This is a genomic window from Skermanella rosea (assembly GCF_016806835.2).
Lineage (GTDB): Bacteria > Pseudomonadota > Alphaproteobacteria > Azospirillales > Azospirillaceae > Skermanella > Skermanella rosea.
Genome location: NZ_CP086111.1, coordinates 4010153 through 4066669 on the forward strand (window position 1 = coordinate 4010153; position 56517 = coordinate 4066669).

Here is a 56517-nt window from a genome sequence, read left to right on the forward strand (position 1 = left end):
TCGAGATGATCGGCGTCTCGATGATCTCGCCCGACGGCTTGGCCATCAGGCCGCGCATGCCGGCCAGCTGCTTGATCTGTGCCGCCGAACCACGCGCACCGGAGTGCGCCATCATGTAGACCGAGTTGATGCCCTGGCCCGGACGGTCCTTCTTGATCACGTCCATCATGGCGTTGGCCACCTTCTCGGTGGTTTCCGACCAGACGTCGACGACCTTGTTGTACTTCTCGCCCTGGGTGATCAGGCCGTCCAGGTACTGCTGCTCGTACTCCTTGACCCGCTCCTGCGCGTCGGCAACCAGGGCCTGCTTCTCCGGCGGGATGACCATGTCGTCCTTGCCGAACGAGATGCCGGCGCGGCAGGCATGGCCGAAGCCCAGCTTCATCAGCCGGTCGGCGAAGATCACCGTCTCCTTCTGGCCGCAGTGGCGGTAGACCAGATCGATGACGTTGGTGATCTCCTTCTTGGTCAGCAGGCGGTTGATGACCGCGAACGGGACCATCTTGTTGCGCGGCAGGATCTCGGACAGCAGCATCCGGCCCGGCGTGGTCTCCACGCGCACGGTGGTCGGCTTGCCCTCGTCGTCGATCGTCCTGTAACGCGCCTTGATCTTGGCGTGCAGGCTGACCGCCTTCGCGTCCAGCGCCTGCTGGATCTCGCCGATGTTGGCGAAGGCCATGCCCTCGCCCTTCTCGCCGTCGCGTTCCATCGTGATGTAGTACAGACCCAGGACGATGTCCTGGCTGGGCACGATGATCGGCTTGCCGTTGGCGGGCGACAGGATGTTGTTGGTCGACATCATCAGGACGCGCGCCTCGAGTTGGGCTTCCAGCGACAGCGGCACGTGGACCGCCATCTGGTCGCCGTCGAAGTCCGCGTTGAAGGCGGTGCAGACCAGCGGGTGCAGCTGGATCGCCTTGCCCTCGATCAGCGTCGGCTCGAACGCCTGGATGCCCAGGCGGTGCAGGGTCGGCGCGCGGTTCAGCAGGACCGGATGCTCGCGGATGACCTCCTCGAGGATGTCCCAGACCTCCGGCCGCTCCTTCTCGACCATGCGCTTGGCCGCCTTGATGGTCGAAGCCATGCCGTACAGCTCGAGCTTGGCGTAGATGAAGGGCTTGAACAGCTCAAGCGCCATCTTCTTCGGCAGGCCGCACTGGTGCAGCTTCAGCTCCGGGCCGACCACGATGACCGAACGGCCGGAATAGTCGACGCGCTTGCCGAGCAGGTTCTGGCGGAACCGGCCCTGCTTGCCCTTCAGCATGTCGGACAGCGACTTCAGCGGACGCTTGTTGGCGCCCGTGATGACGCGGCCGCGGCGGCCGTTGTCGAACAGGGCGTCGACGGCTTCCTGCAGCATGCGCTTCTCGTTGCGCACGATGATGTCAGGCGCCTTCAGCTCGATCAGCCGCTTCAGGCGGTTGTTCCTGTTGATCACGCGGCGGTACAGGTCGTTCAGGTCCGAAGTCGCGAACCGGCCGCCGTCGAGCGGCACCAGCGGGCGCAGTTCGGGCGGAATGACCGGGATGACGTTCAGGATCATCCATTCCGGCCGGGAGCCGGATTCCTGGAACGCCTCGATCAGCTTCAGCCGCTTGACCAGCTTCTTGCGCTTGGCCTCGGAGTTGGTCTCCCGCAGCTCGTCGCGGCAGGTGATGCGCTCCTGCTCCAGGTCGATCTGGGACAGCATGTGGCCCAGCGCCTCGGCGCCGATCTTGGCTTCGAACGCGTCGTCGCCGTACTCTTCCTGGGCGGAGATATACTCCTCCTCGCCGAGAAGCTGGTGAAGCTTCAGCGGGGTCAGGCCGGGCTCGACCACGACGTAGTTCTCGAAATAGAGGACCCGCTCCAGATCCTTCAGGGTCATGTCGAGCAGCAGTCCGATGCGGCTCGGCAGGGACTTCAGGAACCAGATGTGCGCCACCGGCGAGGCCAGCTCGATATGGCCCATGCGTTCGCGGCGCACCTTGGACAGGGTGACCTCGACGCCGCACTTCTCGCAGATGATGCCGCGGTACTTCATGCGCTTGTACTTGCCGCACAAGCACTCGTAATCCTTGATCGGACCGAAGATGCGGGCGCAGAACAGCCCGTCGCGTTCCGGCTTGAAGGTACGGTAGTTGATGGTCTCCGGCTTCTTGATCTCGCCGAAGGACCAGGAGCGGATCCGCTCGGGGCTCGCGATCGAGATACGGATCTGATCGAAGCTCTGCGGGCCCTGGACCTGGCCGAAAATATTCATCAACTCGTTCATGAACCTCTCCCCTGAGCGGGGCCGGCCCGGTGGGCCGGCTGAGAGCGGCGGATGGAAATCACGGGTATCCGCCGTCTGATTATGTCTCGAACAGCATTCCGCCGGTCATGACCACAAGGCCAATGCGCGGCGGTGATGTTCCGGGTGGAAACGGACGGGGGCGGCTCGCACCGCCCCCCTGCCCCGGTCCGCCCGGATCAGTAGGCCCTTTGGTTCAGCTCGACGTTCAAGCCGAGCGAACGCAGCTCCTTGACCAGCACGTTGAACGATTCCGGGATACCGGCCTCGAAGTTGTCGTCGCCGCGGACGATCGCCTCGTAGACCTTGGTACGACCGGACACGTCGTCCGACTTGACCGTGAGCATCTCCTGCAGGGTGTAGGCAGCGCCATAGGCTTCCAGCGCCCAGACCTCCATCTCGCCGAAACGCTGCCCGCCGAACTGGGCCTTGCCGCCCAGCGGCTGCTGGGTGACCAGGCTGTAGGGACCGATCGACCGGGCGTGGATCTTGTCGTCCACCAGATGGTGCAGCTTCAGCATGTAGATGTAGCCGACGGTCACCTTGCGGTCGAACGGCTCGCCGGTCCGGCCGTCGATCAGCGTGCTCTGGCCCGACTTGTCCAGGCCCGCCATCTCCAGCATCCGGCAGATGTCGTCCTCGCGCGCCCCGTCGAAGACGGGAGTGGCGAAAGGCACGCCGATCCGCAGGTTGCCGGCCAGTTCCAGCAGTTCCTTGTCCGACAGGTCGGCGACGTCGGTGTCGTAGGCCCTGCCGTAGACCGCCTTCAGCTTCTCCTTCAGGTCGGCGATGACCTTGGTCATGCCGTCGTCGGAGCTGCGCTTGGCCGCCGAACGGTAGGTCTGGACCATCTGGTCGATCTGGCGCCCGAGCCCGGCCGCGGCCCAGCCCAGGTGGGTCTCCAGGATCTGCCCGACATTCATGCGCGACGGGACGCCCAGCGGGTTCAGCACGATGTCGACCTGGCGGCCGTCTTCCAGGAACGGCATGTCTTCCTTGGGAATGATCTTGGAGATCACGCCCTTGTTGCCGTGCCGGCCGGCCATCTTGTCGCCCGGCTGGAGCTTGCGCTTCACCGCGACGAAGACCTTGACCATCTTCATCACGCCCGGCGGCAGCTCGTCGCCCCGCTGCAGCTTCTCGACCTTGTTCTCGAAGCGGGCCTGCAGGGCGTCGATCGAGTCGTCGAACACCTTGCCGACCTGCTCGATGGTCTCCATCACCTGCTCGTTCTCGACGCTGATCTGACGGGTCTGGCCGCCGGTCAGGGGGGCGAGATCGGCTTCGGTGATGTCGGCGCCGGTGCGGAAGCCCTTGGGGCCGCTGACGGCCTTCTGGCCGATCAGGAGCTCGCGCAGGCGACCGTAGAAGCTGCGCTCCAGGATCTTGCGCTCGTCGTCGCGGTCCTTGGCCAGACGCTCGATCTCGGCGCGCTCGATCGCCATCGCGCGCTCGTCCTTGTCCACGCCGCGGCGGGAGAAGACGCGGACCTCGACGATGGTGCCGGCGACGCCCGGCGGCAGGCGCAGCGACGTGTCGCGCACGTCGGACGCCTTCTCGCCGAAGATGGCGCGCAGCAGCTTCTCTTCCGGCGTCATCGGGCTTTCGCCCTTCGGCGTCACCTTGCCGACCAGGATGTCGCCCGGCTTCACCTCGGCACCGATATAGACGATGCCCGCCTCGTCGAGGTTCTTCAGGGCCTCTTCGCCGACGTTGGGGATGTCGCGGGTGATCTCTTCCTGGCCCAGCTTGGTGTCGCGGGCCATGACCTCGAACTCCTCGATATGGATCGAGGTGAAGACGTCGTCGCTCACGATCCGCTCGGAGATCAGGATCGAGTCCTCGAAGTTGTAGCCGTTCCAGGGCATGAACGCGACCAGCACGTTCCGGCCCAGGGCCAGCTCTCCCAGCTGGGTCGAGGGGCCGTCGGCGATGATGTCGCCGGCCTGCACCCGGTCACCGACACGCACCAGCGGGCGCTGGGTGATGCAGGTGTTCTGGTTCGACCGCTGGAACTTCAGCAGGTTGTAGATATCGACACCGGGGGCGGCCGTGTTGGTCTCCTCGGTGGCGCGGATCACGATGCGGGTGGCGTCGACCTGGTCGATCACGCCCGACCGGCGGGCCGCGATCGCCACGCCGGAGTCGCGGGCGACGGTCGCCTCCATGCCGGTGCCGACCAGCGGCGCGTCGGACTGGATCAGCGGCACCGCCTGGCGCTGCATGTTCGAGCCCATCAGCGCGCGGTTGGCGTCGTCGTTCTCCAGGAACGGGATCAGCGCCGCGGCGACGGACACCAGCTGCTTCGGCGACACGTCGATCAGGCTGATCGCCTCGGGGCGGAACATCAGGTACTCGCCGCCCTGGCGGCAGGACACCAGGTCCTCCACGAAGCTGCCGTCCTCGTTCAGCTCGGCGTTGGCCTGGGCGACCGTGTAGCGGCCCTCCTCCATCGCGGAGAGATAGACCACCTCGTCCGTCACCTTGCCGTCCACGACCTTCCGGTACGGGCTCTCGATGAAGCCGTACTGGTTGACGCGGGCGTAGGTGGCCAGCGAGTTGATCAGGCCGATGTTCGGGCCTTCCGGAGTCTCGATCGGGCAGATGCGGCCGTAGTGCGTCGGGTGCACGTCGCGCACCTCGAAGCCCGCCCGCTCGCGGGTCAGACCGCCCGGGCCGAGGGCCGACAGGCGCCGCTTGTGGGTGATCTCCGACAGCGGGTTGGTCTGGTCCATGAACTGGGAGAGCTGCGACGACCCGAAGAACTCGCGCACGGCGGCGGCCGCCGGCTTGGCGTTGATCAGGTCGTGCGGCATGACCGTGTCGATCTCGACCGAGCTCATGCGCTCGCGGATCGCGCGCTCCATGCGGAGCAATCCTACGCGGTACTGGTTCTCCATCAGCTCGCCGACCGAGCGGACGCGACGGTTGCCGAGATGGTCGATGTCGTCGATCTCGCCCCGGCCGTCCTTCAGCTCGACCAGGACCTTGAGGATCGAGAGGATGTCCTCCTTGCGGAGCACCCGCATCTGGTCGTCGGTCTTGAAGCCGAGGCGCGCGTTCATCTTGACGCGGCCGACCGCGGACAGGTCGTAGCGCTCCTGGTCGAAGAACAGGCCGTTGAACAGAGCTTCCGCGGACTCCAGGGTCGGCGGCTCGCCCGGGCGCATGACCCGGTAGATGTCGATCAGCGCGTCTTCGCGGGACGCGTTGCGGTCCGCGGCCATCGTGTTGCGGATGTACGAGCCGACATTGATGTGGTCGATCGCCAGCACGGGGATCGAGCTGACACCGGCCTTCTCCAGCTTCTCGATGTCCATCAGCGACAACTCGTCACCGGCCTCGTGATAGACTTCGCCCGTCTTCTCGTTGATCAGGTCGGCGGCCAGGTACCGGCCGGCCAGTTCCTCGGTCGCGACGAGTTGCTCTTCCAGGCCCTGCTCGACCAGCTTGCGGATCGCCCGCGGGGTCATCTTGGTGCCGGCCTCGGCCATCACTGTGCCGGTCTTGGCGTCGATCAGGTCGCCGACCAGCTTGATGCCCTTCATGCGATCGGCGTTGAACGGGGTCTTCCAGCCGTTGGCCGCCCGCTCGTAGACGATGCTGTCGTAGAAGGTGCCGAGGATCTCCTCCTTCGACATGCCCTGCGCCTCGTAGGGCTGCAGGCCCTGGGGTCCGCGCTCCTCGCGCAGCGCTGCCGTCTCCGCGCTGTCCAGGGCGAACAGCAGCGTGGTCGCCGGCAGCTTGCGGCGGCGGTCGATACGGACGAACACGAGGTCCTTGGCATCGAACTCGAAGTCCAGCCAGGAACCGCGGTAGGGAATGACGCGGGCGGCGAACAGGTACTTGCCGGAGCTGTGGGTCTTGCCCTTGTCGTGGTCGAAGAAGACGCCGGGGCTGCGGTGCATCTGGCTGACGATGACCCGCTCGGTGCCGTTGATCACGAAGGTGCCGTTCGCCGTCATCAGGGGCATGTCGCCCATGTAGACGTCCTGCTCCTTGATGTCGCGGATCGAACGGAGGCCGGTTTCCTCCTCGACGTCGAAGACGCTGAGGCGCAGGGTCACCTTGAGCGGAGCCGCGAAGGTCATCCCGCGCTGCTGGCACTCTTCAACATCGTATTTCGGCTGTTCCAGCTCATACTTCACGAAGTCGAGCACGGCGCGGTCGGAGAAGTCCTTGATCGGGAAAACAGACCGGAACACCTCCTGCAGGCCCACATTGCCGCGGCGCTCGGGCGGGACGTCCATCTGGAGGAAGTGATCGTAGGAGCTCCGCTGCACCTCGATGAGGTTGGGCATGCGGGTTACCTCGGGGATCCTCCCGAAGCTCATGCGAACACGCTTACGTCCCGTAAAGGATTTGGCCATGGATGCCCCTCGTAGACTCATCCGATTTTGCGTCCCCAGGGGACGCGAAACGGTGCCGCAGCCTTTCCGTTAACCTTACGGAAGGTTGCGCACCGTATACTGTGTCATGTCCGTCGCCATACGCTGCGCGGCAGACACCGGGCACCATATGACTGCCGCCAGAAAATGCATACAACGCCGTTCGACGGCATGCCCCCTTTCGGGGGGCAGGCCGTCGTCAAGCGCTTGAATATGAACTCTGTCGTTCAGCAAGACGGTCTTACTTAATGTCGACCGTCGCGCCCGCTTCTTCAAGCTGTTTTTTGATCTTGGCGGCCTCGTCCTTCGACACGGCCTCCTTGACCGGCTTCGGAGCGCCTTCCACCAGGTCCTTCGCCTCCTTGAGGCCCAGGCCGGTGATGGCGCGGACTTCCTTGATGACGTTGATCTTCTTGTCGCCGGCGGCGGAGAGGATCACGTTGAACTCGGTCTGCTCTTCGACCGGTGCTGCGGCGGCGGCCGGAGCAGCGGCAGCGGCGGCCACCGGAGCGGCGGCGGAAACGCCCCACTTCTCTTCGAGCATCTTGGACAGCTCGGCCGCCTCGAGGACGGTCAGAGCGGACAGGTCGTCAACCAGCTTGGCCAGATCAGCCATTTTGAACTCCGTTTGAGCTTGAACTTCTGTTTAGATCGTAAGGAGGCTTAAGCCGCCTCGTCCTGCTTGTTCTGGGCATCGGCGTACGCCGCGAGAACGCGGGCCACCTGGCCACCCGGAGCCTGAAGCACGCCGGCGATACGGGTCGCGGGAGTGCTGATCATGCCCAGGAGCTTGCCGCGCAGTTCGTCGAGCGACGGCAAGGACGCGAGCGCCTTGACACCTTCGACGTCGAGGGTCTGGGTGCCGAGAGAGCCGCCGACAATCTTGAACTTGTCGTTGCCCTTGGCATAGTCGGCGGCCACCTTGGCGGCCGCGACCGGGTCCTTCGAGTAGGCGACCGCGGTCGGCCCCTTGAACAACCCGTCCAAACCTTCGAACTGCGTACCCTTGAGGGCGATGCGAGCGAGCCGGTTCTTCGTCACCTTGAAGCTGGCGCCCGCAGCGCGCATCTTGCGGCGCAGGTCCGTCACCTCGGCCACCGTCATCCCGCTCTGCTGGGTGACGACGACGAGACCGGTGTCCTGCAACGCAGAGTGCAACGCCGCGACCGTCTCTTCCTTCTGAGTGCGGTCCACGGATCGTCTCCGTTGCTAAATGGCCTGGGCACCCTCGACCTTGAGGAAGCCCCTGCCGTGCAGACAATTGGAACCCCTCCCCGGGTGAGTGGGGGAACGGTCCCGGTTTACCTGTCCCAGAAGTTCAAGCCGTCAGTGCCGGCCGGGGCTTTACCCGTCCGGTAATCGGTTGCAACTCCCGTCTATGCAGGCGAATCTTAGGCCGGCGAACCGGCGCCTGCAGTCTCGGACAGGGCGGACGGTGCGGACACCGTCCTGACGGCGGCGGTTCCGGTCGCCCGGTCCCGCCGCCATGTCCCTTACGCGTTGGCGGTGGTGCCCGCCGTGGCGATGGTCGAGAGGTCCAGCTTCACGCCCGGACCCATGGTCGAGCTGAGCGAGATCTTCTCGATGTACTGGCCCTTGGCGCCCGTCGGCTTGGCGCGGTTGATCGCGCCGACGAAGGCCCGGATGTTCTCCAGCAGCGCGTCGTCGCTGAAGCTGGCCTTGCCGACGCCCGCATGCACGATGCCGGTCTTCTCGGCGCGGAACTCGACCGAACCGCCCTTGGCCGCCTTGACGGCCTCGGTCACGTTCGGGGTCACCGTACCCAGCTTCGGGTTCGGCATCAGGCCGCGCGGACCCAGGATCTTGCCGAGCTTGCCGACCACGGCCATCATGTCCGGGGTGGCGATGCAACGGTCGAAGTTGATCTCGCCGGCCTGGATCTTCTCGGCCAGGTCATCCGCACCGACGATGTCGGCGCCGGCCGCCAGGGCCTCCTCGGCCTTGTTGGCTCGGGCGAACACCGCGACGCGGACGGTCTTGCCCGTGCCGTTCGGCAGGGTGACCATGCCGCGGACCATCTGGTCGGCGTGGCGGGGGTCGATGCCCAGGTTCATCGCGAGCTCGATGGTCTCGTCGAACTTGGCGGTCGCCTTGGACTTGATCAGCCGGAGGGCGTCTTCCAGCGGCAGGAAGCCGTCGCGGTCGATGCCCTGGTAGGCGTTCTTGAGGCGCTTTCCGATACGTGCCATGGTCTCTTACTCCACCACTTCCAGGCCCATGGAACGGGCGGAGCCCGCGATCATCTTGGCGGCGCCGTCAACGTCGTTGGCGTTGAGGTCGACCATCTTCGTCTGCGCGATCTCGCGGATCTGATCCATCGAGATCTGGCCGATGAAGCCCTTGCCGGTCGTCTGCGAGCCCTTGGTGATGTTGGCGGCCTTCTTGATGAAGTAGGTCGCCGGCGGGGTCTTCGTGACGAAGGTGAAGGTACGGTCACCGAACGCGGTGATCACGACCGGGATCGGCATGCCGACCTCCAAGTCAGCGGTCCGCGCGTTGAACGCCTTGCAGAACTCCATGATGTTCAGGCCGCGCTGACCCAGCGCCGGACCGATCGGCGGCGACGGGTTGGCCTTGCCGGCCGGCACCTGAAGCTTGATGTAGCCGATAATCTTCTTTGCCATCGTGATACCTCTCCAAATGGTCCTCGGAGGACCATGTCGCAACCCTCGGAACAGTCACCGCAGGGTTGCAGGGCGCGCGGTACGGCCATGGCGAGCCTCCCGCACAAATCAGCCGGGACGCCGTGGCGTTCCGACAAACGGAACGCCGGAGCGTCCCGACACCGGGATCAGATCTTCTCGACCTGCCCGTATTCCAGTTCCACCGGGGTGGAGCGGCCGAAGATCGACACCGCGACCTTGAGCCTGGCCTTTTCCTCGTCCACTTCCTCGACCATGCCGGTGAAGGAGGTGAAGGGGCCGTCGTTGACCCGGACCTGCTCCCCGACCTCGAAGGTGATCGACGGCTTGGGCCGCTCGATGCCCTCCTGGACCTGGTAGATGATCCGCTCGGCCTCGGACTGGCTGATCGGCTGCGGCTTACCGCCGCCGCCCAGGAAGCCGGTGACCTTCGGCGTGTTCTTCACGAGACTCCAGGTCTCGTCGCTCAGTTCCATCTTCACCAGGACATAGCCGGGAAAGAACTTCCGCTCGGCGTTGACCTTGGCGCCCCGGCGGACCTCGACCACTTCCTCGGTCGGCACCAGGATTTCCTCGAACATCTCGGAGAGGCCCTTCTGGGCGGCCTTCTCGCGGATGCCCTGCGCGACCTTCTTCTCGAAGCCCGAATAGACGTGAACGACGTACCAGCGCATCGCCATGGCTTCAGACCCCCAGGCCGAGAATCGTGCGGACGCCCAGCGCCAGCACCTGATCGACCAGCAGGAAGAACAGGGACGCGGCGATGACCATCACGAACACCATGCCGGAGGTGATCGTCGTTTCCTTGCGCGTCGGCCAGGTAACCTTGGCCACCTCGCGCCGGACTTCGCGAGCGAATTCTGCAGGGTTCTTTTTAGCCATCGCGGTTGGGCCGCCAGTCTCACTTAAGTACAGCCGTCGCCATCGAGGCGCCGGCCAGAAATTCAGATCGTCACGGCCTTTGCCGTCATCGCCTGCTCGGATGTCCGCCTGCCAAGAGTGGCAGGAGTGGAGGGGCTCGAACCCCCAACCCCCGGTTTTGGAGACCGGTGCTCTACCAATTGAGCTACACTCCTACAGCGCCCGTCCGCCGGACGATGCCCCTGTGCCGAAGACGATGATGCCTCAACTCCGGGGCGGCGGGGGGTTTTAACGGATCCGTCAGAAACAATCCAGCGAAAAGGCCGCCGCCGGAGAATTATTTTCCGGCGGCGGCCAGATCCGTGGAACCTTACTTGATGATGCTGGCGACGACGCCAGCGCCGACGGTGCGGCCGCCCTCGCGGATGGCGAAGCGGAGGCCTTCGTCCATGGCGATCGGGGCGATCAGGGTGACGGTCATGGCGACGTTGTCACCGGGCATCACCATCTCGGTGCCTTCCGGCAGCGCCACCATGCCGGTCACGTCGGTGGTCCGGAAGTAGAACTGCGGACGGTAGTTGGTGAAGAACGGCGTGTGCCGGCCGCCCTCTTCCTTGGTCAGGATGTAGGCCTCGGCCTTGAACACGGTGTGCGGCGTGATCGAGCCGGGCTTGGCCAGCACCTGGCCGCGCTCGACGTCCTCGCGCTTGGTGCCGCGCAGCAGCGCCCCGATGTTGTCGCCCGCCTGTCCCTGGTCGAGCAGCTTGCGGAACATCTCGACGCCGGTCACGGTGGTCTTGACCGTGTTCTTCAGCCCGACGATCTCGATCTCCTCGCCGACCTTGACGATGCCGCGCTCGACGCGGCCGGTCACCACGGTGCCGCGGCCCGAGATCGAGAACACGTCCTCGATCGGCATCAGGAACGGACGGTCGACCGGACGCTCCGGCTGCGGGATGTACTCGTCCACCGCCGCCATCAGCTTCAGCACGGCTTCCTTGCCGATCTCCGGGCTCTTGTCCTCCAGCGCCATCAGCGCCGAGCCGTGGACGATCGGAATGTCGTCGCCGGGGAAGTCGTAGCTGCTCAGCAGCTCGCGCACTTCCAGCTCGACCAGCTCCAGCAGCTCGGGGTCGTCGACCATGTCGACCTTGTTCAGGAACACCACGATCGCCGGGACGCCGACCTGGCGGGCCAGCAGGATATGCTCGCGGGTCTGCGGCATCGGGCCGTCGGCCGCCGACACCACCAGGATCGCGCCGTCCATCTGCGCGGCACCCGTGATCATGTTCTTCACGTAGTCGGCGTGGCCCGGGCAGTCGACGTGGGCATAGTGGCGGTTGGCCGTCTCGTACTCGACGTGCGCCGTCGAGATCGTGATGCCGCGGGCCTTCTCCTCCGGCGCCTTGTCGATCTGGTCGTACGCGGTGAACGTCGCACCGCCCGTCTCGGCCAGAACCTTGGTGATCGCCGCCGTCAACGAGGTCTTGCCGTGGTCGACGTGACCGATCGTGCCGATGTTGCAGTGCGGCTTGGTCCGCTCAAATTTCGCCTTCGCCATCGCTCTTTCTGTCCCCGCGGCTTTAGCCGACATCCATCCGAAGATCAAAAACCAAAACTTACCGGAGCCGGCGGCCGTCGTCGTCGAGGAATGGAGCGGGTGAAGGGAATCGAACCCTCGTCACCAGTTTGGAAGACTGGAGCTCTACCATTGAGCTACACCCGCCCGAACCATTTCCTGACGGCGCCATCGACACCGGTCTGCCGATCCCGGCCGGAGGATCCGGCCCTGATGGCAGAGATGGTGGAAGGGGCTGGATTCGAACCAGCGTACGCTATCGCGGGCAGATTTACAGTCTGCTGCCTTTAACCACTCGGCCACCCTTCCAACCGCCCCGGTCGCCCGGGACGGAGATGCGCACTATGGTAATTTCGCTCCCAATGTCAACGGCTAAAGATGGCCGAACTCAACGCTGGCGTCGTAATTCGAGCCGGGGCAAAGTCGGTTCCATCATGACCAGACGCAAGCCGCCCCGCCCCGCCCATCCCGCTTCCCAGACACCCGGCCAGCCGTCCGGCCACGCCGCCGGCCAGCCCGGCCGCCGGCACAAGCCCGGCGGCGCCCAGTCCGGCCGTCCCGGCCTGCTGTTCGGGCTCCACCCGGTCGCCGCGGCCTGGACCAACCCGGACCGGCGCTGCACCCGCCTGCTCGCGACCGAGGCGGGACTCGCGAGCCTCGCGGGCGCCCTCGACCAGGCGCGCGCCGCCGGGCTTGAGCGGCCCAAGCCGTCGGTGGTCGAGCGGACCGAGTTGGACCGCCTGCTGCCGCCGGGCGCGGTCCACCAGGGACTCGTTCTGGATGCCGCCCCCCTGCCGGAGGTCGACCTGGAGGACATCGTCCGGCAGGGCTCGATGAAGGAGAGCGACGTCATCGTCGTGCTGGACCAGGTGACCGATCCGCACAACGTGGGCGCCATCCTGCGTTCCGCGGCAGCCTTCGGGGCCAGCGCGGTGGTCCTGCCCGACCGCAACGCGCCCGAATTGACCGGCACGCTGGCGAAGAGCGCTTCGGGCGCCGCCGAAGTCGTGCCGCTGGTGCGGATCGTCAACCTCGCCCGCTCGCTGACCGAGTTGCGCGAGGCCGGCTACTGGTGCGTCGGGCTGGACGAATCGGGTGCCAGGACGCTTGCCCGGATGGACCTCAAGGGCCGCGTCGCGCTGGTGCTGGGCGCCGAGGGCAGCGGGCTTCGGCGCCTCACCATGGAGCGCTGCGACGAGATCGCCCGTTTGCCGACCGGCGGGCCGATCGGCAGCCTGAACGTGTCGAACGCCGCGGCGGTGGCGCTCTACGAACTGGCCCGGCTTCGCTGAGCCGGCATCCTACCGGGACAGGTCGATCCGGTACTTGGCGAAGCCGTCGCCGGCGTCGCCGAGCGCGCTGATCCTGCTGCCGGCGGGGATCGCCTCCTTCGCCTTCGGCGAGGAGGGGAAGGTCACCACCGCGTCGCCGCCGATCGGGCTGAGCGACCAGTTCCCCTCGGACGCCGGGTCGATGGTCCTGCGGTCGAAGATGTAGTTGACCAGCGCCGTGCGGTTCTCGTCCGGGGCCTCCAGGATGATGTTGGAACCGTCGAGGCCCGGGAATTTGCCGCCGCCCCCGGCGCGGTAATTGTTGGTCACCACGACGAACCGCCGCGACTCGTCGATCGGCCGGCCTTCGAAGGCCAGGTCCCTGATGCGGTGCGAGGCGGGCGCCACGAGCTTGCCGTCGCCGTCGTAGCGGGCCGGCTGCGACACGTCGATCCGGTAGGTCACGCCGTCGATGACATCGAAGTTGTAGCTGGGGAACGAGGGGTTCAGCAGCGGCTGCTCGCCCGCCTGCGCCGGGTCGATCCGGTTGAACGCGCCGGCCGACATCTCCAGCCACTGCCGCACCTGGGCGCCGGTCATCACGACGGCGCGCAGGGTATTGGGATAGAGATAGAGGTCGGCCGCGTTCCTGATCGCGATCCGGCCGGCCGGAATGTCGGTGTAATAGTCCGGCCCGCCGCGGCCGCCGGCCTTGAACGGCGCTCCGGCCGACAGCACCGGCAAGCCTTCGTACTCCGTGCCGGCAAGCATCCGCTTGGCGTACCAGACCTGCGCGTTGGTCACGATCTGGACGGAAGGGTCGTCCTGGACCAGGGCGAAATAGCTGTTGATCGGCGCCGTCGTCTCGCCGATCGGCTGCCGGACATAGGCCAGCGTCGCCTCGTGGTCCGCCTTCAGAGCCTCGACGATGGCGGGGTCCGACTCGACCAGCGCCACCTTCCGCTTGTCCCGGGTCTCCCAGATCGGCCTCACGGAGGAAACCGCGTCGGCGACCGACCACTTGCCGCCTTCCTCCTTCAGCGTCAGGTCGATCAGGCCCAGGTGGCTGCCCCAGAAACCCGGCATCACGACGGGGACGCCGCGGACCTTGCCCTTGGCCATGTCGGTGTCGGGCAGGCCGGCGAAATCCGGGCCGGGAAACACCTTGTGCTGGTGCCCCGTGAGGATCGCGTCGATCCCCTGGACTCCGGCGAGGTACCAGGTCGCGTTCTCCTCCCCGCCGACCCGCGGCTCCGCCGACAGCCCGCTGTGGCTGAGGGCGACCACGATGTCGGCCCCCTTGGCGCGCAGTTCGGGGACATATTTCCGGGCGGCCTCGACGATGTCGGTGGTGACGACCTTGCCCTCCAGGGCGGCCTTGTCCCAGGTGGTGATCTGCGGAGTCACGAATCCGATGACGCCGATCTTCAGGGCATGGGCCTGCCCCGACTCGTCCACCACCTGCCGCGTCAGGATCTCGTAGGGCTTGAAGTAGGGCTTGCCGTCGCCGGCCCGCTCGACATTGGCGGCCACGATCGGAAAGTTAGCGCCGGCCAGGGCGTCGCCGAGGAAATCCAGGCCGTAGTTGAACTCGTGGTTGCCGACCGTGCCGGCGTCGTACTTCAGCAGGTTCATCGCCTTGTAGACGGGATGGACGTCGCCGCGCCTCAGGCCGCGCTCGCGGGCCACGAAATCGCCGAGCGGATTGCCCTGGATCGCGTCGGCATTGTCGAGCAGCAGGCTGTTCTGGGCTTCGTCCCGGGCCTTGGCGATGAGGGTGGCGGTGCGCGCCAGCCCGACCGTGACGTCCTCCTTGTCCGAATAGTAATTGTAGGGCAGCACGTTGACATGCAGGTCGGTGGTGCCGAGCAGCCGGAGCCGGACGGTAGCGTCGGCCAGGGCGCCGGTGGCGAAGCATGTGGCGGTCAGGCATGTCGCTGCGCCGAGGGCCAGCGCGGACAGGAAGCTTCTGCGGTCCATCTCATCTCCCGGAAGGGCGGAACGCGGGGCACGGACCCCACGCATGCCCATGGGTTACCGGCACCGGACGCCGGGCGTCAACCGGTCTGCTCCCCTTTCGCGCAGGGAGAGGAAATCTTCACCGCGGGCTTGTTCAGCAAGGCCCGCGGCGCTAGTCTGCATGCCGTTCGACCCGGGGCCGGCTTAGCACAGTGGTAGTGCAGCGGTTTTGTAAACCGAAGGTCGGGGGTTCAAATCCCTCAGCCGGCACCAGTCGAACACGGCGGCCTCTCGGAGTCGCGACTGCGCTGACTCAGGCATTTCCGCCGACGATGCCAGATACGCTCCTGTTCCGGTTATCCTTGCCGGCCGCCACGACTCCCCCGTTGCTGCCGGTGGCTTCAAAGGTGCCGTTGGCGCCCAGTCCGTTCTCGCAGCGCAGGAACCAGCGTCCCTTGTTCTTTTCCATGAAGCCGTAATTACCTTTGCACCTTGTCTGGTCGGTCATCACCAGGCTGATCACGCCGTCGCGGCCATGTTCCTCGAATTCCATCGTGCCGGACATGAGTGCCGTATAGCCTTCCCAGGTGAAGGCCATGGGACGGATGCCCCGGGCGGTAGCGGTTCGCTCCGCGTCGGATCGGGGCAAAGGTTTAGAGAAATCGATCTGTTCCTTGTTCCAGACATACCTGCCGCTCCGGGCATAGATCACGCAGCGCTTGCCGGGGTTCTTACTTTCGCAGGAATACAAAGCCACGGTCTCGTCATCTCCCGAACACCTGATATCGTTGCAGAACGAGTAGCCATAGCTGCTGCCGTCCGGCGTCACTGCGAAGATTCCGGGGTTGCTCTTCTCCGACCACTCCTTGAGCGCCCTCTCCGCCCTCGGGCTCAGATCAAGCGGAGCCTCCGCGAACTGATACCCACCCCCACACCCCGAAAGCACGAGGGCCGCCAAAGACAGACCTGTCTGAAATGACTTATTTATCAATCTCATGTTTTTCTCCATTCCATGCAATGGATTACTTTAACCGTACGGTCGACCATATCCAGGTGAGCCGATAATTTCTTAGCACATACTGCGCAAAGCGAATGGCATGGTTTTCAGAGTCAGAAGACGGGCCATGCAACGGTCGGACTCGACCGCCCGCCGGCGCCCCGCGGCCGTCTGGAACCAACCCCCTGCCCGCTCGTTGATGTCCCCGGACGCGCGCAACGCCGCGCATTCCGACAACGCTCTTTCGACGAACAGCAACAGGCGCAGGGAACCCCAATGGCCGACCGCGAAACGGACCGCGATATGGGCGCGGCGCACGATGCAGCCAGCCGCCCCGATCCCGCAAAGACAGCCAGTCCCGACCCGATGGAACGCGGTCATCTTCGAGACCAGATCGACAGCGGCAAGTTCCGCGACAAGGTGGCGGCGCCCGATCCGGCGACCTCTCCGCTCGGCACCGACGACGAGGCGGCCGGCGTGCCGACTCCGGCGGCGAAGGTCCAGTACGAGAGCCCGGCCGCACCGGCCCATGCCCCGGCGAACTCCCACTCCAGGGACACGCCGCCGAGCCATCTCGGCCCGATGATCGCCGCCGGCATCGTCGTCGTCGCGTTCCTGATCGGACTGATCATGATCTTTTCGGCAGGCTGAGCGACCTTTTTCCCCACCTCCTTCCTCCCCGACGGCTCGCCGGAACCTCATAGGCGAGCCGTCCTATGCCCTTGCACCGGCCTCTACCCCGCAAGGATGATTGGAACATCGACCGGCCGGATCCCGTTCTCCTCCTGGAAGAAAATCCGGGGAAAACAATCTTATGTCAAAAAAGATACTCATCACTGGCGGAGCCGGCTTCATAGGCTCGCATCTGGCCGATGAACTCATTGCCGCCGGCCATGAAGTCCGGGTTTTGGACAATTTATCGGAGCAGGTCCACGGCAGTGGCGGCGCCCGGCCGGAATATCTCAGCCGTGACATCGAGCTGCGCGTCGGCGACGTGCGCGATCCGGCCGCGGTCAAGTCCGCGTTGCAGGGCATCGACGCCGTCTATCACTTCGCCGCCATGGTCGGCGTCGGCCAAAGCATGTACCAGGTCGACGATTATGTCGGCGTCAACGACCTCGGCACCGCGGTGCTGCTCCAGGCGCTGATCGAGCGGCCTGTCGAGCGGCTGGTGGTCGCCAGCAGCATGAGCATCTACGGCGAGGGCCTGTACCGCGACATCAGGGGCGAGATCGTCACCCCGGCCGAACGCAGCCTCTCCAGGCTCAAGGACGGCCTGTGGGAACCGCTCGGCCCGGACGGCGGCGAGATCACGCCCGTCCCGACGACGGAGGACAAGGCGCCGACGCTGTCCTCGATCTATGCGCTCAACAAATATGTGCAGGAGCGCATGTGCCTGCTGATCGGGCAGGCCTACAACATCCCCACCGTCGCGATGCGCTTCTTCAACGTGTTCGGCACGCGCCAGGCGCTGTCCAACCCCTATACGGGCGTGCTCGCGATCTTCGCCTCCCGGCTGCTCAACGGCAATCCGCCGATGATCTTCGAGGACGGGCTGCAGCGCCGGGACTTCGTCCATGTGGCCGACGTGGCGCGCGCCTGCCATCTGGCGCTGAACGCCCGGGACGCCGCGGGGCATGTCTTCAACGTCGGCAGCGGCGAGAGCTACAGCGTGGTCGAGGTGGCGGAGCAGCTCGCCGCCTCCCTCGGCAAGTCGCGCATCGCGCCGACGCTGACCAAGAAGTTCCGCGTCGGCGACATCCGGCACTGCTTCGCCGACATCGGCAAGGCGCAGCGGCTCCTGGGCTACCGGCCGGAGACGTCGCTGGCCGACGGCATGATCGAGCTGGCCGCCTGGCTCGACGGCCAGATCGCGGTGGACCGGGTCGACCAGGCGAGCCGCGAACTGGCTGCAAGGGGTCTGGCCGTATGATGGGCGACCGGGACACCCCCAGGACTCCGCCCGCGGCCATGCCAGGCTTCACCGAGACCTTCAGACCCGACGACCGCGACCGTGCCGAGCAGGCCGTGGCGACGCTGAAGCGGCTGGGCGTCCGCCGCCTGCGCGTCCGGGCCGATTCCGGCGGCTGGCACGGCTGGCTGCTCCCGCGCCTCGCGTCGGAGTTCGATTTGCTGCCGGTCCTCGCCCTCGGCGAGGCCGATGCGCCCGATCCCGTCGGGACGCTCCTCCCGGCCTTGCCCGTCCTGGAGTGGGTCGAGATCGCCGCCGCACCGGGCCGGATCGCGGCGGTCGCCGGAGCGGCCGCCGCGATCCGGCAGGCCGGCCGCAAGGTCGTGCTGAGCGGACTTGATCCGGCGGCCCTGGAGCTCCTCGCCCAGCGGGGCGGTCTCGACGACATCGACGCCGTCGGCATCGGGGCGTTCCCCGGCACCGGCGACATGTCCTGGCCGGGCTGGGAAGCGGTCGTCGAAGAGTACGCCCAGGCGATGGCCGGGGCCGGCCGGGTTCCCGCCCTGTGGATCACCGGCACGGGCTTCTCCACCTGGCGCCACGACGAGCGCGGCCAGATCAGGGCCTTCCTCGCGGCGGCCGAGGCTCCGGCCGACCGGGTCTACTGGTCGTCGCTCCAGGACTTGGCCCCGGACGAGGCCAGCGCTCAGGGCTTCCATGCGGACGAGCGGGATTACGCGCTGGGCGTGCTCCGGGCCGACGGCTCGCCGAAGCTTCTCGGCCGGCTGCTGGAGCAGGGCGGCATCGCGGCGGTCCGCTCGGTCGACCGGCTGGGCCGCCCCGGATCGCCCCGCCCGGCGTCGGGCAGCACGGGCAAGCCCGTGGTCATCACCGGCGGGGCCGGTTTCATCGGGACCAACCTGGCCGACCGCCTGGTCCGCGAGGGCCACCGGGTCATCGTCTACGACAATCTGTCGCGCCCCGGCGTCGAACAGAACATCGAATGGTTGAAATCGACCCACGGCAGCGCGATTACCTTCGAACTGGCCGACATCCGCGACCCCCATGTGCTCCGCGAGGCGGTCGCCCAGGCCGGCAAGATGTTCCACTTCGCGGCCCAGGTCGCCGTGACCACCAGCCTCGTGGACCCGATCACCGATTTCGAGATCAACGCCCGCGGCACGGTCAACCTGCTGGAGGCGATGCGGGCCCAGGCGGAGCCGCCGCCCCTGGTGTTCACCTCGACCAACAAGGTGTACGGCAAGCTGGCCGACCTGGAACTGCGGCTCGAGGGCGAGCGCTACGCCCCGTCCGACGCGGAGATCCGCGCCCGCGGCATCGACGAGTCGCGCCCGCTGGACTTCTACAGCCCCTACGGCGCGTCGAAGGGCAGCGCCGACCAGTATGTGCTGGACTATTCCCGCACCTACGACCTGCCGACCGCGGTCTTCCGCATGAGCTGCATCTACGGCCCCCACCAGTTCGGCACCGAGGACCAGGGCTGGGTCGCCCATTTCCTGATCCGCGCCCTGGACGGCGAACCGATCACCCTGTACGGCGACGGCCGGCAGGTCCGCGACGTCCTGTTCGTCGAGGATCTGGTCGATGCCTTCCTCGCGGCGCAGGAGCATATGCCGGCGATCCGGGGGCAGGCCTTCAACATCGGCGGCGGTCCCGACAACGCCACCAGCCTGGTCGAGCTTCTGGAGCGGATCGGATCGACCACCGGCCGCCGTCCCGAGATCGGCTTCGGCCCCTGGCGGCCGGGCGACCAACTCTATTACGTCTCCGACACGGCCAAGTTCAACGCCGCGACGGGATGGCAGCCGCGGGTCGGGATCGCCGAGGGCATCGCGCGCCTGTCCGGATGGCTGACCGAGAACCGGATCGCGGCTGCCGAGGCGCCCGTCCTGCGGAGGGTGGCATCATGAAGTTCGCCCTGATCAACCCGAACTGGAACTTCGACGGCAGCATCTATTTCGGCTGCCGCGAACCGCACCTGCCGCTGGAGTACGGCTACTCCAAGGCGCTGATCGAGCGCGCCGGCCACGAGGCGGTGATCATCGACGGCCAACTCATGGACCTGGACCTGGACGGGATCCGCGCCAGGGTGGCCGACTACGCGCCCGATTTCACCGTGGTGACGACCGCCCCCAGCTACCTGTTCTGGCGCTGCGCCCCGCCGGAACTGCGGGTCCCGCAGGAGGTCCTGAAGGCGGTCGGCGACGTCGGCGGCACCCTGGTGGCTGTCGGGCCGCACGGCTCGACCACGCCGCGGGCGGCCTATGCCAAGCTGGGCGTCGACGTGGTCGTGATGGGCGAGTGCGAGGAACTGCTCCCCCGCCTCGCCGACGAGCCGTGGGACGCGATCCCGTCGATCTGCTTCGGGCCGCGCGACAACCCCAAGGTCAACGGTGGCCCTTTCGCCTCGCGCTTCACAGACCTGCCTGCGCTGTCCTGGCCCGACGAGTGGGTCGCCCGGCACCATCACCACCATCATCGTTTCGACATCGATCCGAACGGTCCCCGGCCCGGTCCGGGAGCGGAGATGGAGACCTCGCGCGGGTGCCCCTATCGCTGCTCCTTCTGCGCGAAGGAGAATTTCCGCGACAAGTACCGCAAGCGCCCGCTCCCGGTGATCCTGGAGGAGCTGGACCGGCTGATCGCGCAGGGCGTCGAGTACGTCTACTTCATCGACGAGATCTTCCTGCCCAACGCCGAGCTGCTGGAAGCCTTGGCCGAGCGCAGGATCAAGTTCGGCGTCCAGACCCGGATCGACCTGTGGAAGGAACCGATGCTGGAACTGCTCGGCCGGGCCGGCTGCGTCTCGATCGAGGCGGGCGTCGAGAGCCTGACGCCAGAGGGACGCCAGGCGCTGGACAAGAACTGCCGCATGTCGACCGACGAGCTGACCGACCGGCTGATCTTCGCCAAGCGGCATGTCGCCTTCGTCCAGGCCAACCTGATCGAGGCCGGCACCGACGACCAGGCGATGGTCGATGCGTGGCGGAAACGGCTGCTTGAGCACGGCGTCTGGGCCAACGAGCCCGTGCCGCTGTTCCCCTATCCCGGCTCGCCGGACTACCGGAAGCTCTGGGGCCTGCCGGACGACCAGGCGTGGGAACGGGCCCTCGACCACTACCTGACCCACCACGTCGACTTCAGCGACATCCAGGACCAGCGGCCGCTGCCGCTGCGTGAACTGGAGATGGCCGCCCCGGACGGGCGCTGACCATGGTTGCCGCGTCGGGCTCTCCGCGCCGGGTGCTGATGACGGCCGACGCGGTCGGCGGAGTCTGGGACTATGCCCTGGAACTGGCCGGCGGTCTGGCGCGGCGCGGCGTCCGCGTCACCCTGGCGGCCATGGGACCGGCGCCCTCGCCGGCGCAGCGGGCCCGGGCGATCGCGATCCCCGGGCTGGGCCTGCACCACGGCGAGTTCAAGCTGGAATGGATGGAACGGCCGGAGGGCGACCTGACCGCCGCCGGCGACTGGCTGCTCGACTTGGCGGAGCAGGTGGCGCCCGATCTGGTCCATCTCAACGGCTATGCCCATGCGGCGCTGCCCTGGGGACGGCCGGTCGTCGCGGTCGCCCATTCCTGCGTGCTGTCCTGGTGGCAGGCCGTCCACGGATGCCCGGCACCCGCCGACTGGCGGCCCTATGCCGACCGGGTCGCCGCCGGGCTGGCGGCGGCGGACCGGGTGGTGGCCCCGACTCGGGCCATGCTTGACGCGCTGGAAACCCACTACGGCCCGGTTCCGCACGGGCGGGTGGTCTGGAACGGGCGGGACGGCGGCGTGTGGCAACCGCGGCCGGACCGGGAGCCCACCGTCATCAGCGTCGGGCGGATCTGGGACGAGGCCAAGAACATCCGCGCCCTCGACGGAGTCGCCGCGGAACTGGACTGGCCGGTGGTCGTCGCCGGCTCCCGGCAGCGCCCGGACGGGCAGAGTCCGGAAGGCGATGTCCTGCCGGCGAACCTGCGGCTCCTGGGCCATCTCCGCCCCGACGAACTCGCCGACTGGTACGGGCGGGCGGCCGTCTTCGCCCTGCCGGCCCGGTACGAGCCGTTCGGCCTGTCCATCCTGGAGGCCGCGCTGTCCGGCTGCGCCCTGGTGCTGGGCGACGTGCCGAGCCTGCGCGAGCTGTGGACCGGCGCCGCGGTGTTCGTCCCCCCGGACGACCCGGCCGCCCTGGCCCGCGAACTGCGGCGGATGGCCGCCGATCCCCCGCACCTGCGGGCGCTCGCCATCGCGGCGCGCCAGCGCGCACGCAGCTATGGCACGGAACGCATGGTCGCGCGTTATCTCGACGTCTATGCCGACCTTCTGGACGCGCCGCGTTCGATCCCGCTTCACCGCGAAAGCGCCGCCGTTCCGCTGGAACGCTGACCTTGACGCCGATCTTCAAGCCAAGCGGAGACCCATGCGCTTCGTCTATTTCACCCACTCGCTGGTATCCGACTGGAATCACGGCAATGCCCATTTCCTGCGCGGCGTGATCCGGGAGCTGACCGCCCGAGGCCATCAGGTCCAGGTGTTCGAGCCGCGCAACGGCTGGAGCCTGCAGAACCTGATCGCGGACCAGGGAGCCGAGGCGGTCGCCCGCTTCGCCGCCGTCTTCCCCGGCTTCGGCTCCACCAGCTACGATCCGGCCACCCTGGACCTGGACCGCGCGCTCGACGGCGCCGACGTCGTGATCGTCCACGAATGGAACGACCATGACCTGGTGGCGGACATCGGCCGCAAGCGCGCGGCCGGCGGGCGCTTCCAGCTGCTGTTCCACGATACCCACCATCGTTCCGTCACCGATCCGAAGGCGATGGCGGCCTATGACCTGACGGCGTACGACGGCGTCCTGGCCTATGGCGCCGTGATCCGGGAGATCTATCTGAAAATGGGCTGGGGCCGGCGCGCCTGGACTTGGCACGAGGCGGCGGACACCGCCCTGTTCCGCCCGCTGCCCGGCCGCCCCCGCGAGGGGGACCTGGTGTGGATCGGGAACTGGGGCGACGGCGAGCGCTCGGTCGAGCTGGGCGAGTTCCTGCTGCTGCCGATCCGGCAGCTCAAGCTGAAGGCGCGCATCCACGGCGTGCGCTACCCGGCCGACGCCAAGGCGGCCATAGCGCTGGCCGGGGCCGAGTACGCCGGCTACCTGCCCAACCACGAGGCTCCCGAGGCCTTCGCCCGGTTCCCGGTGACGGTCCACGTGCCGCGCCGGCCCTATGTCGAGACCCTTCGCGGCATCCCGACCATCCGCCCCTTCGAGGCCCTGGCCTGCGGCATCCCGCTGGTCTGCTCACCCTGGGACGACGCCGAGGGACTGTTCCGCCCCGGCAGCGACTACCTGATAGCCCGTGACGGTACCGAAATGACCAAGCACCTCCGAGACATCCTCAACGATCTGGACCTTTCGGCCTCGCTCGCGCGGAGCGGCTACGAGACGATCCAGTCCCGTCACACCTGCGGCCACCGGGTCGACGAGCTGCTGGAGATCTGCCGCGGCCTGAAGCAGGAAAGACCCCTGCTGCAGGAGGCCCGCTGATGGCCGGCCTTAACATCTCCTTCTACGGGTCCAGCCTGGTCTCGGCCTACTGGAACGGTGCCGCGACCTATTACCGGGGCATCATCCGGGCCCTGGCGGCGCGCGGCCACCGCGTGACCTTCTACGAGCCGGACGCTTATGAGCGCCAGCAGCACCGCGACATCCCCGATCCCGACTGGGCGCGGGTGGTGGTCTATCCCAACGACGAGGACAGCGCCCGGCGGGCGCTGGAGCAGGGGCGCAACGCCGACGTGATCGTCAAGGCCAGCGGCGTCGGCGTGTTCGACAGCCTGCTGGAGGCCGGCGTGCTCGAGGTGCGGCGCCCGGACGCGACGGCGATCTTCTGGGACGTGGATGCGCCGGCGACGCTGGCGTCCATGCGGGAGAACCCCGGCGACACCCTGCGCCCCCTCGTCCCCCGCTACGACATGGTCCTGACCTACGGCGGCGGCGATCCGGTGATCCGGGCCTATCGCGAGTTCGGGGCGCGGGAATGCGTGCCGATCTACAACGCCCTGGACCCCGACACCCACCACCCGGTGCCGGCCGATCCGCGGTTCGCCGCCGACCTGGGCTTCATGGCGAACCGCCTGCCCGACCGGGAGGCGCGGGTCGAGGAGTTCTTCCTGAACGCCGCGGCGAAGCTGCCCGGCCGCCGGTTCCTGCTGGGCGGCAACGGCTGGGGCGACAAGCCGATGCCCGGCAACGTCAACTATATCGGCCACGTCTATACCGCCGACCACAACGCCGTGAACTGCTCGGCGCTGGCCGTGCTGAACGTCGCCCGCGACAGCATGGCCGCCGTCGGCTTCTCGCCGGCGACCCGCGTCTTCGAGGCGGCGGGAGCCGGCGCCTGCGTGATCACCGACGCCTGGGAAGGGATCGAGCAGTTCCTGATCCCCGGCGAGGAGATCCTGGTGGCGCGCGACGGCGCCGAGGTCGCGGCCCATGTCGACGCGCTGACGCCCGAACGGTCCCGCGCCATCGGGGAGGCGGCCCGGCGCCGCATGCTCGACGCCCACACCTACGCCCACCGCGCCGGGGAGGTCGAATCCCTGCTGATGAACGGCGCCCATGCCGGGCGGGTCCCGGCATGAACGGCATCGTCACCGGGCGGATGACCGAACGCGCGGCCGGCCTGTCGATCGTCGTCCTCGGCCTCAGCATCACGTCGTCCTGGGGCAACGGCCACGCGACCACGTACCGGGCGCTGGTCAAGGCCCTGGCCGACCGCGGCCACGACGTGCTGTTCCTGGAAGCCGACCGCCCCTGGTACGCCGCCCACCGCGACCTGGCGGAGCCGCCCTTCTGCCGGACCGCGCTCTACCGGGACCTGGAGGACCTTCGCGACCGGTTCACCCGGGAGGTCCGCGACGCCGACCTGGTGATCGTCGGATCCTTCGTTCCGGACGGCGTCGAGGTCGGAGGCTGGGCGATCCGGACCGCGCGCGGCGTCACCGCCTTCTACGACATCGACACCCCGGTGACGCTGGCCAAGCTGGAACGAGGCGACGTCGAATATCTGAGCCCCGACCTGATCCCGCGCTACGACATCTACCTGTCCTTCACCGGCGGGCCGACCCTCGGGCGGCTGGAACGGCAGTTCGGCTCGCCGATGGCCCGGGCGCTCTACTGCTCGGTCGATCCGGAGCGATACTATCCGGAGTCGGGAGCGGGCGGCGCGCGCTGGGACCTGGGGTATCTCGGCACCTACAGCCCGGACCGCCAGCCGAGCGTGGACCGGCTGCTGGTCGAGCCGGCCCGGACCTGGGCGGAAGGGAGCTTCGTGGTCGCCGGGCCGCAGTATCCTGAAACCATAGACTGGCCCGGCAACGTCGAGCGGGTCGACCACCTGCCGCCGGACCAGCATCGCGCCTTCTACAACGCCCAGCGGTTCACGCTCAACGTGACGCGGGCCGACATGATCGCGGCCGGATGGTCGCCCAGCGTCCGGCTGTTCGAGGCGGCGGCGTGCGGGACGCCGATCATCAGCGACTGGTGGCCGGGCCTGGACGGCCTGTTCGAGCCGGGGACGGAGATCATCATCGCGGCGGATGCCGGGACCGTGCTCGAAACCCTGCGGTCGATGTCCGATGATCATCGGCAGGCGATCGGCGAGCGGGCGCGGTCGCGGATCCTCGCCAACCACACCGCGGCTCACCGTGCGGCCGAGCTGGAAATGTTCGTCGCGGAAGCGCGGGCCGCCGTTTCCACCGCGTGATGGATCGGGGAAATGCCGGCCGCGGACATCTTGTCGCGGCCGGTACCGCTTCCCCAGGATGGGCAGCCCGCATAGCCGGGCTGCCATGCTCCGTCAAAGACGTATCCCGATAATGACGTGCCACCGGTGCGAGTTGAATCTGTTTCTATATGCCGGAAATTTTAGGTAAAGTGGAAATGTATTCGAGCAGCCGCAATTTCGAGAAAAATGATGGAATCCAAAGTTGAGCATGACGGCACCCGCCTTCGCAACTACCGGATGATGAAGAACATCACGTTGACGAAAGCCGCCGGCATGTGCGGCGTATCGAAAAGCGAGTTGTCCAAGCTTGAATCCGGGGCGCGGCCGATCCGGCCGGACCATGTGATCAAGCTGGCCGGGGTCTACGGGATCACGCCCCTCGACCTGCTGACCCCGGACAGCAAGCTGCGCGCCTTCATCGAGCACGCTATCGACGCGCCGGTCCAGCAGAACGAGATTCCGCTGTTCGAAGGCCGGGCGCTCTCTTCCCGGCAGAAGGACGCGGTACCGTCCGGCAAGGTCCCCTGCCCGATCCAGCTGGTCGACGTGCCGGGCGCCTATGCCGTCAGCATCAGCGACATGGCGAACGCCCCGGCACTGCTGCCCGGCGTGATCCTGCACGTCCATCCGCAGCGTCCGGTCGTCATCAATGACCTGGTCGTCAACCGCGTGACCTGGTCCCCGCTGGTGTTCTTCCTGCGGCAGTCCGACGACGGGGACCTTTACGGCCTGACGCTGTCCAAGAAGCGCGTCGACCTGGACCGCGACGCGATCGACCTGCTCCACAAGGTGGCGGGAGTCTGGATGATCAACGGCGCGCGCGAGTGAACGGACACGCGCGAGTCGCTCCCTTTTCCTGAGCCGCAACCCCACGACGCCGCCCGAAAGGGGCGCACCGGTCGCCGATCCGCCCCGTCCCGCGCCGCAGGACGGACATTCCGGTTCGGACAGCCGGTCGGATTCCGCATAGCGCTGCCACCAAATAGGCATTCAAGCGGCTCTGACTTAAGTCGTATGATTACGTCCTGTTCATGAACATTTCCGGATCGGAACATCATCCGACGGCATCCGATAGCATTGATATCTAACCATTTTTCATCTTTCCGAGTGGCCAAATAAGAAAATACACCGGATTTTCTTTTTGCTATGACTGCGTAGCAAGCAGTTGGGGGCAGACGATGAAAATGGTTTTGGATGGCGCGGATGGTCATCGCCAATCGGTTCTTGCCCTGATCAGGACCAAGAGCACACTAAAGGCGGCCAGCATCGCCTGTGGCAGAAACCACGGCTACTTCCATCAGTATCTGTTCCAAAGCAAGCCGCGCTTCCTTCCGGAAGACGTGCGTATCAAGTTGGCGCAGTACCTGGGAATAGGTGAAAGCCGGCTGCGTGAACCGGAATTGCTTGTTTCGGCGGATATGCCGGTTTCCGCCTCTGCCGAAACGCGACCCAGGCTGATGGTTTACGGACGGGCATCCGATCTGGAGATCGACATGACCTCGCCGGTCGCCGAGGCCGAGCGTCCGGCCACGCTGGCCCATGTGATCGACGCCTTCGCCGCCTATGTCCATGACGCGGCCCTCAGCCCGTGCCTGCCGGTCGGCAGCCTGGTCTATGTCGATCCGAGCAAGCCGCTGCGCCCGGGCGATTTCGTCCTGGTCAGGCGGGCCGCCACCGCCCGCATCGCGGTTTTCCGCGGAAGGCACGCTGACGGCGTGATGCTCGATTTCGGCGGTGGGCGGGAAGAATCCATCGGAATCGGGCAGTTGGCGGCCATCTGCAAGATCGTCGGCGTCGATTATCCCTGATGCGAAGCGCTGCCCGGCGACGGCAGCCCTGACAGCGGAAGTATGACGCAGACGCGGGTGCCGACGCCGAGTTCGCTGCGGATGTCGATCCGCCCTCCGTGCATCTCCGTGAGGGAACGGGTCAGGGCCAGCCCGAGGCCGGTCCCGGCATGCCTGCGGGTGTGGCGGTTGTCGATCTGCTCGAACGGCGTCCCGACCCGGCCCAGGTCCTCGGGCGCGATGCCGATCCCGGTATCGGACACCGCGACGTGCATCTCGCCCGCGACGATCTCGGTCGAGACGGTCACGCTGCCCCCGCGATCGGTGAACTTGATCGCGTTGGACAGCAGGTTGAGCAGGATCTGGTTGAGCGCCCGCTCGTCCGCGAGGACGGTGGCTCCACCGGGCGGCATCCCGCCGTCGCCGGGCTCGACGATCTCGATGCCCGCCTCGTCGGCCCGGAGTCGGACCATCCGGGCGCATCGGCGGACCACCGCCTGTACGTCGACCTCGGTCCGGTGCAGCACGTATTTCCCGGCCTCGATCTTCGACATGTCGAGGATGTCGTTGATCAGCTCCAGCAGGTGCCGGCCGCTGTTATGGACGTCACGCGCATATTCGACGTAACGCCGCACGCCGACCGGCCCCAGCGCCTGGGTCTCGATCATTTCCGAGAAACCGATGATCGCGTTCAGCGGCGTTCGCAGTTCATGGCTCATCATGGCGAGGAACTGCGACTTGATGCGGCTGGCCTCCTCCGCGTTGTCGCGCGCGGTCAGGTAGCGCGACGCCAGCTCGGACAGCGCGCCGGTCTGGGCCTCCAGCCGCGAACGCGCCTCCTCCAGCTCCGCGACATGGACGCGCAGGCTCTCCTCGCTGGTCTTCAGCTTCAGCTCCTGCTGCTTCAGCAGGGTTATGTCGGTCCTGATGCCGACGATGCCGCCTTCGGACGTGCGCCGGTAGCTGCCGAGCAGCCAGCGCCCGTCCGGCAGTTCCTGCTCATACTCGCCTTCCAGCCGCACGCCGTACGGCGCCGGGCAGGCATCGCCCGAGTCCGCGGGCGACAGGTCCCGGTAGCGGCTGTTGCACAGGACCAGCCGCTGTTCGGCGTCCCACAGCACGAAGCCCTCGTTGACGCTCTCGATGGCGTCCCTCAGCCGCTGCTCGACCCGCCGGATCTCCGTCACGTCGACCCACGCCGCGACCATGTATCCGCGCGGCGTCTTCTGCTCGCTGACCCGGAAATGGCGCCCGTCGGCGAAGGTCACCGTCAGGTCCCGCTCGACGCCGCAGTCCCGGCGGCAGCGCAGCCGCGCCTGCACCCACTCCTCGGCCTCGCCCTCGATCCCGTAGAGACCCGCCTCCACGTTGGCGCGCAACAGCCGTTCGAACCGGACCCCGGGGCGGATCAGGTGGGCGTTGGGTGCGAACAGGTCCCGGAAGCGCTTGTTGTGGAGGAGCAGCCGGCCTCGCGGGTCCCACAGGGTTATGGCTTGGGAAACGGAGTCGATCGCCTCCTGCAGGCGATTGTTCGCTTCGCGCAGGGCGTCCAGTTCAAGGCGCCGGGTATCCAGTTCCAGCCGGCGCGCCGTGATGTCGCGCTGGATCGCCAGCAGCAGGCGGCGCCCGCCGGCGGCGTCCTGGAAGGGCGAGATCGTCAGGTCCGACCAGTATTCCCGTCCGTCCTTGGCATAGCCGCGGAGTTCCGTCCGCACCGCCTGCCCGAGTCCGAGCGCCCGGCGCATCCTGGCAAGCTCCCGGCGGGACGGATCGATGCCCGGGAGGAACCCGGGCGCCAGGCCGGCGACCTCCTCCGGCCGGTAGCCCGTCAGTTCCGTGAAGGCGGGATTGACGTAGACGACGCGGGCTTCGGACAGATCGGCAACGCCGTCGGCGCCCGTGCAGTCGGCGATTGTCACCGTATCCGGGGAGAGGCGAAACAGGGAATCGAAAGCGGGTTCCGGCCGCAAGGCCGGAGGAACTGAGTGTATCACCCTGGTGATCGCTCCGCTTTCCATGATCCCGGCGGTGTGCGGGCCTTTCGCCCGGCCTCTTGTCGATACGAAAGACTAAGGGCGGGCGAATGAATCTTTCGTAAATGTTCCGTCGGCAGGCGATGGCAAGAAAACACCCCCTCCCCGCGAGGGGAGGAGGTCCGCGACGGATGGTTCCGCCCCGCCGCGTCCGGGGCCGGAGCGGCGGAGGGAGGGCCGGTTCCGGTCAGCCCATCAGGACCAGGGCCACGCCGCCTATGCCGACCAGCGCGCCGCTGCCGCGCACCGCGATCGTTCCGGCCGAACCCCGGGCGACGTTGCGGATAGCGAGGATCGCCCCGATGCCGGCGCCGTGGAGCAGCGCCGTCGCCAGCGCGAAGCCCATGCCGTAGAGCCACGGCGAGGCCGCCACCGGCATCTCGGCGCCGTGCGCGTAGCCGTGGAAGACCGCGAAGAGCGCCGTGATCGCGGCGCAGGCGGCGAGCGGAAGCTTCGGCTGGAGCGCCACGAGCCCGCCCAGCACCAGCACCGAGCCGATGATGCCCAGCTCGACCGACGGCAGCGGCAGCCCCGCCATGCCGGCCAGTCCGCCCAGGACCATGGTTCCCACGAACGATGCCGGCAGCACCCAGAGCGCCCGGCCACCCAGCTGCGCGGCCCACAGGCCGACCGCGACCATGGCGAGCAGATGGTCGAGGCCGCCGAGCGGATGCTCGAAACCGTGCATGAACCCGCCCGGCTCCATGTGCCCCGTGTGTGCGAGCGCCGCCATCGGCATGGCCGCCAGCGCAGCCGCCACGAGCCCTAGTCCGAGACCTGTACGCCTCATGTGATCGTCTCCTGAAGAAAGAATTGAAGCCGCCAATGCGCAACCTTGCCGGTGGGCAACTGGCCAACAGGTGACCTGGACCGGGACGGCAACATCAAGGGTCGATATTTTAACAAAAATTGCCCAATCGCGGTTGATCCAGATCAATGTGAGCCAAAGACATAAGACTGATTGTCTATGACCTGGCTGGCAGGGGAAAGCCCGGGTGAAGGAATCGCCGGGACAGCGACGGAAAGCAAGGGTCGCGTTCGGCTAGAGGCCTGATTTCGGGAAGCGGCGGCATCCCGCGGGGAGTTCCGCCACAGACGTCCATCGGGCCGCCGGGACAGGGCGGTCGGGTACAAGCGAAAGGAACGGGCCGATGGCCAGGGTGGAAACCTTCTATGACGTGATCCGGCGGCAGGGCATCAGCCGCCGCAGCTTCCTCAAATTCTGCTCGCTGACCGCGGCTTCCCTCGGACTGGCGCCGGCCTTCGGGCCGCGCATCGCCCACGCGATGGAGACCAAGCCCCGCATCCCGGTGCTCTGGCTGCACGGGCTGGAATGCACCTGCTGCTCGGAGAGCTTCATCCGCTCCGCGCACCCGCTGGTCAAGGACGTCGTCCTGTCGATGATCAGCCTGGACTACGACGACACCATCATGGCCGCCGCCGGCCACCAGGCGGAGGCGATCCTCGACGAGATCCGCCACGAGTACAAGGGCCGCTACATCGCGGCGGTGGAGGGCAACCCGCCGCTGAACGAGGACGGCATGTACTGCATCATCGGCGGCCGGCCGTTCGTCGAGCAGCTCCGCGAGGTCTGCTCGGACGCCATGGCCGTGATCTCGTGGGGCTCCTGCGCGTCCTGGGGCTGCGTCCAGGCGGCGAAGCCCAACCCGACCCGCGCCACCCCGGTCCACGAGGTCATCACCGACAAGCCGATCATCAAGGTGCCCGGCTGCCCGCCGATCGCCGAGGTGATGACCGGCGTGGTGACCTACATGCTGACCTTCGACCGCATTCCGGAGCTGGACCGCCAGGGCCGGCCCAAGATGTTCTACAGCCAGCGCATCCACGACAAGTGCTACCGCCGGCCCCATTTCGACGCCGGCCAGTTCGTCGAGCAGTGGGACGACGAGCAGGCCCAGAAGGGCTATTGCCTCTACAAGATGGGCTGCAAGGGCCCGACCACCTACAACGCCTGCTCGACGACCCGGTGGAACGCCGGCGTCTCCTTCCCGATCCAGTCCGGCCACGGCTGCATCGGCTGTTCCGAGGACGGTTTCTGGGACAACGGCTCGTTCTACGACCGCCTCACCAACATCAAGCAGTTCGGCATCGAGGCGAATGCCGACCAGGTCGGCGGCACCGTCGCGGGCGTGATCGGCACCGGCATCGCGGCCCATGCCGCGGTCAGCGCCGTCAAGCGCGCCCGCATGAAGGCCGGCGAGACCCAGGCCCCCGCCACCCCGCACGACTGACCGCTGGTCCGCACCCGGAAAGAGCGCCCGGACCCGTGAACGCGAAGACTTAAGGACTAGAGGAACAGCGCGATGGCAACCGTTTCGACGCCGAACGGATTCTCCCTGGACAATGCGGGCCGCCGGGTGGTGGTCGATCCCGTGACCCGGATCGAGGGGCACATGCGCGTCGAGGTCAACCTCGACGGCGACAACGTGATCCGCAACGCGGTTTCCACCGGCACCATGTGGCGCGGGCTTGAGGTCATCCTGAAGGGCCGCGATCCACGCGACGCCTGGGCCTTCACCGAACGGATCTGCGGCGTCTGCACCGGCACCCACGCTCTGACCTCGGTCCGCGCGGTGGAGGACGCGCTGGACATCAAGATCCCCGAGAACGCGAACACGATCCGCAACATCATGCAGCTGACGCTGCAGGTGCATGACCATCTGGTCCATTTTTACCACCTGCACGCGCTGGACTGGGTCGACATCGTCTCCGGCCTCAAGGCAGACCCGAAGGCCACGTCGGATCTGGCCCAGAGCATCAGCTCGTGGGGCAAGTCCTCGCCGGGATATTTCCGCGACATCCAGGCCCGGCTGCGCAAGTTCGTGGAGAGCGGCCAGCTCGGCCCGTTCAAGAACGCCTACTGGGGGCACGCCGCCTACAAGCTGCCGCCCGAAGCCAACCTGATGGCGACCGCCCACTACCTGGAAGCGCTCGACTTCCAGAAGGAGATCGTGAAGATCCACACGGTCTATGGCGGCAAGAACCCGCATCCCAACTGGCTGGTCGGCGGCGTGCCCTGCCCGATCAACATCGACGGGACCGGCGGCGTCGGCGCCATCAACATGGAACGGCTCAACCTGGTGTCGTCGATCATCGACCAGTCGATCGAGTTCGTGAACCAGGTCTATATCCCCGACCTGATCGCCATCGCCGGCTTCTACAAGGACTGGCTGTACGGCGGCGGGCTGGCCAGCACGTCGCTGATGTCCTACGGCGACATCCCGGAGCGGGCGAACGACTATTCCGACAAGAGCCTGATGCTGCCGCGCGGCGTCATCCTCAACGGCAAGCTGGACGAGATCCACGAGATCGACCTGAGGGCGCCCGACCAGGTGCAGGAGTTCGTCAGCCACTCCTGGTACAAGTACGCCGACGAGTCCAAGGGCCTGCACCCCTGGGACGGGGTGACCGAGCCCAACTACGTGCTCGGCCCCAACGCCAAGGGCACCAAGACCCGGATCGAGGCGGTGGACGAGGGGGCGAAGTACTCCTGGATCAAGTCGCCGCGCTGGAAGGGCCACGCGGTCGAGGTCGGGCCGCTGGCCCGCTACGTCATCGGCTATGCCCAGAACAAGCCGGAGTTCAAGGAGCCGGTCGACCAGCTCCTGAAGGCGCTGGACGTGCCGGTCACCGCCCTGTTCTCCACCCTGGGCCGCACCGCGGCGCGCGGGCTGGAATGCGCCTGGGCGGCGGAGAAGCTGCGCTACTTCCAGGACAAGCTGGTCCGCACCATCAAGGCCGGCGACGAGACCACGGCCAACACCGCCAAGTGGGACCCGTCGAGCTGGCCCAAGTCGGCCAAGGGCGTCGGCTTCACCGAGGCGCCGCGCGGCGCGCTCGGCCACTGGATCCGGATCGAGAACACCAAGATCGCCAACTACCAGGCGGTCGTCCCGACCACCTGGAACGGCAGCCCGCGCGACACCAAGGGCAATATCGGCGCGTTCGAGGCCTCGCTGCTCGACACCCCCATGGCGGATCCGGAGCAGCCGCTGGAGATCCTGCGCACCCTGCACAGCTTCGACCCCTGCCTCGCCTGCTCGACCCACGTGATCGCGCCGGACGGCAGGGAACTCACCGAAGTCACCGTGCGCTGAGCGGAGGAACGCCCCCATGACCGCGCATGTCGACAAGCCCCCGGCACCATCCTCCGCCGACGACGAGATCGCCGATCTCGCGACCGCGCGGAACCGCCTGCAGGTCCGCCAGACCGCCATCTACGTCTATGAATGGCCGGTCCGCCTGTGGCACTGGGTGAACGCCGCCGCGATCCTGGTGCTCGCCGTCACCGGCTACCTGATCGGCTCGCCGCCGGGCTCCCAGCCGGGCGAGGCGAGCGACGCCTACCTGATGGGCTATATCCGCTTCGCCCACTTCGCCGCCGGCTACGTGATGGCGATCGGCATGGCCGGGCGGATCTACTGGGCGTTCGTCGGCAACGTCCATGCCCGCCAGATGTTCGTCCTGCCGTTCTGGTCGGGCAAGTTCTGGCGGGAAGTGCTGGTCGAGGCGCAGTGGTACGCCTTCATGCGCGATTATCCGAAGAAGTATATCGGCCACAACCCGCTGGCCCAGCTCGCCATGGTAACGATCTACAGCGTCGGCAGCATCTTCATGATCGTCACCGGCTTCGCGCTCTACTCCGAGGGAGCGGGCCAGGGGAGCTGGCTCGACACGCTGTTCGGCTGGGTGATCCCGCTGGCCGGCAACTCGCAGAACCTGCACACGATCCATCATCTCGGCATGTGGGTGATCGTCACCTTCGTGATCATCCACGTCTATGCCGCGGTCCGCGAGGACATCATGAGTCGGCAGAGCATGATCAGCACCATGATCAGCGGCTGGCGGATGTTCAAGGACGACGGCAAGTGAGCATCGAAACCGGTCGTCCCGTCCTCGTCCTGGGCATCGGCAACATCCTCTGGGCCGACGAGGGCTTCGGCGTGCGGTGCGTGGAAGAGCTGCACCGCCGCTGGAGCTTTCCCGACGACGTCCTGGTGATGGACGGCGGCACCCAGGGCCTCTACCTCGTCCATTACGTCAAGGCCGCCCGCCGGGTCATCGTGTTCGACGCGATCGACTATGGCGAGGAGCCGGGGACCTTGAAGCTGGTGCGCGGCGAGGAGGTGCCCAAGTTCACGGGCGCCAAGAAGATGAGCCTGCACCAGACCGGCTTCCAGGACGTGCTGAGCGCCGCCGAACTGCTGGGCGGCACCCTCGACGACATCCTGCTGATCGGCGTCCAGGCCGTCGAGTTGGAAGACTACGGCGGGAGCCTGACCCCGCCGGTCCGGGCCCGGATCGAGCTGGCCCTGGCCATCGCGGTCGAGCAGCTGGCGCGCTGGGGCTGTCACGCGACGCCGCGGACCGCCGCTCCCGACCATCTGCTGCACGGCGGTATCGGCCTCACCGATTACGAAGCCGGCCGCCCCTCCGCCGAAGACGCCTGCCGCGTCGGCGACTCCCGATTCTTCGCCTGACCGGAGCCGAACGGCCATGTGCATCGGCATCCCCATGCAAGTCCGCTCCGAAAATGGACTGACCGCTCTGTGTGCCGGCCGGGGCGAGGAGCGCCGGGTCAGCCTGCTGCTGACCGGCGAACTGCCGGTCGGCACCTGGGTCATGGTCCATGTGGACACCGCGATCCGGACCCTGGATGAGGCCGAGGTCCCGCTGATCAACGACGCGCTCGACGCGCTGGAGGCGGCTGGCCGGGGCGATCCCTTCGAGCATCTGTTCGCCGACCTGATCGGCCGCGAACCCCAGCTCCCCGACCATCTGCGCGAGACGCAACCCGTCCCTTCACGAGGAAATGCCTGATGCCCGCAACGGTCATCGAACGCCTGATCTCGATCGAGAACTGCCCGGTGATCACCGAAGGCACGGTCGACCGTTTCCTGGACGGCAGCGGAATGGCGGTCCTCTTCTTCACCGGCGATCCGCGCCAGCGGCCCGAAAGCAACGACGTCGCCGTCGTCCTGCGCGAGCTCAATACGGTGTTCCCGGGCCGGCTGCGCGTCGGCATCGTCGACCAGGCGGCCGAGGCCGCGCTCAAGCCCCGCTTCGGCGTGCTGGTCGTGCCCACCCTCGTCTATATGCGCCGGGGCGAGTTCGTCGGCCTGATCCCCCGGATCCAGGACTGGCAGAGCTACGTCGAGAAGACGCGCGCCTTCCTCGAAGCCGCGCCGCCGAGCCCCTGACCGAACCCCGCAGCCCCTGCCGCCAGAAAGGGAACGACCACGATGCGCCACCCGATGAAATGGGAAAACGAAGAGCAGCCGACCGGCGTGTTCCTGGGCGGCACGGAAGCCGAGGCCCTGGACCTGATGCGGATGCCGGCCGCCGTCCGGCGTCTCGACCGGCTGTCGCTGCCCGGCACGGCGCCGGGGCTGGCGGATGCCGCCCATATCCTGGCGGCGGTCCGCGCCGCCCTCGACGGCTTCACGGTCGACTCCCCGCCGGCACTGTTCCCGCTCACCGGACTGGACGAGCCGGCGATCACGCTGCTGGACGACGCCCTGGGCGAGGGCGAGGTCGGCATCGTCGTGGCGGGCACCAGCGAGTACCAGATCCAGGAGTCGGTCCTGCCCGGGGTCTGGCGGGTGAAGACTTTCGCCCTGGCGGACGGTCCCGCGGGCGCCCTGGCCGGCGACCATATCGAGGTGGCGGACGTCCCCGGGGTCGTGCGCGCCGCCGCCCTGGGCGGCACCCGTGCGCAGCTGGAGATCGGCGAGCCGCCCGATGGCTGCATGAACGTCATGCCGGTCCTGGCCGAGCTTCGGGCGCGTACGGCGGCCTATGCCCAGGGCGACCGCAACCATGTCATCAGCTTCACCCTGTTCCCCATGAACGAGACGGACATGGCGTTCCTCAAACGGACGCTGGGCATGGGACCGGTCCAGGCGGTCTCCCGGGGCTACGGCACCTGCCGCGTCACCCTGACCGGCCAGCGCCACGTCTGGAGCGTCCAGTACCTCAACGCCATGGACACGGTGATCCTGGACACCATGGAGATCGGCGACGTCCCGGTCGCCCTGTCGGCGGCTGACGAGGATTTCCAGGACAGCGCCGAGCGGCTGGGCGAGATCCTGGAGGCCTATTTCCAATGACCGCGGCGTCCCCGGCACCCCGGAACCTGTTCGAAGGCTCGTTCCTGGGCGACGCCGCGCGGATCGCCCCGGACGCGCGGCTCGAATGCGGCATCTGCTGGACCCCCTACGACCCTGCCGAAGGCGACCCGGTCTGGCAGATCCCGCCGGGAACGCCCTTCGCGGCCCTGCCCGGGGACTGGCGCTGCCCGACCTGCGACGCGGAGAAGCACAAGTTCATGGTGCTGGACGCGTCGGCCCCGGACGGGGCGGATCAGTCGTCCGGCGACCCGTCCGGCGCGCTGGCCGAAGCGTACCGCAGGATCGCCCGGACGGTGATGTCCGACCTGCCCCTCTACAATCCCCGGCTGGCGGTCGAGGCGGTAGGATTCCGGCGGTACGGCGACGGCTGGCTCGGCATCATGGTGACGCCCTGGTTCATGAACGCCGTCCTGGTGCCCGGAGTTCCGGGAGCCTGGGACGGCGTGAGGGACGGGGTCAAGTCGACCTACGCCCTGCCGTCCGGAGACTACGAGTTCGTCGCCGGCCGTCTCGACGGCGTCGGGACGATCCTGAACTGCTCGCTCTTCTCCCCCATGTTCGAATTCGAGGAACAGGCCGTCGTCCGCCAGACCGCGGAAGCCGCCCTGGCGGCCCTGCTCGAACCCGAGGCGGGTGCCGAGGCATCCCCGCCACCCCCTCCCGCGCCCGTGGCGCCGGCACCCGCTCCGGTCGAGGTGAGCCGTCGCCACCTGCTGCGCGGAAGCTTCGGAGGCTGACGCCATGAACGCGCGGGCCGGCATCGAAGGTACGCTCTCGTTCCAGATCCTGGCCATCGACGCCACGGTGGCCGACGTGCGCCTGAAATCGTCGCGCGGAACCGGCATCGACCGCATGCTGGCGGGGCGGCCGGTGGCCGAGGCCCTTTCCCTGGTCCCGATGCTGTTCAGCCTGTGCGGGACCGCCCAGGGCGTCGCCGCCGCCCGCGCCTGCGAGGCGGCGGCCGGCATCGTCCCGGCCGGCGCGCAGCAGGCGGCGCGCGAGCTGCTGGTCCTCGGCGAGATGGTCGCCAGCCACGCCTGGCAACTGGCGATCGAGTGGCCGCGCCTGCTGGAGGAGGCGCCGGACCCGGGCATCCTCCTCGGGATCCGCCGGGCGGTGGCGGCGCTTCCCCGGACTCTCTACCCCGCGGGCGACTGGACCCGTCCGGGCGGCGGCGCGCTCAAGCCCGACGCCTCGGCCCTCGACGGTCCGCTGGAGCATATCGCCGGCGCGGTCGAGGCGCTGGTCGGCGCCGGCTTCGCGGAGATCCGGGACGGCGACGACCTCGCCCGCTGGAGCCGAAGGGCCGGCACGACGGCGGCCCGGCTGATCGGCCGCGTCATGGCCGACGACATGGCCGGCTTCGGGCGGAGCGGGATCGCCAACCTGCCCGACCTGCCGGACCGCTGGTTCGCCGACCGGCTGTCCGGCGATCCCGACTTTTCCATGGCCCCGGACATCGACGGCGGCCCGGCGGAAACCGGAGCCCTGGGACGGGTCTCCGGCACGCCCCTCATGGCCGGCTTGATCCGTCGATTCGGCAACGGCCTGCTGCCGCGTTTCGCCGCACGGCTGGTCGACCTGGCGGGCCTGCCGTCACGGATGCGCGACGCCGCGGGGCGGCTGGAGCCCGCCCGGCCGGCGCCGCCGGAGGCGGCCCAGGGGGCTTCGGGATCCGGCGCGGGCTCGGCGGAGACCGCGCGAGGCCGGCTCGCCCACTGGATCGCGCTGAACCGGGGAGTGGTGACCGCCTACCGGTCGGTCGCTCCCAACGAGTGGAATTTCCACCCGCGCGGCGCCTTCGTCCGGGGTGTGGTCGGCCTGCCGGCCGACGACGGCCTGCGGCAGAGGGTCGACCTGCTGATCGCCGCCCTCGATCCCTGCGTCCCGTGCCACGTGATGATGGAGGAACGCGCCGGTGCATGAGATGGCGCTCTGCCAAGGCATCCTGGACATCATCCGCGACCGGGCCGCGGAGGAGGGTTTCAGCCGCGTCGCGGTGGTGCGTCTGTGCGTCGGGGCGCTCTCCCACGTCGATCCCCGCGCCCTGGAGTTCGGGTTCGACGTGGTGGCCCGGGGGACCCTGGCCGAAGGGGCCGAGCTGAGGATCGACCGTCCGGCCGGACAGGCCTTCTGCATGGCCTGCTCGCAAACGGTCACCCTGGCGGCCCGGGGCGAACCCTGCCCCGCCTGCGGCAGCCACCAGCTGATGGTGGTCGGCGGCGACGAACTGCGTGTCGAAGAACTGGAGGTCTCGTGATGTGCACGGTCTGCGGCTGCGGCCCCGGGGAAACCCGGATCGACGGACTCGAACCCGGAACCGGCATGGAACATGACCACGAGCATGTGTCCCCCGACGGCACCGTGCTTCGCCACAGTCACGGCCACTCCCATGGCCATGATCACGAGCACGACCATCATCATGCCCATGACCACCCGACGCGGCTGATCCGGATCGAGCAGGATATCCTGGCGAAGAACGGCCGCTTCGCCGCCGTCAACCGGCAGCTCCTCGCGGCGTCGCGCACCTTCGCCGTCAACCTGATGTCCAGCCCCGGATCGGGCAAGACGACGCTGCTGGTCCGGACCCTCACGGATCTCGCCGTGAGCATTCCCATGGCGGTGATCGAGGGCGACCAGCAGACCAGCTTCGATGCCGACCGCATCCGTGCCACCGGCGCGCCGGCTGTCCAGGTCAATACCGGCAAGGGGTGCCATCTCGACGCCCAGATGGTCACCCAGGCGCTCGGGACGCAGCCGGCTCCCGCGGGCGGCGTGCTGTTCATCGAGAATGTCGGGAACCTGGTCTGCCCGGCCGGCTTCGACCTGGGCGAGAACCGCCGGGTCGTCGTCGTTTCCGTGACCGAGGGCGAGGACAAGCCGCTCAAGTACCCCGACATGTTCGCGACCGCCGACCTGATGGTGGTCAACAAGATCGACCTGCTGCCCTACCTCAGCTTCGACGTTCCGCGCCTGATCGCCGGTGCCCGGCAGGTCAAGCCGTCGCTCGACGTCATCCAGGTTTCCGCCACGGCCGGGACAGGACTGGACCAGTGGTATGCCTGGCTTGCCGCCGGCATTGCCGCCGCCGAAACCGGAGGCTGAGCCATGGTCGTCGATCCCATGCCGGTAAGCCGCTCCCGCGTGCGTGTCCGGGGTCTGGTCCAGGGGGTCGGGTACCGGCCCTTCGTCCATGACCTTGCCGGACGGTACGGCCTGACGGGCTGGGTACTGAACGATACCGACGGCGTCCTGCTGGAGGTGCAGGGGCAGGATCCCGCCGGTTTCCTCGATGCCCTGGCATGCCGCGCCCCGCCGCTCGCCCAGGTGGACCGCATCGAGGTCGAGTCGCTGGCCCCCGATCCCGCCGAGAGCGGGTTCGAGATCCGCGGCAGCGTCGCCGCCGGTCCCGCGCGCACCATGATCGGACCGGATGCCGCCGTCTGCCCTGACTGCCTGGCCGAACTTTTCGATCCCGCGGCCCGGCGCTGGCGGTATCCCTTCGTCAACTGCACCCATTGCGGGCCGCGCCATACCATCACCCGCTCCCTGCCCTACGACCGGCCCCAGACCTCCATGGCAGGCTTCCCGCTCTGCCCGGACTGCGCCCGCGAGTACGCCGATCCGAACGACCGCCGCTTCCACGCCCAGCCGATCGCCTGCCCCGCCTGCGGGCCCAGACTCCAGATCCGGGTGGAGGAGATCGTCGCGCGCCTCCGCGCCGGGGAGATCGTCGCGATCAAGGGCCTCGGCGGCTTCCACCTCGCCTGCGACGCCGCCAACCCCGGCACGGTCACCCGGCTGCGGGCGCTCAAGCAGCGCAACGGCAAGCCTTTCGCGATGATGGTGGCGAGCCTGGCCGAGGCGCGGCGGATCGCCGAGATCGGTCCCGCCGAGGCGGCGCTCCTGGCGGGCCCCGAGCGGCCGGTGGTGCTCGTCCGCCCGCGGTCCGGCGCGGCCGCCGCGCCGGTCGCACCCGACCTCGCCCCGGACCTCGCCTGGCTGGGCCTGATGCTGCCCTATACGCCCCTGCATTACCTGCTGTTCCACGAGGCCGCAGGACGCCCGGCGGGAACCGACTGGCTGGACGCGCCGCAGGGGTTCTCCCTGGTCATGACCAGCGCCAACCCCGGCGGCGAACCGCTGGTGATCGGCAACGCCGAGGCGGCGGAACGGCTCGGCGACATCGCGGACTGCGTCGTCACCCACGACCGGGACATCGTCGCCCGCAGCGACGACAGCGTCGCGCGGGTGATCGGCGGCGCGCCGATGCTGATCCGCCGCGCCCGGGGCTATGTCCCCCTCGGCATTCCGCTCGGCGGGCCGGTGCCGCCGGTCCTGGCGCTGGGCGGGCACCTCAAGAACACGGTCTGCGTGGCGCGCGGAAGCCAGGCTTTCCTGTCCCAGCACCTGGGCGACCTGGAGAACGCCGCCACGCTGCGCTTCTTCGAGGAGACGATCGCCCACCTGCTGGACATACTGGAGGTCGAACCGGCCGCGGTCGCCCATGACCTGCACCCCGACTTTCTGTCGACCCGCCATGCGGAGGCGCTTGGCCTTCCCTGCATTCCGGTCCAGCACCACCACGCCCATGTGGCGGCGGTCGCGGCCGAGTACGGCCGCTCCGGGCCGATCGTCGGCCTTGCCCTCGACGGCTTCGGCCTGGGCGACGACGGCGACAGCCGGGGGGGAGAGCTGCTGCGGGTGGACGGTGCGCGGTGCGACCGGCTGGGACACTTCGCTCCCCTGGCGCAACCCGGCGGCGACGCCGCGGCGCGCCAGCCCTGGCGCATGGCGGCGGCGGCCCTTCACCGGCTGGGCCGGACCGACGAGATCGCGCATCGCTTCGCGCGGTTCGGCAATACCGCCTTGCTGGTCCAGATGCTCGACCAGGGACTCAACTGCCCGCCGACCACCTCCTGCGGGCGCTGGTTCGATGCCGCCTGCGGCCTGCTGGGCGTGCGCAGCCTGTCGGGATTCGAGGGGGAGGCCGCGATGGTCCTGGAGTCGCTGGTGACGCGACCCACGGTGCTGCCCGGCGGCTGGACCGTCGCCGGCGGCGTGCTCGACCTGATGCCGCTGCTCGACGCGCTCCGCGGCCTTCCTCCCGCGGCCGGGGCCGACCTGTTCCACGGCACCCTGGCCGCGGCCCTGGTCGACTGGGCCCTGCCCGCCGTGGAGGGCGCCGAGATCGCCCTGTCCGGCGGCTGCGTGATGAATGCCGTGCTGACCGAGGGCCTGATCGAGGGCTTCGCCCGGCACGGCATCACCGCCCTGGTGCCGCGCCGGGTGCCCGCGAACGACGGCGGTCTCAGCCTGGGCCAGGCCTGGGTCGCCGCGCACCACTTGATCCGTTAGGAAATCGCCATGTGCCTCGCCTTGCCCGCCCGGATCGTCGAGATCCACAGTGACGACAGCGCCACGGTGTCTCTCGGAGGCGTGCGCAAGCAGGTCTCCACCGCGCTGATCGAGGAGCCGGCCGTGGGCGACTACGTGATCGTCCATGTCGGCTACGCGCTCTCCAGGCTCGATCCGGCGGAAGCCGAACGGACCCTGGCGCTTCTCGCCGCCCTGGACCGGCCCGCGCCCGGGCAGGAGCCGCAACAGGAGGATGCCGCCGCATGAGATACGTGGACGAATACCGCGACGGTGACCTGGCATCCCGGGTCGCCGCCGCCATCGCCGCGGAGGCCGATCCCGGCCGGCACTATGCCCTGATGGAGTTCTGCGGCGGCCATACCCACGCGATCTGCCGCTACGGCATCGAGGATCTGCTGCCGCCCAACGTCACGATGATCCATGGCCCCGGCTGCCCGGTGTGCGTGCTGCCGATCGGCCGGCTCGACATGGCGATCGAGCTGGCGATGCGGCCTGAGGTGATCCTGTGCACCTACGGCGACATGATGCGGGTGCCCGGCCGCGACCGCACCAGCCTGATGAAGGCCAAGGCCGGGGGTGCGGATATCCGCATGGTCTACGGCAGCGGCGACGCCCTGCGGGTCGCCCGGGAAAATCCCGGCCGCGAGGTCGTCTTCTTCGCGATCGGGTTCGAGACCACGGCCCCGACCACCGCCGTGGCCCTGGTCCAGGCGGCGTCGATGGGCCTCCGCAACTTCAGCGTCTTCGCCAACCACGTGCTCACGCCGTCGGCGATCCAGGCGATCCTGGACAGCCCGGAGGTGTCCGCGACCGGCACCGTGCGGGTCGACGGCTTCATCGGGCCGGGACATGTCAGCACCATCATCGGCTCGGCGCCCTACGAGCGCTTCGCCCGCGACTATCGGCGTCCCATCGTGGTCTCCGGGTTCGAGCCGCTCGACATCATGCAGTCGGTCCTGATGCTGGTGCGCCAGCTCAACGGGGGACGGTGCGAAGTGGAGAACCAGTTCAACCGCGCGGTCTCCCGGGACGGCAACGGCAAGGCCCAGGCCCTGGTGGAACGGGTGTTCGAACTGCGCGACAGCTTCGAATGGCGCGGCCTCGGGACGATCCCGGACAGCGCGCTGCAGATCCGCGAGGAGTTCGCGGACTGGGACGCGGAACGGCGCTGGCAGCTCCGCTACGTCCCCGTCGCCGACAACAGGGCATGCTCCTGCGCCCAGATCCTGCGCGGCGCGAAAAAGCCGCTGGACTGCGCGATCTTCGGCACGGCCTGCACCCCGGAGAATCCCATGGGATCCTGCATGGTCTCGCCGGAAGGCTCCTGCGCAGCGTATTATCTGTACGGCCGCTGGCGCGACACCCCCCAACGGGCCAAGACGGGTTGAAATCGATGATGCAGGACGATCGCCGGCCTTTCACCCGCAAGCTCGACCTGAAGAACGGCCAGGTCGACATGAGCCACGGCAGCGGCGGCAAGGCCATGGCCCAGCTGGTCGAGGAGCTGTTCGGTGCCGCCTTCGACAATTCGCTGCTGGCTCGCCGCAACGACCAGGCGGTCTTCGACCCGCCGGCTGGCCGGCTGGCGGTCACCACCGACAGCTATGTGGTCTCTCCCCTGTTCTTCCCGGGCGGCGACATCGGCTCGCTGGCGATCCACGGAACGGTCAACGACCTGGCGATGGCCGGCGCCCGGCCGCTCTACCTGACGGCGGGATTCATCATCGAGGAGGGCTTCGCGCTCCGCGATCTCGCCCGGATCGTCGCCTCGATGGCGGCTGCGGCGGCCGAAGCCGGCGTCGCGATCGTGACCGGCGACACCAAGGTGGTCGAGCGCGGCAAGGGCGACGGCGTCTTCATCAACACGACCGGCATCGGCGCGGTGCCGCCGGGCGTGGCCCCGTCCGGCGACAGGGCACGGCCGGGCGACGCCGTCCTGGTCAGCGGCTTCGTCGGCGACCACGGCGTCGCGATCATGTCCACGCGCGAGAACCTCAGCTTCGAGACGACCATCGCCTCCGACAGCGCGGCGCTCCATGGTCTGGTGGCGGCCATGGTCGACGCCGTTCCCGACATCCACGTGCTGCGCGACCCGACGCGCGGCGGCCTCGCGACCACGCTCAACGAGATCGCGCGGCAATCCGGGGTCGGGATGCTGCTCGACGAACGGGCGATCCCGATCCGCGGGGAAGTCGCCGCCGCCTGCGAGCTTCTGGGCCTGGATCCTCTTTATGTGGCGAACGAGGGCAAGCTGGTCGCGATCTGCGCACCCGGGGATGCCGCCCGGCTGCTGGACACCATGCGAGGCCATCCGCTGGGGATCGACGCCGCGGCCATCGGCACGGTCATTGACGACGACCATCGCTTCGTGCAACTGCAGACGACATTCGGCGGAAAGCGCATCGTGGACTGGTTGGCCGGCGAGCAGCTGCCCCGGATCTGTTGAGGCGGGAGGAGGGCGTGAAGGAGCGGGAGATCGGCGACGCCTGGAAGGGACCTCCGCAATGCCGGAACTGCGGCATCCGGGACCTCGTGCTGTTCGCCGACCTTCGGCAGACCGACTTCAGCCTGATCCACCTGCCGATCGACGAAGTCCGGTTCAAGCCCGGCGAGTCGCTCTACCATGCCGGCGACGGGAAGCCGTACCTGTTCACGGTGCGCGAGGGCACGGTCAAGCTGGTACAGTACCTGCCGGACGGATCCCACCGGATTGTCCGCCTGCTCCGCCAGGGCGCCATAGCCGGTCTTGAAGCCCTGCTCGGCGAGCCCTACGCCCACACCGCGACGGCCCTGCAGCCCGTCCTGACCTGCCGCATCCCGCGGGCGGTGATCGACCGCCTCAGCACCGAGACGCCACGCCTGCACACGCAGCTGATGAAGCGCTGGCACCAGTCGCTCCAGCAGGCCGACGACTGGCTGACCGAGCTGTCGACCGGCAGCGCGCGGCTCCGGCTGGCGCGCCTGCTGCTCCAGATGCTCGATGCTACGGACGGCGACGTGTGCCACCTCCCGATCCGCGAGGATGTCGGCGCGATGCTGGCGATCACCATGGAAACGGCCAGCCGCACGGTCGCCGAATTCCGCCGCGCCGGCCTCATCGCCGATGTCGGCGACCATCTGGTCCGCTGCAACCGCGAGGGGCTGGAGGACGTGGTCGCGGAGGGGTAATGACGACGACGCAAGCCCGCGAACTCCGATCCCGCATGACCGACGCGGAAAGACGACTCTGGTCCCTGTTGCGGGATCGCCGCCTGGACGGGTGCAAGTTCCGCAGACAGCACCCGATCGGCCGATACGTTGCCGATTTCGCCTGCGTAGAGCGGATGTTGATCGTAGAAGCTGACGGCGGACAGCATGCCGATGAGCCGGCCGACCAGCGACGCACCGATTGGCTGAACAGCCAGGGATGGCGAGTGATACGGTTCTGGAACACCGATATCCTGCGTAACACCGAGGGTGTCGTCACCGCGATTCGGGAGGCTCTCGAATGTGAGGCAAGCCAATAGGTCGAGCATCCCCAACCCCCTCACCCTACCCCTCTCCCCCAAGGGGGCTAGTCTATCAACAGATCTTTTGCCGGAGAGCTACGCCCTCGCACATTGTTGCGAAACGGGCGTAGCCTCTGGCAAAAGTGATGGGTCCAGCCGGCTTGGATTTGGGATAGCCGTCCCAGCCGCCCAAACGGGCGATAAACCATGCGGCCCAAGCCAGCGTGTCGGGCGGATGTGGGTTTTTGCGGGCGGCGGTGCGGCCTTCCAGACGTGGTTGTAGGGCGATCAGGACGCTGACCTGCTGTGCGGAGAAAGTGTCGTCGATCGGGCGAACCAGGACGCCGTCGCGAACGCCGAGCAGTTGCAGGATGTGCGTGGCGGCGACCAGGGCGACGAAAGCCAGCCGCTGAAGGGCGTCGGCGCTTTCGACCTGGCTCGACTCGATATCCAGCCCCTGCGTCTTGAGAGTACGGAAAAGCTGCTCGATGGTCCAGCGCCGCCGGTACCAAAGCACGATTTCCAAGGCTTTTGCGGTGTCCTCGACCTGATGTGTCGTCAGCAGCCGCCAATGTACCGGGTCTTCTCCGGCGGGGGCGTCCACTTCGCGAACATCGACCATTCGAAGGGCGAGCGCCGGTGCGGCGCCGGGGTGTGTCCCGTTCCTGGGCCGTTTCACCGCGACCGCGCCGTAGCGCAGTTCCAGGGTCGCCGTGCGGGCCGAGCGCTTGCCGGGGCGTTCGGGAAGGTCCAGCGTGAAGCGCTCCGCCACCGCCAGCGCGTCGCTCCAGGCGTATAAGTAGCCGCCTCCGGCCAGCGCCCTGTCGCGGCAGGCCCGCGTCAGAAGATCGAAACCCGTTTCCGGCAGCCGCTCCCATTCCTCGTAGATGTCGCTTTCGCGGTCGGCGACGACCGTGACGTGCCGGGCCGTATCGAGATAGTGCTTGGCTGTCTGCGCGCCCTCCAGCCAGCGCATCGATTCCTTGCTCTCGATCGGCAGAGCCCGACGGTGCTTGGCCGCGGTTTCATGACGGGCGTAGACCTGCGCTCCGACAAGTCCCAGACAAGCTCCGCTTTCGGCCTCGACCGCCAGCACCGGATGGACGAACAGCCCGGCGTCCCGGCCATTGCCCACGGTGCCCAGGCCCCGCGTTCGTCCGGCATGGGCCTGATAGTTCAATTCGCTGGTGTCCTGGATGGCCAGAACATGCAGGCCGACGACGCGCGCCCGCATCTGCTCGCCGATCGTGCATTCCATTTCCACCAGTCTTACCTTGGCATTGTTCAGCCAACGCCCGAAGCGAGCCTCTTCGATCCGGTCGTTCGACAAACGCCGAATGCGGACGGTCGAGCGCTCGACCATCCTTTGCAGCAGTTGCCGCCCCCTTTTTTCAGCCGTTCATCGTTGAAACGGCCGACGATATCAACCTGAATGTCCATTCGTGACGCCCTCCGCCTGAGAACGTCACGAACAGAATCACATCCCCGCCAAACTACGCAACTACAGCGACAAACCCGAGTCAACCTGCCGCACCTAAAAAGATCTGTTGATAGATTAGCCCCCCTTGGGGGAGAGGGTCAGGGTGAGGGGGCGGGTGGCAGCTGTCCCAGGAAGGCGGCTACCGGAACACCACCGTCTTGCTGCCGTTGAGCAGGACCCTGTGCTCGATGTGGTACTTGACGGCGCGGGCCAGCACGACGCTCTCCACGTCGCGGCCGACCTCGACCAGGTCGTCCGGCGTGCGGGTGTGGTCGACGCGCTCGACCTCCTGCTCGATGATCGGACCTTCGTCCAGGTTGGACGTCACGTAGTGGGCGGTCGCCCCGATCAGCTTGACGCCGCGGGCGAAGGCTTGGTGATAGGGCTTGGCGCCCTTGAAGCTGGGCAGGAACGAGTGGTGGATATTGATCGCGCGCCCGGCCAGCCGCTCGCACAGCTCGGGCGAGAGCACCTGCATGTAGCGCGCCAGCACGACCAGATCGATGCGCTCCTGCTCGATGATCTCCCACAGCCGCGCCTCCTGCTCCGCCTTGTTGTCGGGCTTGACGGGCAGATAATGGAACGGGACGTTGTGCCAGGCCGCGAGCTGGTAGAAGTCGCGATGGTTCGACACGATCGCCGGGATCTCCACGTTCAATCCGCCGACCCGGTAGCGGTAGAGCAGGTCGTTCAGGCAGTGGCCGAATTTCGAGACCAGGATCAGCAGTCGCTGCGGTCGCTCCGCGTCGTGCAGGTGCCAGGTCATTCCGAACCGGCGGGCGACCTCGGCGAACTGGGCTGCCAAGGCTTCGCGGTCGGGGCCTTCCTCCGGAGCGGCCAGGAAGATGCGCAGGAAGAACAGGTCGCTGGTCCGGTCGCCGAACTGGGCGCTGTCGATGATGTTGCAGCCCCGCTCCGCCAGGAAGCCGGATACGGCCGCGACGATGCCGACTGTGTCCGGGCACGAAATGGTCAGGATGTAGCGGGCGGTCATTTCGAAACTTTCCAGAACGGCTTATGGCGCGGTCCCTGGAAAGAAGCGCAATCGACCACCCTGTGCAAGTGGCAATCCGCTGCCGCGCTCAATCGAGCATCGGCAACCCGCTTTCGATCCTGACCAGCGCCGCCAGCAGCGGCACTCCGATGTCGCGCCGGACGAAGGCGCTGCTCCGGTCTGCAGCGGCGATCGCCTGCGACATGGTGTTCCGCCAGCGGTCGTCGCCATACATCAGCCTCTCCGCCTTTGCGCGCTGGGCCAGGACTGTCGGCCGCCGATTGGCCGGCACCTCGGCAAGCTTCACAAGCCGCGCCATCCATTGCTGGGCGATCGCCAGTTCGCCCCGGCGGAGCGCCGCCGCGATGAATTCCGACAGGATTTCGGATTGCGGATCGGGATCCTGGACCTGTTCGAGATATGCGGAGGTCAGGGACATCTCTCCCCGCGCCGCGAGCCGGCCGAGCACGGCGGGAACTGTCCAGGGACTGTCCTCCTGGACCGTGCGCAGCAGGCCCAGCGCCAGGTTGACCTCGCCCAGGTCGGCGGCGGCCACGGCGAGTTCCGCCGGGCAGCACTCCTGCTTCGTCTCGCGGAAGCGGGAGAACTGCTGCTCCACCGTGTTCAGGAAGAGGGTCCGCGCCTCCGCCTCGCGGCCGACCCGCATCAGTGCCTGCACGACCAGACCCAGTTCCCAGGCGCAGGCATTCGCCTGGGCGTAATTCTGGGCTTCGGTGGTCAGTGCCGACGCCAACTCCTTCTCCCCGCGCCAGCCGGCGATCTCGGCAATGTCGGTCAGGTTGTAGAGACGCGTCGAGCAGTCGGCGATGCCCCGCGTGATCTGGAGGGCGATGTCGGTCTGGCCGGTCAGCGCCAGGGCACGGGCGACGAACAGGTCCTCTTCCTGGGACTCGGCAGTGGTGGCCGCCCCGCGCCGCAGCGCACCCACGAAGGGAGCGATGATCTCCCGCGCGCGCTCGGCACCGCCGTTCAGGTGGTAGGCGACGGCGAGCGAGAGCCAGTCCCACCGTGGCGTGGAGATCGGATACTCGATCGGCGGCAGCAGGTTCTCGATCTTGTAGAGGAAGCAGGCCGTGGACAGGGCTTCGTTGCAGATCAGGGCCCGGACGCGGTTTCGGAATTCGAAGACGTCGAAATCACCGATGAACTGGTTGGTGATGAGCTGGACCGCGACCGGACTTTCGGGATAGCGCTGCACGATCTCGTTCAGAAGCCGGTCGGCGTCGCGCAGCAGGCGCGCCTCCTCGGCCGGGTCGAACGTGGCATTGGCCTGCTGGATGAGCTGCATGGCCTGGACGAACTGCCGGTTCGCGCTGCCGGTGCTTTCCTGCGCCCGGGCGGCGGACGGAAATCCCGCCGCCAACCCGGCGGCCAGCAGGGCCAGCACCGCCGCCACGACCAGCAGGAACGCGCCGGGCCTGCGCCGACCATGGGCAGCTGCGTCAGCGGACATAGCTCACGACGCGCTTCACATAGGGCAACGACCTGGCATGGCCGGTCACCCGCTCCAGTTCGGCCGGATCGCGCGCGTTGCCCATCAGGTAGACGACGCCGTTGACCGTCTCGATCGAGTAGTTGATCGACGAGACCTCGCGGTCGAACAGGAGCTTGCCGCGCAGCTGGGTGCTGATCCAGGTGTCGCGGGTGGAATCGCCCAGCGTCGAGGCGTCGTCCACGACGATTTCGTTGATCACTTCGCGAACGCCGTTCGCCTGCCAGGCAAGTCGGACGGCATCGAGCCGCTCCTCGGGCGTCCTGGCGCGCCCGGTCAGGAGGACGGTGCCCTGGTTGACCGTCATGCCGAGGCGCGAATGCATCTCGACGCTGTGCTGGAACCAGTAATGATTGATCTGCGCCTGGATCTCGGTATCGCTGATGGCGCCGCCCAGTCCCCGCTCCTGCGAGGCCGCGACGACCGCGGTGGTGGCGGCGCCGCCGACGACGAGCGGTGCGCACCCCGGCAGGGCGGCGATGGCCAGGGTTCCCAGGACGAACAGCGGAAAACGCGCGCGAGACCTCAAAGCTTCCTCCGTACACCGGTCGCGATCCACGTCCGGGCGGCGCGAAGAAGTCACGCCCGCCACGTGATTGCAACACATATTTGAATTACTCGAAACTGGAGCCACGGCTTTTCCGTCTATCGTGGCCCGATTGCAGCAGCCAGTATCATACCGGTCCGCGCGCTCACGCGAACGGGGCGCTTGTCATCACGTCGGCCAACTCTCGCGACAGCACGTCGGCGATGCGGCGGCGCTGGGCAACGTCGCGCAGCAAATCCTCGTCACGCGGGTTGGACAGGAAACCGGTCTCGATCAGGACCGACGGAACGTCGGGCGCTTTCAGGACCGCGAAGTTCGCCGACCTCTTGGGATTGTCGAGCAAACGGAGCGAGCGTCCGGCGCCCTCCACGAGGCTGCTCTTCGCCATCAGCGACGCGGTGACGGTATGGCGGGCGACGAGGTCGGACAGGATCGCCGCGACTTGAGGCCGGGTGTGCCGCAGGTCGATGCCCCCCGAACCGTCGGCCAGGTTCTCCTGCTTGGCCAGCGCGAAGGCGAAATCGTCCGACGCCTTGTCGGACAGGGTGTAGGCGGACAATCCGCGCGCATCGCGGTTGGGCGCGCTGTCGGCATGGATCGATATGAACAGGTCGGCCCCGGCGTCGCGCGCTATGGCGACCCGCTCGGCCAGCGGCAGGAAGATATCGGTATCCCGCGTCAGCTTCGCCGCGACGCCGGGGACTCCCCGAAGCCGGCGCGCGATCTCGCGCGCGATATCCAGCGTGATCTCCTTCTCCAGCGTTCCCCGGACGCCGATGGCTCCCGGGTCGCGGCCGCCATGCCCCGGGTCGATCACCACGAGTCGCCGGCTCGGCACGGCCGTCGGGGGCTCGGGCTTGCGCTGCGGTCCGTTGGTGGGAGCGGCGCTGGCGGTCGCGGGCACGAGAAGGCCCGCCAGACCGGAGGCCCCGATTCGGAGCAAGGGCGCGCTCAACGCCAATTGAAGCAGAACCCTGCGCTTCATCCGATAAGACTACCCATCGATCCTGTGGTTATCGGCCCAATGACTGGCCCCCGGGCCGGCGGAATGGACCTCGGCGGCCAGTTTACGGGGCTGTTGGTTAACTGTTAATTACCCCACCCGCTGCTTGTCGAGTCCCGAGAGAGTGATGCACCGGAATTTCCGACCCGGATTTCCGGTACGGATCCCACCGGAAGCGCCCCTCCCGGAGCATTCCCAAAGCGGTGGCGGAATCGATGGCATTTTCGACTTATGATATCTTGTTCTCAGCCCCGACTCGGGCCAGACTGTTCTCTTGAAGATGGTGGAGGCGGTCATGAAGGAAGCCTTGATCAACATCATCCGCGAGGAGCGCGTGGCTCTGGAAGCCCGTATAGCCGACGAATTGAAGCGGCGGGTGCCGGATGACATGAGGATCGAAGCCCTGCAGGAGGAAGCGTCCGACCTGCGGCGGCAACTCGAACGGTACGAGCAGTAGGCGGCCGGCTCCCGCCGCGCCGAAGGCTACCCCCTTTGAAAGCCCGTACGGCCTTGCAACCGGGGCCGGTACGGGCTTTTGTTTGCCCTGCCACCAGACCAGGGAAAACGGGGGAACCATGCCCAAATTCGCCGCCAATCTGTCCATGATGTTCCAGGAGCACGACTTCCTGGACCGCTTCGGCGCCGCCGCCAAATGCGGCTTCCGGGGAGTCGAATACCTGTTCCCTTACGAATGGCCCGCCGCCGATATCAAGCGGGCGCTCGACGACGCGGGGCTCGAGCAGGTGCTGTTCAACATGCCCCCCGGCGACTGGGCCGGCGGCGAGCGCGGCATGGCGGCCATCCCGGGGCGGGAAGCGGAGTTCGCCGAGACGGTGGAAAAGGCGATCGAGTACGCGCGCGTGCTGGACTGCCCGCGGCTTCATGCCATGGCCGGCATCGTGCATGCGGGGATCGACCGGGAGGAGGCTGAGGCCGTCTACGTCTCCAACCTGCGCCATGCCGCCGATGCGGCCGCCCGGCACGGCATCACCCTGCTGGCCGAACCGATCAACAGCCGGGACATGCCGGGCTATTTCCTGAACACCTCGACCGCGGGCCGCAAGATCATGGCCGCCGTCTCTCGCCCCAACCTGAAGCTGCAGTTCGATATCTATCACACGCAGATCATGGAAGGTGACCTAGCGGAGCGACTGCGCCAGAACCTGGAGGCGATCGGCCATATCCAGATCGCCGGAACACCCGGCCGGCACGAGCCGAACATCGGCGAGATCAACTATCCGTTCCTGTTCAACCTTATCGACGAGATCGGCTATACCGGATGGATCGGCTGCGAGTACCGGCCGCGCGCCGAAACCCGGGCCGGCCTCGGCTGGGCGAAGGAGTACGGCATCACCGCCAGATGACGATCAAGGCTAGGAATTCATTGATGACCCCATCGGCAGGCCATGCTAGTCATGGCCTGCCGCCACCTCGCGTGTGGTCCATGGGGATACGGAATGCAGCACTTGTCCGGGATCGATACCGGGAGCAACCAAGCCGGGCTCACTCAGGATCCGCCGTTCGGCACCTACGCGCCGTCCCGCCTCCAGCGCGCAATCATCGGGCTGACCCGGACCCAGCCCGAGACCTGGCTCGGCAAGCGCGTCGCCTTCGCGGCCCGGCGGCTGGTCCTTACGGGCCTCAAGTCCCCGCTGGATGTCGATGTCTTCGGGCGGAAGTTCCGGGTCCATCCGGAAGACAATGTCTGCGAGAAGCGGGTGCTTTTCACGCCGCAGTTCTTCGACCCGGTCGAACGCCAGGTGCTGGCCGCCCGTCTGCATGACGGTTTCACCTTCGTCGACCTGGGCGCGAATGTCGGCGTCTATTCGCTTTTCGTCGCCGGTCTCGCCGGAAAGAACGCCCGCGTGCTGGCGGTCGAACCCCAGCCGGAGATATACCGCCGGCTCGCCTTCAACGTGGCGGCCAACGACCTGGGAACCATCCGGACCCTGCAATGCGCGGTGGCGGACCGCACGGGGACCCTGGACCTGTTCATCGATCGCGGCAACCGGGGCCAGAGCAGCATCGCCATGGAGACGGGCGAGCGGGTCTCCGTGCCGTGCCGGACTCTCGACGGCCTCCTCGCCGAAGCCGGATTCGACCGGGTCGACGCCCTGAAGATCGATATCGAGGGGGCCGAGGATACCGTGCTGGTCCCGTTCTTCTCCTCCGCACCGGAACGGCGCTGGCCGGCGCTGATCCTGCTGGAGATGTCGAGCGACCGGTGGAAGACGGATTGCGTCAAGCTGTGCATCGACCACGGCTACCGGATCAGTCACACGACGCGGCTGAACGTGATCCTGCAAAGGACGCCGGACAGGGCTTCGGCCGCGGCCTGAATCGTCCTGAGTCGGCCTGGAGTCGGGGGCCTGCACAGCCGTTGTGCAGCGCAACATGACGGTGCCGTTGCTCCGGGAGAAGCCCGGCGCGCCCGGCGGATTTTCCGATAAACCTTTCGCAAACAAAGCGATGGCTGTGGCGCGGCAGGACCAGCCCGGTTTCCGCGATACCAGGATATGGTCGGCCATATCCGTGACATTCTGTCGCTCAAATCGTTAAAAACTGCTTTATTTTCGGCTGTTTTGCACAATTTTCAGGCATCTTTGGTGCCGATTTCCATCTCTGCTTCAATTATGTGCAGGATTCCGCGCCTTCGGCTGGACTCCTCGGTCTTGTGACGGTTGTGTTGCTGTGTACAATCAACAGGTCGCGCTCAAAAAGATGCTTGGCATAACGATTGCGATAGGGAGTTGGAGAGATGAAGTTCTGATCAGCCGCTTGTCAACGGAGAGCCTTGATGACCGATGCGACTGCTGAGACCGTCCACACGGCGCGGAGTACCGTGCCGACCGTTCTACACACACGGTCTTCCAACACTATTGTCGATTTTGTCCTCAACCCTCAGAAATACCTTTTAGTTCTGCGTTTTGCCTTAGTCAATACAGTCGCTTCCGCTCTCCTGGCCGCGGCATGGCTTCAGGGATGGATCACGCCGATCCTCGATTCCGACGATACCGGGTTGTGCCAGCTGATCTTCGCCGTTTTCCTGGTGGGCTTGGCGGTCTCGGCCTCCAGGGTCTGGCGCACCAGCTGCGAACTCAACGCGTGCAAGGATTTCCAGATTCATGTCAATTCGCGCGCCGCGCGCTACGTCGCCGAGGTCATGGGCCGTGACAGCGGCAGCCGGAGCACCCTCGCGGGCAATCTCCGCCTGAAGCTGTCGTCCCGGGTCGCGATGGTCCGGCATCTGGCGGCGAGCCTGGTCCTGCTCGGGCTGATCGGGACCGTGGTCGGCTTCATCATCTCCCTGAGCGGGGTCGATCCGGCGAAGGCCGGTGACGTAGCCTCGATCGCCCCGATGGTCACCAAGCTGATCGAAGGCATGTCGGTGGCGCTCTACACGACCCTGGTCGGCGGCGTGCTGAACATCTGGCTGAGCATCAACTACAACATGCTCGCCACCGGCACCGTCAACCTGATCACCGAAATCACGGCGCTGGGTGAACGCCATGCAGGGTCTTGACCAGTTCGACGACGAAGACGTCAACGGCACCGTCTTCCGCGACGTCATAACGCTCGCCCTGTGCGGCTTCGTGGCGGTCGTGATCCTGCTGCTGCCGCACCTAAATCCCAAGCAGCAGGCCCAGGCCGCCGTCAGCACGACCCCCGGCAACGTCATGGTCGAGGCCCGGTGGGCCGACGAGCTGGATACCGACATAGACCTGTGGGTCCAGGCGCCGGGCGACGTGCCGGTCGGGTATTCCAACAAGTCCGGTGTCATCTTCAACCTGCTGCGCGACGACCTCGGCCGAAACGCCGACCCGACCCAGCTGAACTACGAGGTCAGCTACAGCCGGGGCATACCGCCGGGCGAATATGCGATCAACCTGCACATGTACCGCAACAAGGCCCGGGTCTCGCCGGTCAAGGTCACCGTCGTGACCAGCGTCAAGAAGCCCACCGCAGAGTCCGCGAAGCAGGTGCTGTCCAGCACGGTCGATCTGACGGTCGAAAACCAGGAACTTACGGTCTACCGGTTCAAGCTGACGGAGGCCGGGGATCTCGTCCCGAGCAGCGTCAACAGCCTGCCGAAGGCCCTGCGGAAGTGGAGGCAGTGATGCCACTCATGATGAACCTCTTTGTCGTGGCCGTCGTGCTGGCCGCTGGGCTCGCCACCATCAGCATCTGGTCGCCCCGCAAGCTGTGGGTGAAGGTCGGCGCCGTGACGCTGGCGGCGGCCTTCATGCCGCTGTCCTACGCCAGCTTCGCCGACCTGCTGAGCAAGCCGAAGCCGGTGGCGCTGGAGTGGTTCCACCGCAGCATGAGCGAGGCGACCGTGCTGAGCGCCCGGATGCAGGAGGGTGAGGCGATCTACCTCTGGCTCCAGCTGCCCGACACCGCCGAGCCCCGCTACTACAAGATCGGCTGGAGCGAGGACGTCGCCAAGCAGCTCCAACAGGCCATGCGCGAGGCCGAGAAGAACCAGGGCGGCCTGAAGATGGAACTGCCGTTCGAGAACACCTGGGACAAGGACAAGCCGATGTTCTACGCCCTGCCCCAGCCGAAGCTGCCGGAGAAGAACGGCGAGCGCGGCGGCGGGGACGCGCCCCTTGTCTATCAGCACCCCGGCACCAGCGCCTGACGGCCAGGCCTCCGGTCGAGCGGCTCTCCGGGACGCCTCCTCCCGATCCTGCGGAGGAGGCGTCCCGCTTCGCGGCCCCTACAGGACCTGCTTCGGCACGTTCAGCAGCTCCCGCCGGATGCGCTTCAGGCTGGGGCGGTTGGTCTCGTCATAGGCCAGCGGCCGGCACAGATGCATGGCGGTCAGTCCGACGCGGGCGGTCAGCAACCCGTTGATCACCCCCTGCCCCACGCGGGTCGAGAGCGACGCCGCGAGCGTGCTTCCCAGGGCCTCCACCATCAGGTCGTTGCCGCTCTCCGCGACGCCGGCGATGGCGATGTTGGCGAGCATCCGGCGCAGCAGCTTCAGGCTGCCGACATAGCCGGGACGGGCGCCGTAGAGGGTGGCGACCTCGCGTACCAGCTTCAGGTTCCGCCACAGCACGATCACGACGTCGAGCAGCGCCGCCGGGCTCAGCGCCGTGGCGACCGCGGTGTCGCGGGCCGCCCGCAGGACGAGCTGGTACGAGCGGCGGTCGATGTCCTGGAGCAGCTGGAGGTTGACCATGCGCACGACCTCCCGGTCGTCGTGCGCGTCGCTGAGATTATCCCGGAGAGCCTGGACCTGGGCCGACAGGTCGCGCCGGTCGCCGTAGAGCGAGGCGACCGCCCCGGCGTAGCGCGCGGCCTCGCCGTGGCTGCCGGACGTCCGCAGGTGCTCGGCCTCCTCCCGCAGCCCGTCGATCCGGCGCAGTCGCCGCAGGCTGCGCAGTTCGCCCGAGAGCAGGCCGAATCCGCCCAGCACGGCCCCGCCCGCCAGCGCGACGGCACCG

Annotated in this window: 53 protein-coding genes and 4 tRNA genes (2 of these 57 only partly in view); 35 read left to right on the plus strand and 22 right to left on the minus strand. The window is 67.5% G+C overall.

Going from position 1 to position 56517, the window contains the following annotated elements:
• From rpoC to JL101_RS18735, 12 genes are all read right to left on the minus strand, one after another.
• Positions 1 to 2254, minus strand: the 5' portion of a protein-coding gene (gene rpoC / locus JL101_RS18680) for a DNA-directed RNA polymerase subunit beta' (RefSeq protein ID WP_203096977.1). 1940 nt of this gene lie to the left of the window's left edge; only the first 2254 of its 4194 coding nucleotides appear in the window; the start codon lies at positions 2252 to 2254; its stop codon lies off the left edge, out of view.
• 197 nt (positions 2255 to 2451) lie between these two features.
• Positions 2452 to 6642 carry a DNA-directed RNA polymerase subunit beta gene (rpoB, locus tag JL101_RS18685; RefSeq protein WP_203096976.1) on the minus strand — a complete coding sequence of 1397 codons (4191 nt, stop codon included), beginning with the start codon at positions 6640 to 6642 and terminating at the stop codon, positions 2452 to 2454.
• Positions 6643 to 6901: 259 nt separating this feature from the next.
• Positions 6902 to 7276: a 50S ribosomal protein L7/L12 gene (gene rplL, locus JL101_RS18690; RefSeq protein WP_201078608.1), complete on the minus strand. Its 375-nt coding sequence runs from the start codon at positions 7274 to 7276 to the stop codon at positions 6902 to 6904.
• A 47-nt stretch (positions 7277 to 7323) separates the two neighbouring features.
• The gene (rplJ, locus tag JL101_RS18695; protein ID WP_201078606.1) at positions 7324 to 7854 is read right to left on the minus strand and encodes a 50S ribosomal protein L10; all 531 of its coding nucleotides are present in this window, start codon (positions 7852 to 7854) and stop codon (positions 7324 to 7326) included.
• Positions 7855 to 8153: 299 nt separating this feature from the next.
• Positions 8154 to 8870: a 50S ribosomal protein L1 gene (rplA, locus tag JL101_RS18700; protein WP_203096975.1), complete on the minus strand. Its 717-nt coding sequence runs from the start codon at positions 8868 to 8870 to the stop codon at positions 8154 to 8156.
• 6 nt (positions 8871 to 8876) lie between these two features.
• Positions 8877 to 9305: a 50S ribosomal protein L11 gene (gene rplK / locus JL101_RS18705; RefSeq protein ID WP_201078602.1), complete on the minus strand. Its 429-nt coding sequence runs from the start codon at positions 9303 to 9305 to the stop codon at positions 8877 to 8879.
• A gap of 167 nt (positions 9306 to 9472) precedes the next feature.
• Positions 9473 to 10003: a transcription termination/antitermination protein NusG gene (gene nusG / locus JL101_RS18710; protein ID WP_203096974.1), complete on the minus strand. Its 531-nt coding sequence runs from the start codon at positions 10001 to 10003 to the stop codon at positions 9473 to 9475.
• Between the two features lie 4 nt (positions 10004 to 10007).
• The gene (gene secE, locus JL101_RS18715; RefSeq protein WP_246148307.1) at positions 10008 to 10157 is read right to left on the minus strand and encodes a preprotein translocase subunit SecE; all 150 of its coding nucleotides are present in this window, start codon (positions 10155 to 10157) and stop codon (positions 10008 to 10010) included.
• A gap of 166 nt (positions 10158 to 10323) precedes the next feature.
• Positions 10324 to 10399: transfer RNA gene (locus JL101_RS18720), tRNA-Trp, on the minus strand.
• A 155-nt stretch (positions 10400 to 10554) separates the two neighbouring features.
• The gene (tuf, locus tag JL101_RS18725; protein WP_201073040.1) at positions 10555 to 11745 is read right to left on the minus strand and encodes an elongation factor Tu; all 1191 of its coding nucleotides are present in this window, start codon (positions 11743 to 11745) and stop codon (positions 10555 to 10557) included.
• A 91-nt stretch (positions 11746 to 11836) separates the two neighbouring features.
• Positions 11837 to 11910: transfer RNA gene (locus JL101_RS18730), tRNA-Gly, on the minus strand.
• Positions 11911 to 11986: 76 nt separating this feature from the next.
• Positions 11987 to 12072 (minus strand) — tRNA-Tyr (locus tag JL101_RS18735).
• A 125-nt stretch (positions 12073 to 12197) separates the two neighbouring features.
• Here JL101_RS18735 and rlmB point away from each other — a divergent pair.
• Positions 12198 to 13055, plus strand: coding sequence for a 23S rRNA (guanosine(2251)-2'-O)-methyltransferase RlmB (rlmB, locus tag JL101_RS18740; RefSeq protein WP_203103932.1), 858 nt, complete (start codon positions 12198 to 12200; stop codon positions 13053 to 13055).
• Positions 13056 to 13064: 9 nt separating this feature from the next.
• On the opposite strand, the gene JL101_RS18745 is transcribed toward rlmB, so the two are convergent.
• A complete protein-coding gene (locus JL101_RS18745; protein ID WP_203103934.1) occupies positions 13065 to 15014 on the minus strand; it encodes a bifunctional 2',3'-cyclic-nucleotide 2'-phosphodiesterase/3'-nucleotidase in 1950 nt (649 codons plus the stop codon).
• 177 nt (positions 15015 to 15191) lie between these two features.
• On the opposite strand from JL101_RS18745, the gene JL101_RS18750 reads away from it, so the two are divergent.
• A tRNA-Thr gene (locus JL101_RS18750) sits at positions 15192 to 15266 on the plus strand.
• A 40-nt stretch (positions 15267 to 15306) separates the two neighbouring features.
• On the opposite strand, the gene JL101_RS18755 is transcribed toward JL101_RS18750, so the two are convergent.
• Positions 15307 to 15990 (minus strand): hypothetical protein, encoded by a 684-nt coding sequence (locus JL101_RS18755; RefSeq protein ID WP_203103936.1) that lies wholly within the window; start codon positions 15988 to 15990, stop codon positions 15307 to 15309.
• Between the two features lie 276 nt (positions 15991 to 16266).
• Here JL101_RS18755 and JL101_RS18760 point away from each other — a divergent pair, with 276 nt between their 5' ends.
• The 10 genes from JL101_RS18760 (at position 16267) to JL101_RS18805 (ending at position 27497) form a co-directional block, all read left to right on the plus strand.
• Entirely contained in the window at positions 16267 to 16641 is a 375-nt protein-coding gene (locus tag JL101_RS18760; protein WP_203103938.1) for a hypothetical protein, read from the plus strand.
• Between the two features lie 163 nt (positions 16642 to 16804).
• Positions 16805 to 17923: an NAD-dependent epimerase/dehydratase family protein gene (locus JL101_RS18765; RefSeq protein ID WP_203103940.1), complete on the plus strand. Its 1119-nt coding sequence runs from the start codon at positions 16805 to 16807 to the stop codon at positions 17921 to 17923.
• A gap of 38 nt (positions 17924 to 17961) precedes the next feature.
• Positions 17962 to 19833: an SDR family NAD(P)-dependent oxidoreductase gene (locus tag JL101_RS18770; protein ID WP_228434953.1), complete on the plus strand. Its 1872-nt coding sequence runs from the start codon at positions 17962 to 17964 to the stop codon at positions 19831 to 19833.
• On the plus strand, positions 19830 to 21134 hold the full coding sequence (locus tag JL101_RS18775; protein ID WP_203103942.1) for a TIGR04295 family B12-binding domain-containing radical SAM protein: 1305 nt from the start codon (positions 19830 to 19832) through the stop codon (positions 21132 to 21134). The genes JL101_RS18770 and JL101_RS18775 overlap by 4 nt, the downstream gene beginning before the upstream one ends.
• Before the next feature lie 2 nt (positions 21135 to 21136).
• Entirely contained in the window at positions 21137 to 22294 is a 1158-nt protein-coding gene (locus tag JL101_RS18780; protein WP_203103944.1) for a glycosyltransferase family 4 protein, read from the plus strand.
• A gap of 34 nt (positions 22295 to 22328) precedes the next feature.
• Complete coding sequence (locus tag JL101_RS18785; protein WP_203103946.1) at positions 22329 to 23447, plus strand: CgeB family protein; 1119 nt, start codon at positions 22329 to 22331, stop codon at positions 23445 to 23447.
• Complete coding sequence (locus tag JL101_RS18790) at positions 23447 to 24544, plus strand: CgeB family protein (RefSeq protein ID WP_203103948.1); 1098 nt, start codon at positions 23447 to 23449, stop codon at positions 24542 to 24544. The genes JL101_RS18785 and JL101_RS18790 overlap by 1 nt, the downstream gene beginning before the upstream one ends.
• On the plus strand, positions 24541 to 25668 hold the full coding sequence (locus tag JL101_RS18795) for a CgeB family protein (RefSeq protein WP_228434955.1): 1128 nt from the start codon (positions 24541 to 24543) through the stop codon (positions 25666 to 25668). Before JL101_RS18790 ends, JL101_RS18795 begins: the two co-directional genes overlap by 4 nt.
• Before the next feature lie 207 nt (positions 25669 to 25875).
• The gene (locus tag JL101_RS18800; protein ID WP_203103951.1) at positions 25876 to 26517 is read left to right on the plus strand and encodes a helix-turn-helix domain-containing protein; all 642 of its coding nucleotides are present in this window, start codon (positions 25876 to 25878) and stop codon (positions 26515 to 26517) included.
• Between the two features lie 350 nt (positions 26518 to 26867).
• Entirely contained in the window at positions 26868 to 27497 is a 630-nt protein-coding gene (locus JL101_RS18805; protein ID WP_203103953.1) for a S24 family peptidase, read from the plus strand.
• On the opposite strand, the gene JL101_RS18810 is transcribed toward JL101_RS18805, so the two are convergent.
• The gene (locus JL101_RS18810) at positions 27488 to 29395 is read right to left on the minus strand and encodes a PAS domain-containing sensor histidine kinase (protein ID WP_203103955.1); all 1908 of its coding nucleotides are present in this window, start codon (positions 29393 to 29395) and stop codon (positions 27488 to 27490) included. The two genes, JL101_RS18805 and JL101_RS18810, sit on opposite strands and share 10 nt — an antisense overlap.
• A 301-nt stretch (positions 29396 to 29696) precedes the next feature.
• A complete protein-coding gene (locus tag JL101_RS18815; RefSeq protein WP_203103957.1) occupies positions 29697 to 30299 on the minus strand; it encodes a HupE/UreJ family protein in 603 nt (200 codons plus the stop codon).
• Between the two features lie 361 nt (positions 30300 to 30660).
• Between JL101_RS18815 and JL101_RS18820 the strand changes: the two genes are divergently transcribed.
• The 17 genes from JL101_RS18820 (at position 30661) to JL101_RS18900 (ending at position 45545) form a co-directional block, all read left to right on the plus strand.
• On the plus strand, positions 30661 to 31761 hold the full coding sequence (locus tag JL101_RS18820) for a hydrogenase small subunit (RefSeq protein WP_203103959.1): 1101 nt from the start codon (positions 30661 to 30663) through the stop codon (positions 31759 to 31761).
• A 72-nt stretch (positions 31762 to 31833) separates the two neighbouring features.
• A complete protein-coding gene (locus JL101_RS18825) occupies positions 31834 to 33627 on the plus strand; it encodes a nickel-dependent hydrogenase large subunit (RefSeq protein ID WP_203103961.1) in 1794 nt (597 codons plus the stop codon).
• Positions 33628 to 33643: 16 nt separating this feature from the next.
• The gene (gene cybH / locus JL101_RS18830; protein WP_203103963.1) at positions 33644 to 34402 is read left to right on the plus strand and encodes a Ni/Fe-hydrogenase, b-type cytochrome subunit; all 759 of its coding nucleotides are present in this window, start codon (positions 33644 to 33646) and stop codon (positions 34400 to 34402) included.
• Entirely contained in the window at positions 34399 to 35010 is a 612-nt protein-coding gene (locus JL101_RS18835) for a HyaD/HybD family hydrogenase maturation endopeptidase (RefSeq protein ID WP_203103965.1), read from the plus strand. Before cybH ends, JL101_RS18835 begins: the two co-directional genes overlap by 4 nt.
• Positions 35011 to 35026: 16 nt before the next feature.
• Positions 35027 to 35350, plus strand: a complete 324-nt coding sequence (locus JL101_RS18840) for a HypC/HybG/HupF family hydrogenase formation chaperone (protein WP_203103967.1) — start codon at positions 35027 to 35029, stop codon at positions 35348 to 35350.
• A complete protein-coding gene (locus JL101_RS18845; protein ID WP_203103969.1) occupies positions 35350 to 35730 on the plus strand; it encodes a thioredoxin domain-containing protein in 381 nt (126 codons plus the stop codon). The genes JL101_RS18840 and JL101_RS18845 overlap by 1 nt, the downstream gene beginning before the upstream one ends.
• Before the next feature lie 54 nt (positions 35731 to 35784).
• Positions 35785 to 36639, plus strand: coding sequence for a hydrogenase expression/formation protein (locus JL101_RS18850; protein WP_203103971.1), 855 nt, complete (start codon positions 35785 to 35787; stop codon positions 36637 to 36639).
• A complete protein-coding gene (hybE, locus tag JL101_RS18855; RefSeq protein ID WP_203103973.1) occupies positions 36636 to 37397 on the plus strand; it encodes a [NiFe]-hydrogenase assembly chaperone HybE in 762 nt (253 codons plus the stop codon). The genes JL101_RS18850 and hybE overlap by 4 nt, the downstream gene beginning before the upstream one ends.
• A gap of 4 nt (positions 37398 to 37401) precedes the next feature.
• Entirely contained in the window at positions 37402 to 38586 is a 1185-nt protein-coding gene (locus JL101_RS18860) for a nickel-dependent hydrogenase large subunit (protein WP_203103975.1), read from the plus strand.
• A 1-nt stretch (position 38587) separates the two neighbouring features.
• On the plus strand, positions 38588 to 38920 hold the full coding sequence (hypA, locus tag JL101_RS18865; protein ID WP_211111315.1) for a hydrogenase maturation nickel metallochaperone HypA: 333 nt from the start codon (positions 38588 to 38590) through the stop codon (positions 38918 to 38920).
• Positions 38920 to 39765, plus strand: coding sequence for a hydrogenase nickel incorporation protein HypB (gene hypB, locus JL101_RS18870; protein WP_203103979.1), 846 nt, complete (start codon positions 38920 to 38922; stop codon positions 39763 to 39765). The genes hypA and hypB overlap by 1 nt, the downstream gene beginning before the upstream one ends.
• A 3-nt stretch (positions 39766 to 39768) precedes the next feature.
• On the plus strand, positions 39769 to 42018 hold the full coding sequence (hypF, locus tag JL101_RS18875; RefSeq protein ID WP_203103981.1) for a carbamoyltransferase HypF: 2250 nt from the start codon (positions 39769 to 39771) through the stop codon (positions 42016 to 42018).
• A gap of 9 nt (positions 42019 to 42027) precedes the next feature.
• Positions 42028 to 42285, plus strand: coding sequence for a HypC/HybG/HupF family hydrogenase formation chaperone (locus tag JL101_RS18880; protein WP_203103983.1), 258 nt, complete (start codon positions 42028 to 42030; stop codon positions 42283 to 42285).
• Positions 42282 to 43427 (plus strand): hydrogenase formation protein HypD, encoded by a 1146-nt coding sequence (gene hypD, locus JL101_RS18885; RefSeq protein ID WP_203103985.1) that lies wholly within the window; start codon positions 42282 to 42284, stop codon positions 43425 to 43427. The genes JL101_RS18880 and hypD overlap by 4 nt, the downstream gene beginning before the upstream one ends.
• Positions 43428 to 43432: 5 nt before the next feature.
• On the plus strand, positions 43433 to 44485 hold the full coding sequence (gene hypE / locus JL101_RS18890; protein WP_407697335.1) for a hydrogenase expression/formation protein HypE: 1053 nt from the start codon (positions 43433 to 43435) through the stop codon (positions 44483 to 44485).
• Between the two features lie 14 nt (positions 44486 to 44499).
• Entirely contained in the window at positions 44500 to 45207 is a 708-nt protein-coding gene (locus JL101_RS18895) for a Crp/Fnr family transcriptional regulator (RefSeq protein ID WP_203103987.1), read from the plus strand.
• Entirely contained in the window at positions 45207 to 45545 is a 339-nt protein-coding gene (locus tag JL101_RS18900; RefSeq protein WP_203103989.1) for an endonuclease domain-containing protein, read from the plus strand. Before JL101_RS18895 ends, JL101_RS18900 begins: the two co-directional genes overlap by 1 nt.
• Before the next feature lie 55 nt (positions 45546 to 45600).
• Here JL101_RS18900 and JL101_RS18905 read toward each other — a convergent pair whose 3' ends face one another.
• The 5 genes from JL101_RS18905 to JL101_RS18925 all read right to left on the minus strand — a co-directional run bounded on the left by JL101_RS18905 (position 45601) and on the right by JL101_RS18925 (position 51004).
• Positions 45601 to 46890 carry an IS4 family transposase gene (locus tag JL101_RS18905; protein ID WP_228434914.1) on the minus strand — a complete coding sequence of 430 codons (1290 nt, stop codon included), beginning with the start codon at positions 46888 to 46890 and terminating at the stop codon, positions 45601 to 45603.
• 256 nt (positions 46891 to 47146) lie between these two features.
• Positions 47147 to 48001: a formyltetrahydrofolate deformylase gene (gene purU, locus JL101_RS18910; RefSeq protein WP_203097828.1), complete on the minus strand. Its 855-nt coding sequence runs from the start codon at positions 47999 to 48001 to the stop codon at positions 47147 to 47149.
• An 88-nt stretch (positions 48002 to 48089) separates the two neighbouring features.
• Entirely contained in the window at positions 48090 to 49475 is a 1386-nt protein-coding gene (locus JL101_RS18915; protein WP_203097827.1) for a hypothetical protein, read from the minus strand.
• Positions 49465 to 50043, minus strand: a complete 579-nt coding sequence (locus JL101_RS18920) for a BON domain-containing protein (RefSeq protein ID WP_228434959.1) — start codon at positions 50041 to 50043, stop codon at positions 49465 to 49467. The genes JL101_RS18915 and JL101_RS18920 overlap by 11 nt, the downstream gene beginning before the upstream one ends.
• 163 nt (positions 50044 to 50206) lie before the next feature.
• Positions 50207 to 51004: an N-acetylmuramoyl-L-alanine amidase family protein gene (locus JL101_RS18925; RefSeq protein ID WP_228434961.1), complete on the minus strand. Its 798-nt coding sequence runs from the start codon at positions 51002 to 51004 to the stop codon at positions 50207 to 50209.
• Positions 51005 to 51359: 355 nt separating this feature from the next.
• Between JL101_RS18925 and JL101_RS18930 the strand changes: the two genes are divergently transcribed.
• The 6 genes from JL101_RS18930 (at position 51360) to JL101_RS18955 (ending at position 55706) form a co-directional block, all read left to right on the plus strand.
• On the plus strand, positions 51360 to 51521 hold the full coding sequence (locus JL101_RS18930) for a hypothetical protein (protein WP_201078532.1): 162 nt from the start codon (positions 51360 to 51362) through the stop codon (positions 51519 to 51521).
• Positions 51522 to 51639: 118 nt separating this feature from the next.
• Positions 51640 to 52428, plus strand: a complete 789-nt coding sequence (gene otnI / locus JL101_RS18935) for a 2-oxo-tetronate isomerase (RefSeq protein ID WP_203097824.1) — start codon at positions 51640 to 51642, stop codon at positions 52426 to 52428.
• A 93-nt stretch (positions 52429 to 52521) separates the two neighbouring features.
• Positions 52522 to 53403, plus strand: a complete 882-nt coding sequence (locus JL101_RS18940; RefSeq protein WP_203097823.1) for an FkbM family methyltransferase — start codon at positions 52522 to 52524, stop codon at positions 53401 to 53403.
• A gap of 458 nt (positions 53404 to 53861) precedes the next feature.
• Positions 53862 to 54587 (plus strand): MotA/TolQ/ExbB proton channel family protein, encoded by a 726-nt coding sequence (locus JL101_RS18945; protein WP_228434963.1) that lies wholly within the window; start codon positions 53862 to 53864, stop codon positions 54585 to 54587.
• Positions 54574 to 55182, plus strand: a complete 609-nt coding sequence (locus JL101_RS18950; RefSeq protein ID WP_203097822.1) for a hypothetical protein — start codon at positions 54574 to 54576, stop codon at positions 55180 to 55182. The genes JL101_RS18945 and JL101_RS18950 overlap by 14 nt, the downstream gene beginning before the upstream one ends.
• 8 nt (positions 55183 to 55190) lie before the next feature.
• A complete protein-coding gene (locus tag JL101_RS18955; RefSeq protein WP_228434965.1) occupies positions 55191 to 55706 on the plus strand; it encodes a hypothetical protein in 516 nt (171 codons plus the stop codon).
• A 78-nt stretch (positions 55707 to 55784) separates the two neighbouring features.
• Here JL101_RS18955 and JL101_RS18960 read toward each other — a convergent pair whose 3' ends face one another.
• Positions 55785 to 56517 carry the 3' portion of a TIGR01620 family protein gene (locus JL101_RS18960; RefSeq protein ID WP_203097820.1) on the minus strand. 272 nt of this gene lie beyond the right edge of the window, so the window shows 733 of its 1005 coding nt (coding positions 273–1005); its start codon lies off the right edge, out of view; the stop codon is at positions 55785 to 55787.

Bases quoted from the DNA above. Each gene is read 5' to 3' on its own strand.
- rpoB (WP_203096976.1), bottom strand. From the start codon at position 6,642: ATGGCCAAATCCTTTACGGGACGTAAGCGTGTTCGCATGAGCTTCGGG.
- rplL (WP_201078608.1), bottom strand. From the start codon at position 7,276: ATGGCTGATCTGGCCAAGCTGGTTGACGACCTGTCCGCTCTGACCGTC.
- rplA (WP_203096975.1), bottom strand. From the start codon at position 8,870: ATGGCACGTATCGGAAAGCGCCTCAAGAACGCCTACCAGGGCATCGAC.
- rplK (WP_201078602.1), bottom strand. From the start codon at position 9,305: ATGGCAAAGAAGATTATCGGCTACATCAAGCTTCAGGTGCCGGCCGGC.
- nusG (WP_203096974.1), bottom strand. From the start codon at position 10,003: ATGGCGATGCGCTGGTACGTCGTTCACGTCTATTCGGGCTTCGAGAAG.
- tuf (WP_201073040.1), bottom strand. From the start codon at position 11,745: ATGGCGAAGGCGAAATTTGAGCGGACCAAGCCGCACTGCAACATCGGC.
- rlmB (WP_203103932.1), top strand. From the start codon at position 12,198: ATGACCAGACGCAAGCCGCCCCGCCCCGCCCATCCCGCTTCCCAGACA.
- JL101_RS18745 (WP_203103934.1), bottom strand. From the start codon at position 15,014: ATGGACCGCAGAAGCTTCCTGTCCGCGCTGGCCCTCGGCGCAGCGACA.
- JL101_RS18755 (WP_203103936.1), bottom strand. From the start codon at position 15,990: ATGAGATTGATAAATAAGTCATTTCAGACAGGTCTGTCTTTGGCGGCC.
- JL101_RS18760 (WP_203103938.1), top strand. From the start codon at position 16,267: ATGGCCGACCGCGAAACGGACCGCGATATGGGCGCGGCGCACGATGCA.
- JL101_RS18765 (WP_203103940.1), top strand. From the start codon at position 16,805: ATGTCAAAAAAGATACTCATCACTGGCGGAGCCGGCTTCATAGGCTCG.
- JL101_RS18770 (WP_228434953.1), top strand. From the start codon at position 17,962: ATGCCAGGCTTCACCGAGACCTTCAGACCCGACGACCGCGACCGTGCC.
- JL101_RS18775 (WP_203103942.1), top strand. From the start codon at position 19,830: ATGAAGTTCGCCCTGATCAACCCGAACTGGAACTTCGACGGCAGCATC.
- JL101_RS18780 (WP_203103944.1), top strand. From the start codon at position 21,137: ATGGTTGCCGCGTCGGGCTCTCCGCGCCGGGTGCTGATGACGGCCGAC.
- JL101_RS18785 (WP_203103946.1), top strand. From the start codon at position 22,329: ATGCGCTTCGTCTATTTCACCCACTCGCTGGTATCCGACTGGAATCAC.
- JL101_RS18790 (WP_203103948.1), top strand. From the start codon at position 23,447: ATGGCCGGCCTTAACATCTCCTTCTACGGGTCCAGCCTGGTCTCGGCC.
- JL101_RS18795 (WP_228434955.1), top strand. From the start codon at position 24,541: ATGAACGGCATCGTCACCGGGCGGATGACCGAACGCGCGGCCGGCCTG.
- JL101_RS18800 (WP_203103951.1), top strand. From the start codon at position 25,876: ATGATGGAATCCAAAGTTGAGCATGACGGCACCCGCCTTCGCAACTAC.
- JL101_RS18805 (WP_203103953.1), top strand. From the start codon at position 26,868: ATGAAAATGGTTTTGGATGGCGCGGATGGTCATCGCCAATCGGTTCTT.
- JL101_RS18815 (WP_203103957.1), bottom strand. From the start codon at position 30,299: ATGAGGCGTACAGGTCTCGGACTAGGGCTCGTGGCGGCTGCGCTGGCG.
- JL101_RS18820 (WP_203103959.1), top strand. From the start codon at position 30,661: ATGGCCAGGGTGGAAACCTTCTATGACGTGATCCGGCGGCAGGGCATC.
- JL101_RS18825 (WP_203103961.1), top strand. From the start codon at position 31,834: ATGGCAACCGTTTCGACGCCGAACGGATTCTCCCTGGACAATGCGGGC.
- cybH (WP_203103963.1), top strand. From the start codon at position 33,644: ATGACCGCGCATGTCGACAAGCCCCCGGCACCATCCTCCGCCGACGAC.
- JL101_RS18840 (WP_203103967.1), top strand. From the start codon at position 35,027: ATGTGCATCGGCATCCCCATGCAAGTCCGCTCCGAAAATGGACTGACC.
- JL101_RS18845 (WP_203103969.1), top strand. From the start codon at position 35,350: ATGCCCGCAACGGTCATCGAACGCCTGATCTCGATCGAGAACTGCCCG.
- JL101_RS18850 (WP_203103971.1), top strand. From the start codon at position 35,785: ATGAAATGGGAAAACGAAGAGCAGCCGACCGGCGTGTTCCTGGGCGGC.
- hybE (WP_203103973.1), top strand. From the start codon at position 36,636: ATGACCGCGGCGTCCCCGGCACCCCGGAACCTGTTCGAAGGCTCGTTC.
- JL101_RS18860 (WP_203103975.1), top strand. From the start codon at position 37,402: ATGAACGCGCGGGCCGGCATCGAAGGTACGCTCTCGTTCCAGATCCTG.
- hypA (WP_211111315.1), top strand. From the start codon at position 38,588: ATGGCGCTCTGCCAAGGCATCCTGGACATCATCCGCGACCGGGCCGCG.
- hypB (WP_203103979.1), top strand. From the start codon at position 38,920: ATGTGCACGGTCTGCGGCTGCGGCCCCGGGGAAACCCGGATCGACGGA.
- hypF (WP_203103981.1), top strand. From the start codon at position 39,769: ATGGTCGTCGATCCCATGCCGGTAAGCCGCTCCCGCGTGCGTGTCCGG.
- JL101_RS18880 (WP_203103983.1), top strand. From the start codon at position 42,028: ATGTGCCTCGCCTTGCCCGCCCGGATCGTCGAGATCCACAGTGACGAC.
- hypD (WP_203103985.1), top strand. From the start codon at position 42,282: ATGAGATACGTGGACGAATACCGCGACGGTGACCTGGCATCCCGGGTC.
- hypE (WP_407697335.1), top strand. From the start codon at position 43,433: ATGATGCAGGACGATCGCCGGCCTTTCACCCGCAAGCTCGACCTGAAG.
- JL101_RS18900 (WP_203103989.1), top strand. From the start codon at position 45,207: ATGACGACGACGCAAGCCCGCGAACTCCGATCCCGCATGACCGACGCG.
- JL101_RS18905 (WP_228434914.1), bottom strand. From the start codon at position 46,890: ATGGTCGAGCGCTCGACCGTCCGCATTCGGCGTTTGTCGAACGACCGG.
- purU (WP_203097828.1), bottom strand. From the start codon at position 48,001: ATGACCGCCCGCTACATCCTGACCATTTCGTGCCCGGACACAGTCGGC.
- JL101_RS18915 (WP_203097827.1), bottom strand. From the start codon at position 49,475: ATGTCCGCTGACGCAGCTGCCCATGGTCGGCGCAGGCCCGGCGCGTTC.
- JL101_RS18930 (WP_201078532.1), top strand. From the start codon at position 51,360: ATGAAGGAAGCCTTGATCAACATCATCCGCGAGGAGCGCGTGGCTCTG.
- otnI (WP_203097824.1), top strand. From the start codon at position 51,640: ATGCCCAAATTCGCCGCCAATCTGTCCATGATGTTCCAGGAGCACGAC.
- JL101_RS18940 (WP_203097823.1), top strand. From the start codon at position 52,522: ATGCAGCACTTGTCCGGGATCGATACCGGGAGCAACCAAGCCGGGCTC.
- JL101_RS18945 (WP_228434963.1), top strand. From the start codon at position 53,862: ATGACCGATGCGACTGCTGAGACCGTCCACACGGCGCGGAGTACCGTG.
- JL101_RS18950 (WP_203097822.1), top strand. From the start codon at position 54,574: ATGCAGGGTCTTGACCAGTTCGACGACGAAGACGTCAACGGCACCGTC.
- JL101_RS18955 (WP_228434965.1), top strand. From the start codon at position 55,191: ATGATGAACCTCTTTGTCGTGGCCGTCGTGCTGGCCGCTGGGCTCGCC.